The sequence below is a fragment of the Winogradskyella sp. genome (genome assembly GCF_013213975.1).
Taxonomy (GTDB): domain Bacteria; phylum Bacteroidota; class Bacteroidia; order Flavobacteriales; family Flavobacteriaceae; genus Winogradskyella.
This window is the reverse complement of record NZ_JABSST010000010.1, coordinates 1-51,555: the sequence shown is the minus strand read 5'-3', so window position 1 is coordinate 51,555 and position 51,555 is coordinate 1. Positions and strand designations below refer to the sequence as shown.

General features: G+C 32.3%; 42 protein-coding genes and 1 tRNA gene. 33 read left to right on the top strand and 10 right to left on the bottom strand.

What is annotated here, in order from left to right; translation table 11 throughout:
• Window positions 1–314 precede the first annotated feature (314 nt).
• The 6 genes from HRU49_RS02435 to HRU49_RS02410 all read left to right on the top strand — a co-directional run bounded on the left by HRU49_RS02435 (window position 315) and on the right by HRU49_RS02410 (window position 8,264).
• Window positions 315–1,142: an alpha/beta hydrolase-fold protein gene (locus tag HRU49_RS02435; RefSeq protein ID WP_296353793.1), complete on the top strand. Its 828-nt coding sequence runs from the start codon at window positions 315–317 to the stop codon at window positions 1,140–1,142.
• 169 nt (window positions 1,143–1,311) lie between these two features.
• Entirely contained in the window at window positions 1,312–2,718 is a 1,407-nt protein-coding gene (locus HRU49_RS02430) for a DUF1214 domain-containing protein (RefSeq protein ID WP_296353791.1), read from the top strand.
• A 98-nt stretch (window positions 2,719–2,816) separates the two neighbouring features.
• A complete protein-coding gene (locus HRU49_RS02425) occupies window positions 2,817–3,971 on the top strand; it encodes a hypothetical protein (protein WP_296353790.1) in 1,155 nt (384 codons plus the stop codon).
• A 441-nt stretch (window positions 3,972–4,412) separates the two neighbouring features.
• Complete coding sequence (locus tag HRU49_RS02420; RefSeq protein ID WP_296353788.1) at window positions 4,413–5,486, top strand: hypothetical protein; 1,074 nt, start codon at window positions 4,413–4,415, stop codon at window positions 5,484–5,486.
• Between the two features lie 142 nt (window positions 5,487–5,628).
• Window positions 5,629–7,317 carry a hypothetical protein gene (locus HRU49_RS02415; protein ID WP_296353786.1) on the top strand — a complete coding sequence of 563 codons (1,689 nt, stop codon included), beginning with the start codon at window positions 5,629–5,631 and terminating at the stop codon, window positions 7,315–7,317.
• Window positions 7,318–7,433: 116 nt separating this feature from the next.
• Complete coding sequence (locus HRU49_RS02410; RefSeq protein WP_296353784.1) at window positions 7,434–8,264, top strand: alpha/beta hydrolase-fold protein; 831 nt, start codon at window positions 7,434–7,436, stop codon at window positions 8,262–8,264.
• Between the two features lie 451 nt (window positions 8,265–8,715).
• Here the strand turns inward: HRU49_RS02410 and HRU49_RS02405 are convergent, their stop codons facing one another.
• A complete protein-coding gene (locus HRU49_RS02405) occupies window positions 8,716–9,366 on the bottom strand; it encodes a hypothetical protein (protein ID WP_296353782.1) in 651 nt (216 codons plus the stop codon).
• A 534-nt stretch (window positions 9,367–9,900) separates the two neighbouring features.
• On the opposite strand from HRU49_RS02405, the gene HRU49_RS02400 reads away from it, so the two are divergent.
• The 4 genes from HRU49_RS02400 (at window position 9,901) to HRU49_RS02385 (ending at window position 13,625) form a co-directional block, all read left to right on the top strand.
• Complete coding sequence (locus HRU49_RS02400) at window positions 9,901–10,824, top strand: SAM-dependent methyltransferase (RefSeq protein WP_296353780.1); 924 nt, start codon at window positions 9,901–9,903, stop codon at window positions 10,822–10,824.
• Between the two features lie 385 nt (window positions 10,825–11,209).
• A complete protein-coding gene (locus HRU49_RS02395; protein ID WP_296353778.1) occupies window positions 11,210–11,722 on the top strand; it encodes a heme-binding protein in 513 nt (170 codons plus the stop codon).
• A 420-nt stretch (window positions 11,723–12,142) separates the two neighbouring features.
• The gene (locus HRU49_RS02390) at window positions 12,143–12,385 is read left to right on the top strand and encodes a DUF4386 family protein (RefSeq protein ID WP_296353799.1); all 243 of its coding nucleotides are present in this window, start codon (window positions 12,143–12,145) and stop codon (window positions 12,383–12,385) included.
• A 316-nt stretch (window positions 12,386–12,701) separates the two neighbouring features.
• On the top strand, window positions 12,702–13,625 hold the full coding sequence (locus HRU49_RS02385; protein WP_296353776.1) for an RtcB family protein: 924 nt from the start codon (window positions 12,702–12,704) through the stop codon (window positions 13,623–13,625).
• 211 nt (window positions 13,626–13,836) lie between these two features.
• Here the strand turns inward: HRU49_RS02385 and HRU49_RS02380 are convergent, their stop codons facing one another.
• Window positions 13,837–14,952, bottom strand: coding sequence for a choloylglycine hydrolase family protein (locus HRU49_RS02380; protein WP_296353774.1), 1,116 nt, complete (start codon window positions 14,950–14,952; stop codon window positions 13,837–13,839).
• Between the two features lie 563 nt (window positions 14,953–15,515).
• Between HRU49_RS02380 and HRU49_RS02375 the strand changes: the two genes are divergently transcribed.
• The 22 genes from HRU49_RS02375 (at window position 15,516) to HRU49_RS02270 (ending at window position 42,803) form a co-directional block, all read left to right on the top strand.
• On the top strand, window positions 15,516–16,553 hold the full coding sequence (locus HRU49_RS02375; protein ID WP_296353771.1) for an HAD family hydrolase: 1,038 nt from the start codon (window positions 15,516–15,518) through the stop codon (window positions 16,551–16,553).
• Between the two features lie 146 nt (window positions 16,554–16,699).
• On the top strand, window positions 16,700–17,278 hold the full coding sequence (locus HRU49_RS02370; protein WP_296353769.1) for an HXXEE domain-containing protein: 579 nt from the start codon (window positions 16,700–16,702) through the stop codon (window positions 17,276–17,278).
• Between the two features lie 427 nt (window positions 17,279–17,705).
• Window positions 17,706–19,154 (top strand): serine hydrolase domain-containing protein, encoded by a 1,449-nt coding sequence (locus HRU49_RS02365; protein ID WP_296353766.1) that lies wholly within the window; start codon window positions 17,706–17,708, stop codon window positions 19,152–19,154.
• Between the two features lie 232 nt (window positions 19,155–19,386).
• A complete protein-coding gene (locus HRU49_RS02360) occupies window positions 19,387–20,469 on the top strand; it encodes an alpha/beta hydrolase (RefSeq protein ID WP_296353764.1) in 1,083 nt (360 codons plus the stop codon).
• 419 nt (window positions 20,470–20,888) lie between these two features.
• Entirely contained in the window at window positions 20,889–22,112 is a 1,224-nt protein-coding gene (locus tag HRU49_RS02355; RefSeq protein ID WP_296353762.1) for a serine hydrolase domain-containing protein, read from the top strand.
• A 1,246-nt stretch (window positions 22,113–23,358) separates the two neighbouring features.
• Window positions 23,359–25,359 carry an alkyl sulfatase dimerization domain-containing protein gene (locus tag HRU49_RS02350; RefSeq protein WP_296353760.1) on the top strand — a complete coding sequence of 667 codons (2,001 nt, stop codon included), beginning with the start codon at window positions 23,359–23,361 and terminating at the stop codon, window positions 25,357–25,359.
• Between the two features lie 9 nt (window positions 25,360–25,368).
• Window positions 25,369–26,274: a transporter gene (locus HRU49_RS02345; protein ID WP_296353758.1), complete on the top strand. Its 906-nt coding sequence runs from the start codon at window positions 25,369–25,371 to the stop codon at window positions 26,272–26,274.
• Window positions 26,275–26,970: 696 nt separating this feature from the next.
• Complete coding sequence (locus HRU49_RS02340) at window positions 26,971–28,065, top strand: helix-turn-helix domain-containing protein (RefSeq protein WP_296353757.1); 1,095 nt, start codon at window positions 26,971–26,973, stop codon at window positions 28,063–28,065.
• A 118-nt stretch (window positions 28,066–28,183) separates the two neighbouring features.
• Window positions 28,184–29,659: a serine hydrolase gene (locus tag HRU49_RS02335; RefSeq protein WP_296353755.1), complete on the top strand. Its 1,476-nt coding sequence runs from the start codon at window positions 28,184–28,186 to the stop codon at window positions 29,657–29,659.
• Window positions 29,660–30,047: 388 nt separating this feature from the next.
• On the top strand, window positions 30,048–31,343 hold the full coding sequence (locus tag HRU49_RS02330) for a WG repeat-containing protein (protein WP_296353753.1): 1,296 nt from the start codon (window positions 30,048–30,050) through the stop codon (window positions 31,341–31,343).
• A 38-nt stretch (window positions 31,344–31,381) separates the two neighbouring features.
• A complete protein-coding gene (locus HRU49_RS02325) occupies window positions 31,382–32,086 on the top strand; it encodes a ZIP family metal transporter (RefSeq protein ID WP_296353751.1) in 705 nt (234 codons plus the stop codon).
• Between the two features lie 753 nt (window positions 32,087–32,839).
• The gene (locus HRU49_RS02320) at window positions 32,840–33,898 is read left to right on the top strand and encodes a hypothetical protein (protein WP_296353749.1); all 1,059 of its coding nucleotides are present in this window, start codon (window positions 32,840–32,842) and stop codon (window positions 33,896–33,898) included.
• 328 nt (window positions 33,899–34,226) lie between these two features.
• Window positions 34,227–34,619, top strand: coding sequence for a hypothetical protein (locus tag HRU49_RS02315; protein ID WP_296353747.1), 393 nt, complete (start codon window positions 34,227–34,229; stop codon window positions 34,617–34,619).
• Between the two features lie 24 nt (window positions 34,620–34,643).
• The gene (locus tag HRU49_RS02310) at window positions 34,644–34,973 is read left to right on the top strand and encodes a hypothetical protein (RefSeq protein WP_296353745.1); all 330 of its coding nucleotides are present in this window, start codon (window positions 34,644–34,646) and stop codon (window positions 34,971–34,973) included.
• Between the two features lie 598 nt (window positions 34,974–35,571).
• Window positions 35,572–36,030, top strand: a complete 459-nt coding sequence (locus HRU49_RS02305) for a hypothetical protein (protein ID WP_296353743.1) — start codon at window positions 35,572–35,574, stop codon at window positions 36,028–36,030.
• 504 nt (window positions 36,031–36,534) lie between these two features.
• Entirely contained in the window at window positions 36,535–37,575 is a 1,041-nt protein-coding gene (locus HRU49_RS02300) for a TlpA disulfide reductase family protein (protein WP_296353740.1), read from the top strand.
• 283 nt (window positions 37,576–37,858) lie between these two features.
• On the top strand, window positions 37,859–38,485 hold the full coding sequence (locus HRU49_RS02295) for a DUF6624 domain-containing protein (RefSeq protein WP_296353738.1): 627 nt from the start codon (window positions 37,859–37,861) through the stop codon (window positions 38,483–38,485).
• Window positions 38,482–39,735, top strand: coding sequence for a nuclear transport factor 2 family protein (locus HRU49_RS02290; protein ID WP_296353736.1), 1,254 nt, complete (start codon window positions 38,482–38,484; stop codon window positions 39,733–39,735). Before HRU49_RS02295 ends, HRU49_RS02290 begins: the two co-directional genes overlap by 4 nt.
• 42 nt (window positions 39,736–39,777) lie before the next feature.
• The gene (locus HRU49_RS02285) at window positions 39,778–40,665 is read left to right on the top strand and encodes an SAM-dependent methyltransferase (RefSeq protein ID WP_296353733.1); all 888 of its coding nucleotides are present in this window, start codon (window positions 39,778–39,780) and stop codon (window positions 40,663–40,665) included.
• Window positions 40,666–40,928: 263 nt separating this feature from the next.
• Entirely contained in the window at window positions 40,929–41,780 is an 852-nt protein-coding gene (locus HRU49_RS02280) for an alpha/beta hydrolase (RefSeq protein WP_296353730.1), read from the top strand.
• Window positions 41,777–42,280: an RNA polymerase sigma factor gene (locus tag HRU49_RS02275; RefSeq protein ID WP_296353728.1), complete on the top strand. Its 504-nt coding sequence runs from the start codon at window positions 41,777–41,779 to the stop codon at window positions 42,278–42,280. The genes HRU49_RS02280 and HRU49_RS02275 overlap by 4 nt, the downstream gene beginning before the upstream one ends.
• A complete protein-coding gene (locus tag HRU49_RS02270) occupies window positions 42,258–42,803 on the top strand; it encodes a hypothetical protein (RefSeq protein ID WP_296353726.1) in 546 nt (181 codons plus the stop codon). The genes HRU49_RS02275 and HRU49_RS02270 overlap by 23 nt, the downstream gene beginning before the upstream one ends.
• A gap of 37 nt (window positions 42,804–42,840) precedes the next feature.
• On the opposite strand, the gene HRU49_RS02265 is transcribed toward HRU49_RS02270, so the two are convergent.
• From HRU49_RS02265 to HRU49_RS02245, 5 genes are all read right to left on the bottom strand, one after another.
• Window positions 42,841–43,536 (bottom strand): CPBP family intramembrane glutamic endopeptidase, encoded by a 696-nt coding sequence (locus HRU49_RS02265; protein ID WP_296353724.1) that lies wholly within the window; start codon window positions 43,534–43,536, stop codon window positions 42,841–42,843.
• Window positions 43,537–44,049: 513 nt separating this feature from the next.
• A tRNA-Met gene (locus HRU49_RS02260) sits at window positions 44,050–44,122 on the bottom strand.
• 118 nt (window positions 44,123–44,240) lie between these two features.
• A complete protein-coding gene (locus tag HRU49_RS02255; protein WP_296353721.1) occupies window positions 44,241–45,095 on the bottom strand; it encodes a Two component regulator three Y domain protein in 855 nt (284 codons plus the stop codon).
• Window positions 45,096–45,226: 131 nt separating this feature from the next.
• Window positions 45,227–45,409: a CPXCG motif-containing cysteine-rich protein gene (locus tag HRU49_RS02250; protein ID WP_296353797.1), complete on the bottom strand. Its 183-nt coding sequence runs from the start codon at window positions 45,407–45,409 to the stop codon at window positions 45,227–45,229.
• Window positions 45,409–47,319 carry an ABC-F family ATP-binding cassette domain-containing protein gene (locus HRU49_RS02245; protein WP_296353795.1) on the bottom strand — a complete coding sequence of 637 codons (1,911 nt, stop codon included), beginning with the start codon at window positions 47,317–47,319 and terminating at the stop codon, window positions 45,409–45,411. The genes HRU49_RS02250 and HRU49_RS02245 overlap by 1 nt, the downstream gene beginning before the upstream one ends.
• A 110-nt stretch (window positions 47,320–47,429) precedes the next feature.
• Here HRU49_RS02245 and HRU49_RS02240 point away from each other — a divergent pair, with 110 nt between their 5' ends.
• On the top strand, window positions 47,430–47,813 hold the full coding sequence (locus tag HRU49_RS02240) for a DUF983 domain-containing protein (protein ID WP_296353718.1): 384 nt from the start codon (window positions 47,430–47,432) through the stop codon (window positions 47,811–47,813).
• On the opposite strand, the gene HRU49_RS02235 is transcribed toward HRU49_RS02240, so the two are convergent.
• The 3 genes from HRU49_RS02235 to gldM form a co-directional block, all read right to left on the bottom strand.
• On the bottom strand, window positions 47,803–48,849 hold the full coding sequence (locus HRU49_RS02235) for an FAD-binding oxidoreductase (RefSeq protein ID WP_296353716.1): 1,047 nt from the start codon (window positions 48,847–48,849) through the stop codon (window positions 47,803–47,805). The genes HRU49_RS02240 and HRU49_RS02235 overlap by 11 nt on opposite strands.
• 98 nt (window positions 48,850–48,947) lie before the next feature.
• A complete protein-coding gene (gene gldN / locus HRU49_RS02230; protein WP_296353714.1) occupies window positions 48,948–49,856 on the bottom strand; it encodes a gliding motility protein GldN in 909 nt (302 codons plus the stop codon).
• A gap of 35 nt (window positions 49,857–49,891) precedes the next feature.
• The gene (gene gldM / locus HRU49_RS02225) at window positions 49,892–51,469 is read right to left on the bottom strand and encodes a gliding motility protein GldM (RefSeq protein WP_296353713.1); all 1,578 of its coding nucleotides are present in this window, start codon (window positions 51,467–51,469) and stop codon (window positions 49,892–49,894) included.
• Window positions 51,470–51,555: the final 86 nt, after the last annotated feature.

The window sequence follows — 51,555 nt, the reverse complement described above, 5'->3', positions numbered from 1 at the left end:
TAAAACTATTAAATAATTATCGTTAAAAAGGACAATAGCCCATTAGCCGAAACTACGGGCCATATTCCAGACCGTTAGAGCACATTCTGCTGAAGTTGACTTGTGTTGCTACGTTCTTCGAACTCTCGATCCAATAAAGTGGCTCACTCATCAAATTTTTAAAAGAAAAATTCATTCAGAGAGACGAATAATAAACTCTGGTTCCCCGTGGATGCGTGATACCAAAACTCATTCATTATCTTCCACTTTTTGTATTTTCGTTCTCAAAGCCAAACTGCGTTTAACAGGGTGTTGGCAAACATATAAATCAAACTATGAGGACTTTAACATTTGTAGCATTATGTATTCTACTTTTCGGAGCACAAACCGCGCACGGACAAAATAAAAAGGATATTATTATAGGAAGTCAGTTCATTATTAAGTCAAGTATTTTAGATGAAGAAAGAACTTGTTTAATCAGTATTCCTGATTCATATAATGATTCAACTCAAGTGGCGAAAAAATATCCAATTATCATATTGTTGGATGGATATACTCATTTTAAAACAGCATCCGGAATAGTGCATTTTATGAGTTCAAATAGGAACCGAAATAATTTAATGCCAGAAAGTATTATTATCGCCATAGAAAATGTTGACCGCGAACGAGATTTCACTTTGACCAAAATTAAGACCAAACGACCAAATACTATGGGTGGAGGAAGGAATTTTTTGAATTTCATTGAGAAAGAGCTAATACCTTATATTGATAAAAAATATAGAACAAAACCATATAAAACTCTTATTGGACATTCTTTAGGCGGCCTACTTACATTAAATTCTTATTTGGATAAAAGTAGCGTTTTCAATGCTTACATTTCTATAGACCCAAGTATTTGGTGGAACGAAGAGATGATGAAAAACAAAGTTGATTCTATTTCAAAAATATCATTGGAAAAAAAACTTTATATCGCTACTGCCAATCAAGGAGATACCAATTATGATCGCAATAAAAAAAGGCACGACTATTTCTATGAATTAATCGCAAAGAAAACTAAAGCACCTACAAATGTCAAAATAAAGTATTTTGAGAAGGAAAACCATAGCTCTGTGCCATTAATAGCTTTGTACGAAGGTTTACTCTACATTAATCAAGAGAATTAATAATTATTGAAGAAAAATATGTTTGGTAACACGGTGTATAATTCATTGCTAGTTCTAGCCTACTTTGAAAAATCCTCACATTTACCATTCAGTAATTATTTACTAAATTCAATGCTCAAACCACGCAACGAGGTAAAGCAGGGCGTTGGCAAAAACAAATAGCATCAAAATGAAATATAAAATAATAACTATTTCTACCGTCCTATTTTTTCTATTAGGATGCTGGAATGAGGGAGAAAAAAAGGTACTAACTCATAATGATCAAACAATGGATCAAAATGAAATAAAACGCATTGCAAAAGAAACTTACATCGCCTTATTTCCACTTGTTTATAATTATGGTACAATGTACAATCAGGCAATTAATAAGAATACAACAGAATACATAGGGGGATTTGGAGTCTACAAACACTATGGCTTGTCTACTCCAGAAAATAGGGATATTCCAACACCAAATAATAACACCCCTTATTCTTGGGCATGGGTCGATTTGCGCCCTGAACCTTGGGTATTAACCATGCCACCTGCAGATGGTAATCGATATTATGTGTGCCAATGGGACGATATGTGGGGATATGTAATTGATGCACCAGGATCTATTATCGATGGACAAGATGGAGGGAATTACCTATTAACTACAATAGACTTTGACGGACCAATTCCTAAAGGTATTAAACGTGCGATTTACTCAGAATCTCAGTTTATTGGAACTTTAACCAGAACGGGAGTAAATGGTCAAGATGACATCCCAGCGATGGAGCATATACAAAACGGTTATATTCTGCAACCATTGAGTTCATACATTGGATCTGAACCTAAAACATTACGAGAAAATATAAATTGGATACGATATGAATCGAATGACTTAAAAAACATCAATTTCTTTAAGTACGCAAATTTTATGCTAGCCTATATCATTCCTAATAAAGCAGATCAAACAATGCTTGAAAATGCTAGGAAAATTGGTGTTGAAGCTGGCAAGGAATGGCAACCGGACAAAATGGACAGTTCATTTGTACAGGCTGTTAATAATGGCATAGAAGAAGCTCTTAGAGAAATTGATCAGCAGATAGCTATTACAAATGACGGTAAAAAGTTATTTAACACAAGAGAAGTTATAGGAGAGGATTATTTAAATAGAACTGTAGGAGTGGTTGTTGGCCAATTTGGGAATTACCCTTCTCAGGCCATGTATCCTAGCTTTAAAACGGATATTAAGGGCGAATTACTTGATGGAAGTAAAAAGAATTATTCAATAACTTTTTCTGCTGATGAAATACCAAAGTCTGACTATTTCTGGTCTTTTACAATGTACGACCTTCCAAATCGATTTTTGGTTGAAAACTCAATAAACAGATACAGCATAGGTAGTCAAACTAAATCATTGAAAAAGGATAAAGACGGTTCTATGACCATTTACTTTCAAACGGACTCTCCCGGCAAAGAAAGAGAAGGTAATTGGTTACCCGCGCCTGAAGGACCTTTCTACACTGTATTGCGTATTTATGGGCCTGACGACAGCCTATTAAATGAACCTTATAAATTACCGGAAATATTAGGAGTGCAAAAAAAATAAACGAGATTGTTTCAATCATAAAAAAAAAGCATTTGCTAACAAAACCTAAACTTCATTGAAACGCACTTTATATTAAAGGTTAGGTATAATATTGATTTATGAAATTATATAGAAGATTTTTGGTGATATTCCTTTTTTTATTGGCTTGCGATAAAAAAGACAACACAACGAATTTCCAATTAGAAGAACCTGATACTCCTATCATCAGTGAAATTGAAATTGAAATTTTAAATTGGTTCGATAATCAGCAGTTGTCCAATGGGTTGCTAGAAAGCATTGAGAATGGAAATGTAGTCTCATTATATGATAATGCATTAGCTTCAATGGTGTTTATGCTACAAGAAGACTATGAAAAAGCGGAAAACATATTCAATTTTTTTAATGCTCGGATTGATTCGGAATTGAAAAATGATGTTGGAGGATTTTCTCAGCTTAGAGATAGAAATGGTATGCCGAACAATCATCGCTGGATGGGCGACAATGCTTGGCTTTTAATTGCGCTGAACAATTACAAAGCAATGACAGGTATGACCACATACGATAATTTGGCAACAGAAATTAAAAATTGGCTACTTACGCTTCAAGACACAGATGGTGGTCTATTTGCTGGATATGATTCCAATAACAATTTATTAAACTTTAAGGTCACCGAAGGTATGATTGATGCTTTTAATGCCATTGAAGGTTATACCACATTTCACAGTAATCTACTTAATTATTTAGAAACTAATCGTTGGGACAATGTCGATAAGAATTTGGTGGCTTGGCCAGGAAATCCTGACTATTTGTATGCCTTAGACTTACATCCTTGGAGTTATTTGATGTTTAACAATTATCCTGTTTCTTCATTAACAACAGCAGAACGTTATGTAACAATACAGATGTCCACAGTGACAGGCTTAGAAATAACAGGTTATTGTTTTGATGAAGACCAAGATGCTATATGGTTTGAAGGTACAGGCCAAATGACGCTCGCTTTTGACTTGGCCAACATGACCAATGAACGGGATTATTATCTTTCAGAAATGGAAAAAAATCTAATTGAAAGTATCAATTACCCTAACGCCACTGGTTTTCCATATTCAAGTAATATAGGAACACATTATGGAGGAGACCTGCTTTGGGATACTGCAGATGACGAAATTGCAATTTCTGCCTGTGCTTGGTATGTATTTACAAAAAGAAGTTTTAATCCTTTTGCAATTGAACGGAACAAAAATATTCCTACACAAGATATGTTTTGGTTGGATTAGATTTTTGATACCACACACTACACCTAACATTGTATAAAAATAATAGTGGCTTAAGCACTAAAACCAAAGTAATAACATATAAAAAAAATCTGTACTAAGCCAAAAAGTTAGCATTCCAGCATCCCTACTGCTCATACAAGAACCAAATGACTTCAGTCAATAAAAGCCAAAAACAGTTCCAGCTGAAAGACTCAAGTCCGTAATGTGCAATAACAATATACTAAACACAATTTGGCACCATATCGTGAATTCCTAAGCTAATAACTCAACGATTACCGCCACACAAAAGCGTGGTAAATCGGGCTGCAATGTCCTAGATCTTACACCTAAAATATTTGACACCTATCCAAAGCATTGCAGACGAATTTATTATCTTTTCATCGCAATACGGAACTGCGTTTAGCAGGACGTTGTGGATAATTAAAACATAGCCAGAAACCTATGAAAAAAACAATTTTACTGATGACCTGCCTACTATCTATTTTGAGCATTTATTCTCAAGTCAATATTGGGCGAAAAAGAGGCCTTGGAAATTTATATGTTGTTGAACATAAAGACAAACTGTATGATCATATAAGAAAAACAACTACTTACTTTGTTGTTCCCGATAGTTTAGATTTTAATGAGACAAAAAAAGTCATTGAAGAAATTTGGACATTTAATACTATCAAATTCATATCTGAAATTGATTACAAGAAAAGTGACTTAATTTCAACAGATAATTCTATCATCAAATTTCAAGACAAGAATTATATCAAAACTAAACAAACAATTGGATTAAATGATGAGAGAATCGTAGGAGCAATTGATTTATACAAATTTCAGATGTTTTATTATAAAGAAGTTTCCAAAAAAGATAATGGGAAAATTAAAAAAGAGATAGGGCAAATTGCTGAGATAATATTTACACCTAATAACTATTATAGATTTTTAGCGACAGATTTAGACTATACTGGCGACTTTGAAATAGGTTATGTCGGTAGATCTAATTTAATTAAAACGGGAACAAATGAATTTACTATTAAAGCTAAAGATGATGGAAATAGTTATGAATATCTTAAATCACCAGACTCATATAATTTTCACCTAGGATATATTAAAAACTACTTTCAAACTTTGAATAACAAATTAAATAATAATCAAAGTTTGAGAATAAGAGATGAAATTAAAAACAAAGACAAATTAAAAGAGCTAAAATCAAAAACACTTTATGTCCCAAATTGGTTATTAAAAGATTATAGTACTTTTAAATTGAAAGTAACTAAAGTTCTTAAACCTGAAGAGCTATTTGAAGATTATAAATATGAATTTAAAGTTCTTACAAATAATGAATTAAATGCAAAAATTTTAAATAAAGACGAATTCTACTATTTAATGCACACTACCTATAATGGGGAAAAGGTAGTATCAATTATTAACAGTCTGACAGGTCAAATAATTTACTCAATAGTTGATAATTCTAGTAATCTTATTAAAAAATCTGATTTAAAAAATATTAGTAAATTAATTAAATAACTACAACAACGAACGTATAAAATTATTTGCTAAAGCAGGCTCTCTTAAAAAAATGCACGGATTTTCTATTCGGCTTGTATTTGATAAATTAGGTATTTAAACACGCAACTGCGTTTATTAGAGCGTTAGTGAAGATTAAATTATGATAAAAATTATTGTATCCTATTTATTTATTTTAATTACCACAATTGGCATTGGAATATCATTAAATAAATGGATTAAATTAACTAACTACAATATTTTATTTACTGTTCTTGTTGGGTTCTTCAATATTATAGTGATTTCAACGTTTTATGCTGTTTTCAATCCATTAGATCTGTCTTTTTTCTTGCTTATTTTGTTTTTTTCAATGTTAAATATTGTAATTAACAAAACTGTTTGCAAGGAAATTATTTGTAAAACAAAAAATTCGTTTTCAAAGTTCTCAAAATCAAGTAAAGCTTTCTTTATTTTGATTGTTTGCACCTCACTTATTCACTCTTCAAGTTTACCTTTCATTACTGATAATGAATCTTACTATATACAAACTATTAAATGGCTAAATAATTATGGCCTTGTAAAAGGGCTAGCTAATTTTCATATTTTTTTAAGCCAAACTTCTGGTTGGCATATTTTGCAATCCGTATTTAGCTTTTCTTTCATTGACTCGTATTTCAATGATATAAATGGATTTTTAATAATTTTGGTTGGCTTTTATTGCATAGATAAATGGGAATTTTATAAAGATCATAAAAACAAAAATGATTTATTTATTTCACTTTTATTGATATCGTTTTTTTTTCTTTACTTCTTTGTCCCTTCACCTTCACCTGATCTTCCAATTATTGTAATTACCTGTATTGTGATTCATTTGTATTTAGATTTTGAACAAAACAAATTAAATAATCAAATTAATCTCATCTGCATTTTAATTTTATTGCTTATTCTGATTAAAGTAACCATTGCTCCAATTGTTTTAATATCATTCATTTTAATTCTAAAATCAAATAATATAAAGACTAGGCAATTTTTTGTAATTGCATCACTATTAGCAGCAATAAGTTTTGTAACAAAAAATATAATTATATCAGGCTACCCATTCTATCCTCTTTCTATGGGTAATAACTTTATTGAAGTAGATTGGAAACTAAACAATAGTATACAAAATTTATATTATAAATTAACATCTATGTATGGCTGGCAAATGGACAACTGGAAAGAATTTAACAATCTAAATTCAACAGAAAAATTTTGGACATGGCTAAATCTGCCAAAACTTAATGGTGCTTTCAACAAATTAATAGTATTAACGCTGATATTATTTCCAATTTTATACCATAAGAGAAAAAACACATACTTGCTGTATGCATTTTTCCTTATTCAATTTATTGTTTTCTATTCAACCTCACCGCAATATAGATTTTTCCTTCCTGTCTTTATATGTATGTTATTACTAATAGGCGTAGATTTTTTTGACCGAAAAATTAAACTGATAAAGTCTATCATTTATTTAAATTTATGTTTTTTATTAGTCGTTGGAATATTTGGAGTAACACTTAAATCAATCACGAATAATAATATTATGAAAGAAAAAGTAGCATTTGAAATGTCACAAATAATAACTCCAAAACCAAACACTCAATTTGATAAATTAGAATACTCTAAACATGATTTGAAAAACTTAAAATATTATTCACCTACTAATGAATCTTTATTTTTTTGGCAAACTTCGGATGGTCCACTTCCATGTGCTAATCAAAAAATGATTGAATATTTCTCAAAAAACTTTAACCATATCCCACAGCTACGATTTAACAAAATTGAAGACGGTTTTTTGTCAGAAATACCTTAGCTAGTTAATACAACTTTAATCTTTAAGCAACAATGGCTATAATTAAGAGTGCTTATTTACTTATAAATAAAAGTATAATTTAGTTCTGGCTGATTTTCTACTTTGAACAAAAAATTATGAAACACGTAATATTAAGTCTCATTCTACTTCTGACAATTCAGGTTTCCTACGGTCAAGAATCGATCGAGAAAATAAGCGAATCTGAATTTTCAATTGGTAAAACAATCAAAATTAAATCACAACTACTAAATGAAACGAGAGATTTAAATATTTATCTGCCTCTTAGTTATTCCAAGGACAGTTCAAAAACTTATCCAGTGATATATTTACTTGACGGATCAAAAGATGAAGATTTTCTACATATTTCTGGGATTGTTCAATTTGGTTCTTTTTCTTGGATTAATATGAATCCTGAATCAATAGTTGTTGGTATTGGAAATGTAGACAGAAAAAGAGATTTCACTTATACTTCTCAAAGTGAACTTGACCAAAAAGAATTTCCCACATCTGGAAAATCAGAAAACTTCATTTCTTTTATCGAAAAAGAACTTCAGCCTTTTATTGATTCAGCTTACAGAACAACGGAGATAAAAACAATTATTGGACAATCATTAGGTGGGCTGTTAGCAACAGAAATTCTATTAAAAAAACCAGACCTCTTTGATAATTATATTATTGTAAGTCCAAGTTTATGGTGGGATAACGAAAAACTTTTAGACGTGCAATCAACATCCTACATCTCAACTAAATCAATTTATATCGCTAATGGAAAAGAAGGAGACATAATGGAACGGACAGCAAAGGAATTGTTTGATAAGCTCAAGAACGAGGAAAATCCGAACACCTATTTATTTTACGATTTTTTAGAAGACAAAACACACGGAGATGCATTACATATTGCCGTTTATAATGCGCTTGAAAAAATTTTCAAACAACAAAAAGAATAGAAAACAAAGCGCAAAAATTGGCTACAATTACTTACGCTAGTTTGCTGCGGTCGTGTCATTGTGGTTTGTACCACACCAAAATAAAAGTATCAATCAACGACTCATTCTTCAGTGAAATAATCCAACTGAGACATCACAACGAAATCGTATCCGAATGAGTTATAGCATATTCAACCACAGCTAACTTGTGTTGCCATATTCCACGAACTTTAACCTCACAAGTAAATGTACTCTAATAGACGGCTACACCAAAACCGTGCAAAGCTCAATAAAGCCGTCTGTTAGTTTTTTTGACAATCTTCCCACTTGTGCGCCTCTAAAATCAAATAAGATAATTGGATGTACCTAAATAGACAGAAGACTCTTTACTAATTTAACAAAAGACAGCTATTAGCATGCTTTTTGGAGCACTTACAAACCTATTATATCATAAAAGCGTAGCTCTCAAATGCTAAAATGCTCTCTGCTTGTCTAAAGCTTTGACCATCCTTCTCAAAATTCGTCTAGCCATTTGATCGGAGGTTGTATCTGGGCTTTCATTCGTTGCCCTTCCTTCTACCACAGCTACGGGAGTACTAAAGCCATCATTTTTGGTGAAAATAGTTAAACGCAAATTCAACTCAGTGACGTAATTAGCATTCTTTGTGGTACTGAAAGAGGCAGATGAAGCGGTAGATTTACCTTTGGCTTTTGCGGACCATCCATTGTTATTTGAAGAGATTGAATTTTCTCTTTTTTGGTTTACCGTAGAAAATGCACTAGCGGTGGTTCTGGTCATCGAAGCCTCAGAAGCATCAATAATATCCACAATAATTAAGGTTTGGATATTATTTTTTTCAAGCGTATTGATAAAGGTATTTTCAGAAACATCAGTACCTGGAAGAAAAAGCGAAGTGTAAGATTTTATATTTTTTGCTCCAGCATCAGAGAAGTATTCCAGAGTTTTACTCATCGTTTTCGCCTTTGCATTATCAAAGGAAATAAGCGTGCTTCCTTGAATGGAATGGTAGACTTCGCCGTACTTATAAATTTTATTACCAATTTTTTCTTGAGCCATCATAAACGAAGGCAAAACTAAAACCAACAATAGTAGTCTTTTCATAATGGTTTAATTTTAAGGTTAAAATAGTTTAAACTAGTAATTTTTTTCAAAATTATTTTGCAAAGGTAAAGAATTCGGCTCGATAAAAAAATAATAGCAACTCTTATCATATAGATACAAGCTATTAAAAATGGAACCGAAAATAATAGGCGGAAAATTATATTCTTGAAAAACAATATTCCAAAAAAATATTTATTGAATAGGAGAGCCATTCTTATACTAGTTAAGAAAAACTTTTGCTAACACAGTGTAAAAACGAATTGAAAACGCATTTAAATTAAAGGTTAAAGCACATTCAGCTATAGCTGGACGTGCTTTAACCATGTACTAATCACAATTTGGCACCAGATGTTCTATTCCTAAGCTAATAGAGCCGGAGACTAACGCCACTCAAAAGTATGACAAATCGCGGAGCAATAATTTGAACCCATCAACTAAAATAATTGACATCTATCCAAACCATTGCTAACAAATTTATTATCTTCTCATTCGCAATACATCACTGCATTTGGCAGTAAGCTAAAAAATAGAGCCATGAGTGCTTCAATATTTCGAAAAGATGGAACAGCCCAAGGCGTTGCAAAGCAGCGTTTGATAGAATCACTCGCTGAACCTAGTAAACGTATTATATATGACCCTTATGCGGACAAATTTGTACTCGGCGCTAGTATTATCAAACTGATGGGGCATAAACTGAGCGTATGGATAACTAAAAAATTCGCACCTGGTTTTCATGAACATCTTATTTCTCGAACACGATTTATTGATGAGTTAGTGCAAAATGCAGCGGAACAAGGGCTGGAACAATATGTTATCCTTGGTGCAGGATATGATTTAAGAGCACATAGACTAAATCTTCCTAGTACATTGAAAATCTTTGAAGTGGACCAGAAGGACGTTCAAAACAAAAAGCGATCTAAGCTCCCTTCAAATATTCCCAATTTGGAAAACATAAAATATGTGAGCGTAGATTTTAATCATCAATCTCTAAAGAAACAGCTTTTAGAAGCTGGATTTAATGAATGTAAATCAGCTATTTTTACCCTTGAAGGTGTTTCGCAGTATATATCAAAGGAAGCAGTAAAATCGACCTTGAACGAAATAGCAGAACTTACAAAAAAGACTAGAGCTATATTTTATATTTCATATGCAGACATTCAGTTAAAGCGAAATCCCACACTTTGTTTTGGTAAGGGTTATCCTCACCCAGAGAAAAAAGCAGAAACAGTTATGAACTTAGCAGCAAAAGTGGGAGAACCTTGGATATCCTTCTATTCGCCAGAGGAAATAAAAGACGTACTTTCACAATATGGATTTACACTCATTGAAGATAAAACTCTGGTCGATTTCAATTCGGAGTACTTCACACCTGTCGGCAGAAAACTGTCTGATAGCGAATTATTTAATCTGGAACATTCAGTAAAAGCCGAAAAAAAAGCAGCTCACAATAAAAACTAAAACGCATTATACACTAAACGTTAGAGCATATTTCGCTGAAGCTAAATTATGTCGTTACTCACCACAATTAAATGTGCTCTAAAGTCCTTCTAAACCAAAATTGCTTCATTCAATAAAAGCCAAAAATAGCTCCTGTTGACGGACTCGAGTCCTTAGCCTGCAATAAAAATATACGTAACACAATTTGATACTGTATCTTGAATTCCCAAGCTAATAAAACCTAAGACTAACGCCACACAACAGCGTGGTAAAGCCTGGAGCAATGATTTGAATACTACCTCCAAAAAAATACTTGAGATCTATCCACATCATTGTTGATGAAAATATTATCTTTTGATCCGAAATACCCAGTGACGTTTAACACGGAGTTGGCAATAGAAAAACTATGAAAAGCATTATACCTATAATTCTATTTTTTGGAATTTTAGCAAATTTAACAGCACAGAACAAAGACATGAAGCAAGACATATTAAAGAAAATAGAACTGGATAGTTTTAATAATCAAACTGGACTTAAAATGGGTCTAGCAATTCTAAATTTAGCAAAGGAAAGACATCAAAATATTGCTGTGAAAGTTGAGAGACTAAATCATACAATTTTTCTATTTGTTGATGACAATCTCCCCGCTGACAAACATCTTTGGTTGAGAAGAAAAGCAAACGTGGCGAAACACTTTGAGGAAAGTTCTTTAAGCGTAAAAAATGATTTGGTTAATGGCAACATGACCCTAGAAAAAACTTTTGCTCTCGATATAACAAAATTTTTAGCCAAAGGCGGTTCAATTCCTGTTTTTGTTAAATCTGCAGGAATGGTAGCGATAATAACAGTTTCTGGATTACATGATGAAGAAGACCATAAAATTATTATTGACGCTTTAAAAGGAGAGTTCATTAAATAAGATATTATTCTGAGCAAAACCTAAACTGTATTAAAACAAAGATAAGCATGGACAATAGAACTATATCAATTATCGGTGGCACAAGCTATTTGATTATTTTCATTGCTGCAATTTTTTGCAAATTTCGTTGCACTTGAATCTATTATTAAAGCCCCAATTGAAACCATAGAGAATAATGATTTAATGGTCCGAATAGGTATAATTGCTTTGCTTATCACGGTAGTATTTAACGTTGTTGTTACTTAGGTACTAAAAGAAGAATTATATAGAAATCATTCCTTGACTGTTTTGAGCACCTATTTTAGAATGATGCACGCTGCAATAATGGGAGTTGCTATTTTTACTCTACCACTTGCACTAAAAGAAACAACACGGAGCAATATACTTTTACACGTTGAAACATTCAATTATATATAATTAATTGGACTTTTCTTTTTTGGAATACACATTTTACTTTTGAGTAAAATCGCCTTTGTACCAAGGATTATTAAAGTTTTTCTTGCAATTGCAGGAGTTATGTACATTGTCGATACTGTGGCTAATTTTTTAATTTCAAATTATTCTGACTATGCCTCAGCATTATTAATTTTAATTGCTATTCCAAGTATTATTGGAGAAATGTCATTTGCACTATGGCTTTTAATTAAAGGTGAAAGGACATAGAAAAACAAAGAAAGGCTAGCAACATAGAACTGCATTTACTTAGCGAGTCGCCTCGCCCGATTCGGCGGATTTGACTACCTTCTAATCCACTCGAAATTGTCAAGACTAGTAATTAATCTGAAAAAAAATTACATTTGAGCTGCAAAAACGGTTGTACAACCCCCTTATCTGCAATTACGACTGAAAATATATATCTTAACGTCCGAAACATTTAAAATACATAGGTCATGTAATCTACGAATCAAAATAATAGCACTCACCTGAGTGTCCAACTCTGGGCAAAGGGTACTGTATACATTAATTTAAACGTAGAAACATGAATATTAAAAATTACTCGGCAGAGCCGATTCATAAATTATATAGCTGGATTCCAAACGGATTAAACGCAGAAGAAATTATTTTCTTTCCAGATGCTTGTCCTGGTAAATCACCACTACCTACCGGAACTGTAGTGAAAACCAAACAAGAAGATTGGCGTAAATTCGCAGTTTCTGATTGTGGATGTGGAATGTTGTTGGCAAAGTCAAAAATAAAGAAATCAGAATTTGACAAAGCTAAGTGGGACTTAATTTACCAAGATCTTAAGAGAAATAAAGGTAAATTAGGAGACTTGGGGTCTGGTAATCATTTCTTAGATGCTGTTGAATCCTACATTGATGATTCACTTTACTTTCTAATTCACACTGGTTCAAGAAACGAATCAAAACTGGTAGATCATCTAATTGATCAACCAAATCAATTCGATTCAAAATTTAAAGAGGTTTGTGATTGGGCAGAAGCAAATAGATTCGCGGTACTAAAAATTGTTGAAAAGCATTTTGGCAAAACAGAAATAGTTCTGGACAAAAACCACAATCACTTTGAAATTAAAGACAACTATGTGATAATTAGAAAGGGAGCATCAAAACTGAATCCAAGCGAATTGACTGTTATCCCTTCCAATATGATTGGAGATATCGTTTTGGTGAAAGGTACATCAAAGGTAACGGAGGTGCACAATTCAATGTGTCATGGAACTGGAAGAACTATGTCAAGATCTGACGCAAAGATTCATTCTAAAAAGTATGATTATAGTAAATTAAGAGAACAGATTTACATTCCTAATCAAATAGGAAATGAATCAATTAAAACAGATGCGCCTTATTGTTATAGAGATTTAGATGAATGCTTATCTTTAATTGACGGCCTAATAGAAGTACAAAATAGATTTAAACCTATGGCATACTTGGGTCAAATATAAATGAAGAAAAGCAGATCATAATGGATAAGACGGTAGCCATCCTTTGGGGTGGTCTCCGCTTATCATCATTCATTAGAGTACATTAAGCTAAAACTGATTGGAGATTCTGCGTTCTACGAACTCTCAACCACAAGTAAATATGCTCTAATAGTTTGTATAAGCGGCGTCTAAATAGCCGCTTATACACTGCAAAAATGTCGTTGAATATATTTTAATCTAGCTTTGGTGTAATATCCAAAACATCTTGTTCTTTTTTCTCATCTAATGTAATATGCACAATCTCTTTTCCGATTTTTGAAAAATCAATAGCTTTCATATTGATTGAACGCACTCTTCGATTATGCTGAGTGTGAAAACTCAATGTAAGGTCTTTTAAATTCCATGCTGTAGTCCAGATGGTAGAACTTCGCATTAAATCTTGATTTTGCCCCTGGTCAGCGCCTTCAGCTCCGTCAGGTCCTAGTGGTAGGTTGAAATTATCGAGTATTCTAAAGCTTTCATAAAGAGCTTCTTGTCCATTCTCAATTTCTCTTGCCGTTTGTGTCCATGCGGTAGCTCTAACAAATCTTGACGGAGGAGTATTATCACCAGGCAATCCAATCATACCAGAGCCAGCTCCTGTCGGTGAAAAATTAATACCCGACAGATTTTTCGGTTGGACAGAGTACATTGAGAGATTTACGTAATTACTCAAATTGGTCATGTGCCAATCGTAGTTTGGGGCATTTGTAATAACTCCTAAAGGGGCATTGTGAATTTTTAAGGCACCATCTGTATTTTCGATTACTATGGAGTTTCCATTAGTATCTGTGACCATCCAATGCGCATCTGCAACTATTCCAATCGCTTTTTCAACAACTCCTACTACTACTATCTCTTGCATTCCCTTTTTCACTTCTTCAATGGTAGCAAATTGAGATAGGATATAATTTGGGACATCCTGAGCAGAGATAGTATTTGCAGCATTTTTTCTGTCATAGTCAGGATATTTGGCGTATCCAGGGTGATAAAACACACCTACAGTTAGGCCTCTTTCATTCATACCGTCAGCAATGAAATCTTTATTAAGCATGTCCAGCCCAATAATTCCATATTTTGTAGAGAATCTTTTACCATTAAGACCATCAGGCGTTAAGCCAGTAAAAGAATAGTTATGTGGTATGATCGCCACTCTAGAATTTAGATCAAAAGCACCCCACTCCATGGTTCTCGCATAAATAACAGAGCCATCTTTCGCAATTAAACGAATCCCTGTACATGCATAAGACTGAACAATACTAATCATAAAGATTAGACTTAAAGTTAATGAGATAATTCTTTTTTTCATATTGTATTAATTTAATTAAGATTTCACATTCTTCTGTATAAATACAAGTGTTTTTTAATATTTCTGGTTGTATCCTCAAATGGATAGTATTCCTAACTACACTTTCATATGTTATTGAGTCTTATTTTGCTCTTAAACCCATAAACAAAAGTCTATCATAAATAATTCTGCGTAACAATAATGAACTTAGAACAGTTGAAAGACGATTGTTATTGGTGATGTCTTTTAAATAATTAGAATTTATTTTCTATAAATTTAACAAAATAATTATTAACGCAACTCAGTTGCAATAATTATTTTATTTCATTGCAATGCATACAAACAATAAGTTAAACACAATTTGGTATTGTATCGAGAATTCTTAAGCTAATCAATTGGACAATTAACGCCATACAAAAGCCTAGCTAATCGTATATCAATGATTTTGATCAAACACCTAAAATATTTAATATCTATCCAAAGTATTACTAACGAATTTATTATCTTTTCGTTCACATTACGCCACTGCATTTAGCAAGACATTATCGTTCATTATCAAGATTAGGTATCAATAAATTACAATTATGAAATTAAAAAGCTTATTTCAACTATTAATAGGTCTGTTAGCCATCTTAATAACCAATAGTTGTATTCAAGAAAAAAAGCGATTCAAAGATAATATAGTAACAAAAGCAAATCCCTTACCATCTTGGAATGAAAGTGCTTCCAAAAAGGCTATAATTTCCTATATCAATGATGTAACAAATGAAAATAGTCTAAATTTTATTCCAATTAAAGATCGTATTGCCACATTTGATAATGATGGAACTCTTTGGAGTGAGAAACCTGCCTACTTTCAATTGTTTTTTGCTATCGACAGGGTGAAAGAATTGGCTAAAAATCATCCTGAATGGAAAACAAAGCAGCCTTTTAAGGCTGTTTTGGATAATGATATCGAAGAACTTACAAAGCAAGGAAATCTTGGACTGATGACATTATTGCAAGCTTCACACGCAGGTATGAGCATAAATGAATTTGATGCTATTGTTAAAGACTGGATAAAAACAGCGAAACATCCAACAAAGAATGTTAGATTCGACCAATTAGTTTACCAGCCAAAACTGGAGTTGTTACAATACCTCCGAGCGAACCATTTTAAAATTTATATCGTTTCTGGTGGTGGTGTAGATTTTATGAGAGCGATTGTAACCGAAATTTATGGTATTCCCACTGAACAAATAATCGGAAGTAGGATAAAGACTAAGTTTGAATACAACGATGGAAATCCCAAAATTGTTCGAGGTACTGAACTTGAATATAATGACGATAAAGAAGGAAAACCACTCAATATTCAAAAGATAATAGGTAAAAAACCAGTATTTGCATCTGGTAATTCTGATGGAGATTTGCAAATGTTACAATGGACAGCCTCGAATAATCATAAAAGTTTTATGCTTTATCTCCATCATACGGATGCAGAACGAGAATGGGCCTATGATCGCGCGTCCCCTGTAGGTAAACTTGATGAGGGACTTAACCAGGCAAAAACAAAAGGTTGGACAATCATTGATATGAAAAAAGATTGGAGTGTAATATACCCTTATGAATTATCTAAGAAGTAATTAACGAAAATCCACTACCGTGCATATTTCACTGCTGGCTAATGTTCACTTTTATAGGATCTAGCGGTCTTTTATCTTTGTTCTATTTACTAAATTTAGTGCTTAAACACACAGCTACTCGTAGCTGAGACCGTTAAAACACATATATGATGAAATGGCTCTACAAAAACTGGTATAAATCCACAATTTTTATAGCAATCTACTTAATAATCATACTTCCATTGTACTTGTTAAAATCAGATTATGCAGTATTTCTTATATGGCTACAATTTGCAGTATATCTGCTACATCAATTTGAAGAATACATCTTACCCGGTGGATTTGTAAAGTTTTTTAATAACAAAGTACTACAGTCCGATAAAGATAATTATCCACTAGATGACAGAGCCTCGTTTTGGATAAATATTCCGATCATTTTTATTGCATTTCCGCTTTCTGCAATTCTAGCTAGCTGTATTGACATTTCCATAGGAATATGGACTGCCTATTTTTCTATAATTAATGCTTTATCACACGTAGTTATGTTCTTTAAGCACAGATATAATCCTGGCTTTTTTGTAAGTCTTTTTTTAAATATTCCTGTTGGAACTTACACAGTCTTCTATTTCGATGATCACGGAATAATTTCTACTAATGCGCAATTAATTGGTCTAATGATTGGTGTTTTAATTCAAGCTGCTGTGATGATTTATGGCTTTAAGGTTTTAAAACCGAAGGTTAAATAAATAAACTGTTGCTAACACGTTATATAATAAAAAGAGTGTATAGTTGTTTACGAAAGATCAGTGCTAATTACCTACATCACTAAATCCTGATTTTGGCTATAAGAATTAATAAATATAAAACAACGTACAATATTCTGGCTCAGTGCAAACTTAACATTTCATCCCTTTTTATTCCCCTACTTGCCTTATACTTACCAGAATCTCGTACCTTAACTTGAATCTCCAAGCTAATAAACCCAACGATTAACATCACACCAAAGCTTGGCTAATCTTGTATCAATGATTTAAATCAAACATTTAAAATATTTGATATCTTTCTTAATCAGACGCATTTATTATCTTTTACGCGTAATACGCAACGGTCCTCAGCATGGAGTTGTGCGTCATTACGGAACAATCTTTGATAAAAAGAAATAAACATGTTCAAATGACTATAAAAAAACCACTTCAGCTATTAACCCTATTTTTATTTTTCACTAATTTTCATTTCACTGCACAAAACCTTACAGAAAGAATAGATAACGTTGAAAATAGCTTAAGTCCGCTTGTATCCATAGAGGGAGAATCGCTTTGGAATCTTCAAGAAAGAATGCGACAGTATAAAACACCAGGATTGAGTATTACCGTAATTAAAGATTATAAAATTGACTGGACAAAAAGCTATGGACAGATTAGTAATGATTACAAAAATAAAGTAACAAATGAAACTGTATTTCAAGCAGGTTCCATAAGTAAGTTTGTTAATGCTCTTGCAATTATGAAGCTCTGTGAACAAAATAATATAGAATTAGATTCAGATATAAATAGTCACCTAACTTCTTGGAAATTTCCATACAAGAATAGTTCTGATAAAATTACCTTACGCCAGATATTAAGTCATACGGGCGGATTATCTATGAGTGGCTTTAGCGGTTACAAAAAGGCTGAAAATTTACCTACTACTATTGAAATTTTAGAAGGTAACGGCCCAGCTAATTCCGAAAAAGTTATCTCAATAATTCCGGCAAACCAAGAATTTAAATATTCTGGAGGAGGTACTACAATTTCACAGCTGATCTTGACTGATAATGCTAATGAAACCTATGAGAACTTTATCAGCAATTATATTTTTACACCCCTTAAAATAGAAAATTCATTCTATTCAATCCAAGAAGAAAAGTACACCAAAAACATATCTTCAGGACATACAAGAAAAGGGAAGCCGCTTAAAAACAACTATAATTTCTATCCAGAATCCGCAGCTGCCGGATTATGGACAACTACCTCTGATTTAGCCAATATTTTAATTGATTTTCAACTAAGTTTAAATGATAATGAAGGTAAAATATTATCAAAAGAATCAGCAGTTGAAATGATAAAACCAGTTTTAAACAATAGTAATTCTGGACTAGGAGTTTTTCTAGAAAAACAAGGCGAAAACATTTATTTACAGCATTCAGCCGCTACCAGAGGATTTAGAGGTAAGTTTTTTATAAGTGCTAAAGGAGGGAATGGTGTTGTTATACTGACAAATGGAACGAGTATTAAAATCCTTGAAGAAATAATACGTAGCGTTGCTATAACATATAACTGGGATGGCTTTAAAATATTTGAAAGAAATTTAGATATAACTTATGAAAAATCCGATTTGATACAATACGTTGGAACATATGGTTTAAATAAGAGGAAAATTCAAGTTAAACTAAAAAAAGGAAAATTAATTTTATCAGAAAAAGGAAAATGGAGCTCGAAATTAACACCTATAGATGATTCTAAATTTGTGATTGATATTGTAAAACCAACAGCTACAATTCAATTTAGAAATGATGAAAATGGCGCGGTTAGCCGGTGTATTTTGAATCAAGGTGGATTAACTGAATGGAAAAAAGAAATATAGAACAATAACGAACACACAACCATAGCTATAATTGCATGTATCAGGTCGCTTGGCTCATATCATTCTGACAATATACCACACCAAAATAAAAGTATAAAATAGCGGCTTATTTCTCAACGGAATAATCCTGCGGATGATTCCATAGCAAAATCATAGTCCAGACCTTGGACAGTAATTAAACCTTTATAAGAAAACAAAGTCAAAAGAAAAGAATTTAATAAATATGCTGGATATGAATAAAGTAGCTTACCTAATGATTTTAGCGATATTACTATTTACTGGTTGTAGTACAGATGATGCAATTGTAACAAACAATAATATACCAACAGTAAAGACTGAATCCGCTTACACGGTTTTAAAAGAAGAAGATATCATATATGCCGAAGGGCTTAGTCATAATATGACAAGTACTACCCCTTTTGCGATTCCCATAAAATTAGATATCTATTACCCTGACAATAATTCTACTAATAGACCTGTGTATATGTTTATTCATGGAGGTGGATTTACAGGAGGAATAAAACATAAGCCTGAAATTGTAGATATGGCTAATTATTACGCATCAAGAGGGTGGGTTTTTATTTCTATAGATTATAGAACAACAGAAGAATTAGGTGTAATACAAGGAATGACATCAGAAGAATTATTAGTGTATTACAGAGGAATTGCACCCCAAGAATGGCTTGAAAATGCTTTGCAAGGAGCACAGAGTTCGGGTGAAGTTCAGCAAGCTACTGCAATGTATATCGCCCAAAGAGATGCAAAAGCGGCTCTTCGTTGGATTGTGGCAAACGCAAGCACCTACAACATAAATAAAGATTTTATTACAGTTGGTGGTGCTTCTGCGGGAGCAATTACTACAATTGCTTTAGGGATTTCAAATCATGAAGACTTTAAAGACGAAATTACCATTAGCGATGATCCAACACTTTCAACTACAAACTTAAGCCAAACTTATAATGTAAGAAGTATGATTTATTTTTGGGGATCAAACATTAAGTTAGATGTTTTTGAGTCTGTTTATCAACTAAATCAATATGAAAGATATGATGTCAATGATCCTGAATTATTTATGGCACATGGAGAGGCATATGACCCTGTTACACCTTATCAAGAAGCACTTGAATTACAATCCATTTATAACTCTCTAGGAATTTATAACGAACTCGCAACCATTATGGTTCCAAGTATTTCAAACCCTTTGGTTTTGGTCGATGCAGGCCATGGTGCTTGGGATGGTGAGGTAAATGGAAAAGGCTTATCGGAATTAACTTTTGACTTTTTAGTTGAAAGACAAAAGTTAATAACGGAATAAAAACTACCCCCAAATATTTTATAAAAATAATTACGACTTAATCGCTAAAGCGAAATCAATGAAATATAAAAAGGTTTGTTTTTAAATAGAAATTTAGCGGGTTAAATCCGCTTTTATTTTTTTAAGACCGTTAGAGCACATTCAGCCGAAGCTGACTTGTATAGTTATGTTTTACAGACTTAATTCCTGAACCTGCAATAACAATATACCAGAGTCAATTTGGTACCGTATCTTAAATTCCAATCTAGTAAATTCAACGATTAACGTCACGACATAGTCAGACTAATCGATCATCAGTAATCTAGATTCAACACCTAAAATATTTGATATTTATACAAAGCATTGCTAATGAATTCATTATCTTTTCATTCGCGGTACACAACTGCGTTTTAAAGGACATTACTATAAAGCCTTAAATAATGATGAAATTATTAAAATTAATCCCAATAGTCATCCTAATGATTGGGTGTAAAAAAAGTCAAAACGATGCTTTTAGATTTCCAAATCAGAGCGAAGTAACACTAGCTATGAATAAAAAGATGAAATCTAGTGATTTGCCTAGCGTAGTTGCTATCGCATCTAATAAATTTGACAAGGAATTGTCTTTTTGCTATGGTAAGGCCGTTTGGGGAGAAAATTTAAATGTGACAAAAGATCATATTTATCAGCTTCATTCTATGACGAAACTACTAACTAGTGTTGCAGCTCTTCAACTCGTTGAAAAAGGTCAAATTGGCTTGGATGATGATTTGAGTTCATTAATGCCTGAAATGACAGATATTCCAATTTTAATAAAAGGAGAACTTTCTAAAGCTAAAAAGCCGATCACTTTAAGACACCTTTTAACGCATACTTCGGGATTTGGCTATGCATGTTGTACAGATTCTGAATTAGCTAATTTTGATTATAGTAAATGGAACTATGAAGATGCTCCAAGAAGATTTGAAAGTGGAACGCAATTTTTATACGGTACAAGTTTGGAATGGGTGGGGAAACTAATTGAAAAACTAAGTCAATCTACATTAGAAAATTACTTTAAAGAGAATATAACTGATCCTTTAGACATGAATAGGACCTTCTTTAATGTTCCGGATTCTTTACAAAATTTTATAGTTTCAAGAGGATATAGAGGACAAGATGGTAAACAAAAGTTGACTGAAATAAAAGAACGTATTCCAAAAGAAAATGTAACTGAATTTAGTGGTGATGATGGTCTATGGTCCTCACCAAATGACTATATGAAACTCCTAAGATGCCTACTTAATTATGGTACACTTAACGATGTAGTTTTGTTAAAGAAAAAGACAGTTGAAGAAATGCTTAAAAATCAAATTAACAATATAAATATGGATAGTAAAGGGAATTATTTCAATCCCGCTTATTGCTGTAATTTAGAAAATTTCACAACTAATTCTACTAAATGGGGATTAGCCTGGGCCATTGATAATGATGGACAAAGTTATGGGCGTAAACCAGGTACCGTATTCTGGGGTGGAATGATGAACACTTACTTTTACATAGATTACAAGTCCGAAATAGCTTCATGTATTTTCACACAACATATACCTTTTAATCACAAAGAAACTACTTCAATATTTGATGAATTCTCAAGGTTGATATATTCAAAAAATATTTCAAAATAATAGGCTAATGGTAACCCTGTATAAAGTAAACAGAGCATACATGGATATTCCGAAGCTAAGTACAAACTAGAAGGTTTATCACTTTTAATTACCCTACTTACTATAAACTAAATGATAACATGCAATTATTCATGGCATATTATTGTTTTTAAAAGACGTGCATGTGTTCGCTTCGCTCAGATCACCTAAAAGTAAACTCCAGTTGCTCAAACCTCGCCACATCACCGATACCTACTTCTTGAGATCAATGAATCATCGCCAGGGTATTTCTGATCGTATAATACCTGTAATATTGGTATTTTCTTACAGCTAGTGTTAGGTGCCCACCGAAGAAAAACTCAATGGATAAAATCGTCCTTTTTGTAGTATAGATACTTTACTGTTTGAATGTTACTGGTTATTAAAAGACAAATTTATAGATCCAGTTTCTCGACGCTTTGATTTAGAAGAAAATGGAAAGCTTACATTTGAACTTACAACTTGCATTGGACACTTCAAAAAAGTAGACTATAAGCTTATATAAAATAAATTAATCTTTACTTACAAATTCATAAATATAATTGAATTTATAAAGGATTACTGCAAAAAGTGAAACTATGAACTGATTCCAAAATTATCTTATTGGGATAGCAGAAAACTAAAACCCGAGTAATGTCACACAAAACCTCATAAGTTAGACAAATTCACGACTGCAAATAAAACTGAAGACGCGCTATGAACAAGAAATTACTTTGGATCGAAAGTGAGTTAAAGACTTTCAAATTGACTGAATTCAATATTGAACTTATAAATAACACACAAAATTTCAAGGATTAAACCACGGAATCATACCCTCTTGGCTTCTTTTAACGGTAACAACAATATTTAAACCATAGCACAAACCTTAATCTATATTTTTTAATCTTATGAATAAATACCTGAGTTCTATTAGCTACATTTTCATTATATAAACTCTATAATCTAGAGCACCACAACCCATAACCTATTAAAAAAGAATACATTACAACCAATAATACATGTATCATTATTAGTCTAACAAAATAACCTTCACATCGACACATTAGTTTATTTTGCCTTGATATTTATGTTTTTAAACTAAATTATACTCTAAAAATAAAAAAAGACAGTATTTTTAATTTTAGAAACTATTCACATTTAAAAACTTGGTTTTATTAAAAATAAATAGCCGGTTCATAAGCCTCTGATTTAAAGCAAAAACATTATATATTCAAAAAATATAAAAACTATGAAACGATTTAAAAGCTTCTTGTACACTGCAATCTTCCTCTTAAATCTTTTGTTTTCTTGTTCTAATGAGCAAAACAAAGCTCAACAAAAAGTGACATCAGATAATAACTTCCTCGCAAGCTATAGTACTAAAAACAAGCATATTGAATTAAAACAATACCTTAATTTTAAAGATACTACTGATTTTGCAAATGCCAAGCGTGGTTTCATCGCAACTATTGAAAGTGGTGAAATCCTTAAAGAAGATCAGTCTGTTTCGTATAGCATGAAACAATTTGAATTTTTAAACAAAGAAGCACCTGACGAAGCCAATCCTAGCCTGTGGAGACAAAGCCAGTTAAATTCAATTAATGGTTTATTTGAAGTCACCAAGGGCATATATCAAATTAGAGGTTTTGATTTGGCAAATATGACACTGGTCCAAGGCAAAAGCGGATGGATCGTAATTGATCCTTTAACAGTTCCTGCAACTGTTAAAGCCGCAATGAAATTGGTGGATGAAAAATTGGGAAAACAAGAGGTAAAAGCAGTTATCTTTACACACTCCCATGTCGATCATTTTGGGGGAGTCAAAGGAATTTTGGATGAAGAGGATGTGACTTCAGGTCAAATAGAAGTCATTGCACCAGAAGGCTTTTTTGAACATTCAATTAGTGAAAATGTGATGGCTGGGAACGCCATGACAAGAAGAGCTACTTATATGTATGGAAATTTATTACCAAAATCTGATATTGGGAGTTATGGCAGTGGCTTGGGAACTACTTCCGCCAAAGGGATGACAGGAATAGTGAAGCCAAGTAAAATCATCTCTGATGACACTAAGTTTTCTCAATTTGTAGACGGTATTGAAATTCAATTCATTTACACCCCTGAATCGGAAGCACCTGCGGAAATGATGTTTTACCTGCCTTCCTTCAAAGCATTTTGTCAGTCTGAAAATGTCAGTCACACTTTACATAACTTATATACCCTCAGAGGGGCACAGGTTCGAAATGGTCAAAAATGGAGTCGTTATATCGATCAGTGCATCGCAACCTGGGGAGCAGATATGGAAGTCTCTTTTGGGTCACACCACTGGCCAACTTGGGGAAATGAAACTATCATACCCTATTTAGAAAATCAACGCGACACTTATCGCTACATACATGATCAAACCCTGCGATTGGCCAATCAGGGATACACACCGATAGAACTTTCAGATATGATTCGCTTGCCTGAAAATTTGGATAAGCAATTCTATAATAGAGGATACTACGGCTCGGTAAGTCATGATGTCAAGGCACAATATCAATTGTATTTTGGTTGGTTTGACGGTAATCCAGCCAACTTAAATCCTCATACTCCTGTAGAATCTGGAAAACGTTTTGTTGAAATGATGGGAGGGGAAGAAGTTGTAATAGAAAAATCGAAAGCATATTTTGAAGAGGGAGATTACCGATGGGTAGCACAATGTTTAAATCAATTGATTTTTGCTAATCCAGAAAATCAAGAAGCCAAAGATTTATTAGCAGATGCTTATCAACAACTAGGATATCAATCTGAATCGGGTCCTTGGCGTAATTTTTATTTGACTGGTGCCAAAGAGCTGCGTACCCCTGTTAAAAAAATAAACATGGGATCCACTGCAACACCAGATATGATCAAAGGCATGGATACCCAACTGTATTTTGAATATCTCGGTATGCGATTCAAAGGAGATGAAAATTCGGATTTGAAATATAATTTTAACATAAATCTAACAGATACGCAGGAAAAAATAGCGCTTATAGTAAGTAACGGTGCGGTGATTCCAAGAATGAATACTCACGTAACAGAGAATGTAACAGCCACGATTAATATGACAAGAGCACACTTAGATAGCATAAGTTTAGGTGAAGCTTCCTTTGCAGAGTTACTTAATAATAAAAACATAAAAATTGAAGGTGATGCGAGTGCATTTCCTAATTTTATGTCTAAAATTGACCAATTTGAGTTTTGGTTTAATATTGTACAACCCTAGTTTATTTTTATGAAAATTTTAAAAAAAATATTGTTACTTCATCTATTATTGGGGGGAGTAATAGCGCAGGCACAAGGAGACGGACCAAGAGCTTATTGGCCACAGCCTAATGGGACAAATATTACAACACCCTTGTATACTTTTGTAGGTTCTAATCAAGTTTTTGACAATGCACAATTCATAAAACAAGCTGATTTTGACACAAATATTTACGGTCTTATGTACACCAGACTGTTCAATGTAAAAGGAAGGACGGCAGCCATAGTAGCCATGCTAAGCTATGGTGACACAAGCGGTGGATTACCCCGATTTAATGGAACGACTAATGGTTTAGGAGATATCTATGTGGTTGGAGTGTTGAATTTATATGGCGCTCCCTCGGTAGACAAACAAGAATTTATAAAAACGAAATACAACACAATTGTTGATATTCAATTGGCTTTCAGAGCTCCAACCGGAAAATACGATGCATCAGATGTTTTAAATTTAGGAACCAATAGATGGGAATTTAAAATTGGTGCACCAATAATGAAATTTATAAATTGGGGTACACCTAAAGTGACTTCCATTGAATTTTTACCAAGTATATCCTTTTTCACCAAAAATAATGATTTGGGTACCACACCAGGCTCTTTATCTCAAAAGCCATTGTTTATGTTAGAAAATCATGTCACGCAGCAGCTTAATAAAATGTTTTGGCTTTCTTTGGATAGTATGTATCGTTTAGGAGGTGAAACCGCCGTAAATGATGTAGATAACGATAATTCATTTAATACCTTCCAATTAGGTGGAACCTTAGGGATGTATTTTTCACGTAAAGTAGGTCTCAAACTTTCTTATGGTTCCGTAATTGGTGAAACAACAGATGGAATGTCTGGTGACATGTTAAGGGCAATGCTCTCTTTTACTTTTTAATTAAAGCCTTGTCTACTAAACGCCTAAGCATATAATCCTCTCTGATGCCATTTCATTATCGTGTATCTGAATCTATGAGATGTAAAAATTTATGCACGACTTTTGGAACAGCCTTATTTCTGTTTTTAAATCAAGTACTGAAAAATAATTGTTTCAACCGTTGATTTGAATGTGCATGAATATAAATCGGTTACTTCTAATGAATAAAGCTAATTTATATAAGTCAACACATCACCAAATGAAACACATATTTAACTAAGGGGTTAAGCTTTTAAAATAACATTATCATCTGCAGTAATACGCTTTAAAACACCTTGTAATTATTCCTAGTCAAAAACTAGGAACCTTACTTTTTTGGTGCATTAAAATTATCAAAATCCAATGTACTCATAGACAAGTTACTTCAGTGAATAGCAGCCAAAAATAGCCTCTACTTAGGGACTCAAGCCGTTAACATACACTCACAAAATACTAAATACAAATTGGCACCGTATCTTGAATTTCGAAGCTAATAAATCCTACATTCAACTGCACACCAAAGCGCGGCTAGTCATGTGTCAGTGATTTTGTTACAACACCTAAAATATTTGATAGCTATCAAAAGCATTGCTGACGAATTTATTATCTTTTCATTCAAAATCAGCAACTGTGCTGAGCAGAGCGTTATCACTAATTTTAAAAATCTCCATAAGAGTATTGGAAAATAAAATCGAAATTATTGAAACTATCGGAAAGATTGCTGTTTTTGTTATGGTACTACTTTCTATTTTTCTTTTTACAGTTAAAACAAAAAATCACCTTTCGAATAGACTTTTGGGTATTTATTTAATGGTAATTGTATTTGACCTCATTGGTTTATTTACAAACAAGACTTTAGAATACCCCATTATCCATAATTTAAAAATGGCTTCTAGTTTACTACAACTACCATTATTCTACCTCTATGTATTGTCTGCCTGTTATTCTAATTTTAAGATTAGAAAAAAACATGTCGTTCATTTCATTTTATTCTTTGTGTTTTTTATCCTACTCCATATTACAACCCGCTCTAATGAAAGTTTATTGCTTTATGAAATAGTTGGTGAGTTACAATTTATACTCTATATAGTTTTGGTATTTCTAGTATTAAAAAACTACAAAACCATATATCGTGAAAACTATTCAAATACAAATTACGAATTATATAAATGGTTGTTTCAGATTACTGTTTTCTCTTGTATAGCCCATGCATTCGTATTATTAAGATGGTATGCATCAAATTCAAAATTTCAAGAATATGTGTTAAATATCAATATTCTAATTAGTCTTTCTGTATTAGGGATCACAATATTTTTTGTCTTAAAAGCTTTGTATCAACCAGACCTTTTTAAAGGCATCAATAGCAACTTAAACCCTATCAACTCATTTTTGGACAAGAAGACCTCCATAAACAATACTCGAAATAATGACATTAAAAGCAAATATATTCCAAAACTGACTTCCTATATGGTAGAAGAAAAACCATATTTAGATTATCAATTAACACTACAAAAATTAGCTGATCAAATTCAAATTCCAGAAAAAGAGTTGTCACTATTAATTAACCATTATTTAAACAAGCACTTTTTTGACTTCATAAATGAGTACCGCATAAACGACGCTAAAACTCTTCTAAAAGATGTCACAAAGAAAGAAGTAACTGTTTTAGAAATAGTATATCAAGTTGGTTTTAACTCCAAATCTTCGTTTTATACTGCTTTTAAAAAAGTAACGGGCCAAACCCCTACAGCATACAGAAAATCAGTAAGTTAACAGTAGTCCGACTTTAAATCGAACTCATTTTTTAAGATATAATCAGTCCGACTTAGTTTACTCGGACGTTTAAAACACCACTATTTTTCATTTTTGTTTGAAACTTAAAAAAACGAAAATGAAATCTATTTACTCACTCTGTTTAGTACTATTAATTAACCTGAGCCATGGCCAACAATTACCTAAAGAATTAAATCACATTGATGATGAAATTATTGAGCTAATGAAAGAATTCAAAACGGTAGGGTTATCAGTAGCCGTGGTAAAAGATGATAAAACTTTATATGCTAAAGGGTTTGGTTACCGTGACCTTAAACAAAAATTACCAGTTACAGCAAATACACTTTTTCACATTGCCTCAATGACTAAGGCATTTACAGGCGTCGTATTAGGTGTTTTAGAATCAGAAGGTCAACTATCGCTTAAGGATAAACCAGCAATGTATGTTCCAAACTTTCAGTTTTACAATGATAAGATGAACAACCTTATAACCATTGAAGATTTATTAAGCCACAGAAGTGGAATTGGGTCGCAAGGTGTTTCTCAAGAGATGTTCCCAGATGCTAATAGGCTAAAAACAGTGCAACGATTACGATATTTAAAACCTGAATCGGAAGTTAAAAATAGTTGGGATTACAGCAATATAGGCTATACGCTAGCAGGAACTATTATAGAACAAGTAACAGGAAAAAGCTGGGATACAAATATTGAAAACCGCATTTTCAAACCTCTAAAGATGAACAATTCGTGCACAACAAATCAGAAAATGAGGGAATCAAATAACTATGCTCTTGGATATGGTATGTATGAAGGAAAAATCGAGAAAGTTCCTTTTCAAAACTATTATGCTTTTGGTCCAGCTGGTGTTATCAAAAGCTCGGTTAACGATTTGTCCAACTGGATGAATGTTTGGTTAAACAAAGGGATGTTTGATGGTACCCAAGTACTACCTAAACACTATATTGATAGTGCCTCTAGACCTCAAAATATTAAATATGATGAGGAGTATACAAAAGAGTCATTCTTATTTAGTGAAGGATTTGGTTGGCGCATTAGGTCTTGGCATGGTTACTATAGATTGCGTCATGGTGGAAATACAAATGGATTTAGTTCAGTAACAGAACTATTTCCATTTGAGAATATAGGCATTGTAGTATTATGTAACCAAAGTAACTCTATAATTCCCTATATCATATCTGATATGATCTCAAGAAAGCTACTTCATCTTTCTGCCGAAGAAAGTTACCCTGTAGATGTTTCAGACATTTATAAACCCGGAGAAGACAAACCTTTTAATGAGAATATGATGCCAACTTTACCGTTGCATAAATTTGAGGGTACTTATAAAGCAGATGGCTTTGGAACCATACGGATTATTGAAAAAGAAGGAAGGCTACTGGCAATATTTCCCACGTATACCTTTAAATTAGAACATTTAAATTTCAACAACTATTATCTAAAAGGGATGAAAGATTTTAAAGAATCTTTTAATCCCGAGTTCACCGTTAAATTTGATAGTAATACTAAAGGAGATGTAGTAATCTTAAAACTATATGCTCAAAAAGCACCTATCGAATTTAATAAAGAGGAATAAACTACTCTCAATATCGTGCATAGCTCATTCTGGCAGCATTTCTAATCGGAATTCATTGCAATATTATAGCATTGGATTACTGTGTAAAAGACCATTAGGTATTTTCCGAAATAAGATATGCAGCAGCTGACGGACTCAAGTTCTTAATGTACAATAACAATATACCAAATACAATTTGGCACCGTATCTTGAATTCCCAAGCTAATAAATACGACGATTAACGCCACACTGCACCGTAGCTAATCGTATTATAGCAATAATTTGGATCAAACACCTAAAACAATTGACATCTATCCAAAGTATTGCTAACGAATTTATTATCTTTTCATTCCTAATACACAACTACGTTTAGCAGGGAGTTGTAGCTAATTATAAAAAAATGTGATTTATGAAATTTAATATTATCACAACTATTGTCGCTCTCTTTTTCTTGTCTGCAAATTGTCAATCGCAGAATAATATTGACCTTTATTTATATAAAAAAGATGGTAAAGTTGGTTTAATAAATGGAAAGGGGGAAATAATGCTTGATGCAAATTATAGCCACATAGGTAACTTTAAAGAAGGAAAAGCAGCCGTAACTATTACTGTAAGAGCAAAAAACAACTATCATAATATTCTTAACACAAAATTAGGGTATATCAATGAAGAAGGCGAAGTAGTGATTCCTTTAAAATTTCAGCATATTCCTGATGAGATAAAAGACTTTTCTGAAGGAATGGCAGTGATAAAAATCAACAATAAATATGGCTATATAAATTCCGATGGTAAAATTGTTATCCAGCCAAAATATTCACGTGCTTTTCCTTTTAGTGAAGGATATGCTGTGGTTGAATTTAATGGAGATTATTCCAACAGAGCGCTCATAGACAAAAATGGTAAAGTAGTTTTTAGGTTTCTTGAAAGATATCAAGTACAAGTAGATTCCCTGGTAAAAAGAATCTTATTGACTAATCCAATTCCTCAGCTATCAGAAGACAAGATTGCAGTTCACCGATATGATAGTAAGGGAAAAAGTATAGCTTCAGTTTTTAATAGTAAAGGTGAGATTTTGTTTACACAAGAACTGTTTGGGATAAAGTCTTACGAAGATGGCGTTGCTATCGCTACCATGAATGACTGTAGGATTGGTAATGAAAATTGCTTCTTCATTATCGATGATAAAGGAAATCGATTGACTTTAGAATCGTTTTATCCAATTTCAAGAATTAAACGCGATTGTTTTTTGGTTAGAAATGCATTAAGCGGTCATCAAAAGATTATAGATAGAAATGGAAATATCTTAACACCATCAATAGAGGACGGTGTAAAAATTAGTGTAAATGATCTAAAGAATTCATCCGATCTAATAAGGGTTAGGAAAAATGGTATGAATGGGTATATAAATGAATCTGGTGAATTAGTCATTGACTTTCTTTATGTGAAGGCAACTTCGTTTTCCGAGGGAATGGCTTTTGTGGGAAAACTGGATCATACAGTTTTATGTATTGACAAAGCGGGCAATATTGTCTTTGAGATTGATGCCAAATACTATGCTGATTGGAGCTTCCCTTTCTCTTATGTGTCTTTCCCATTTGGAGTATTCCAAAATGGCCTTGCAACAATACAAATGACCATTGATGGAAAAAGCAATATTGTTCATGTAGATAAAACTGGTAAGTTTTTAGTAATTAATGAAAAGTAAGCACACTAAAAAAATATCAAACCGAAAATAAAAGAAAAATGAAAGAACTTATTCTGTATTCAGGTTTTGCTGGTATTACTATTTTTCTCGGCGGACTTTTAGCAAATTATTTTAATCATCACATAAAAGAAAGCCCTATTAAGTATGAAATTACCCATACATTAATGTCTTTTGGAGCAGGAATAATTTTATCAGCATTAGCATTGGTTCTAATACCGAAAGGTTTAGAAGAGTTGGAACTTTTACCTTTCGCTTTTTCATTTCTGTTTGGAGCATTGTTATTTTTGTTTCTTGACCAATATTTAGCTAAAAAGGGAAGCCAAACAGCCACACTTCTTGCTATGTTGATGGATTTTATACCTGAATCCATTGCTCTAGGGGCCGTATTCGCTATTGAGCCGAAAATGGCAACAGTGTTAGGGGTTTTTATTGGATTACAAAATTTACCAGAAGCGTTTAACGCTTTTAGAGATCTAGTCCAAAGCGGATTTTCAGTCAAAAAAACGCTGATTATATTTTTCTTTCTTAGCTTTTTGGGAATTACAGGAGCACTCATTGGACATTATCTCTTAAGTGATTATCCTGATTTGACAGCTCATTTAATGACCTTTGCGAGCGGAGGTATATTGTACTTGCTCATTCAAGATATTATACCTGAAAGTAAGCTAGAAAAGAAATACCTGACTTCTTTAGGAGCGATTATTGGTTTTTTAGTGGGAGTTATAAGTGAAAAATTAATATAACAACTACCTGCTATTTTAAATTATAAATAGCGGATTTTGTTTGGTTTTGAGCAGTATCTCTTGCTTGGATATTAGTGATGCTTCGGAAAGAAATCGCACACACTCCCCTACCATAAGATAACATACACCCTTAAAATGTGTATATGCAGCTGAAGCTTACTTTTAAACACCTGTTATACAAGTGATAAATCACTTAAAACAAACGATAAAGGTTAATAGCAAACCATTAGCGATTCGTGTAGATCATAAGCTAGATTTCCCTTCTAAATCATTTGTACAATTCGCGAAATAAATTCAACATACATCAAGCATATCTAAACAAAAACACGACGACCAAGTGAGTGTCTAGTACAGATTAATAAAACGTTTACAGAACATGTATTGGATGTTTACGTAATTAGAAATTTAGATGTGGTAAGAGCACAAGCACCGCTTTTCAGATAAGATGATAAGTAGGCTACCCTCTCAAGTCATTAGGATGAAAAAATCGAAATAAGTTTTGAGGGGTTCTATTTGTAGCCATTGTACTTTATGCAATCATATGCTACAATACAATCCCTAACTATTGCCTCTACAGCATTTGTTCTCACGATTACTGAAAATTTAAAATCCTGTGTTAAGAGAGAAAAGTAAGCACAAAACAATTCTTAATAGAAAAATGCTAATGATTAAAGCTTTTATAAAAATACTTGATTTATTTTTATATTTAAGTCTTTATTCCATATTAATAAATATATAACACCTGCCATCTAGATGATTAAACTCTTCAGAAACAACCGAAGAAAATTTCTTTCTGAAAATAAATTTAGCAAGTACCTCGCCTACGCCATAGGTGAAATTTTTTTAGTTGTAGTTGGAATCCTCATTGCAATTTGGATTAATAGTAAGAATCAAGAAAAAATTAACGAGAAAAAAGCAGAGGTCATTCTAATGGAAATTCAAAAGGATTTGAAAAAAGACATTGAATCATCTACTGCAGTTGTTAATACCTTTATTAACTATGACTCAATTGCTAGGTTATTATTATGGGATAAGCTTACTACCAATGAAATGTTCGGTATCTCAAATAAAATGAAACCTTACGAGATTGTATATAAAATGCTAACTTTCAAAATATCTGATAATGGTTATGTTAATTATAATAGAAACCTCAATAACATACCGACGAAATACAACTCTATTACAAATAAGTTAAAATACCTGTACGATACAAGAGGAGTAGAACTGAACGTTGCTAATGAGAGAGTAAGATCGATTGTATTCGAAAATATAGATAAGGTCAATACATTTGATTGGAGTGTACAGACCATAAAAACGGGGTTTCCAGAGGAAGGAAAACACTATTATGCAAAGAATTTGGAGTTTAAAAAGCAATTAATAACGTATATGAATGGAATTGGTAATGTTTTTCTTACGACTGAAATTTACAAATTAGAAGCTATTACTCTACACAACGAAATTTCGAAAATTCTGAATACTGATGACTACATATCCTATCCTCCAAGTTTCAACTCTTCTCCGAATGCTTCAAACGAAAAGCATATTCTTGGAAAGTACAAATTGAAGGAAACAGTGAGTGAAATTTTCCCATCAACTATTGAGCTCAGGGAAGTTGAAAACAAATTACAGTTTTTTAGAGAAGGCTTGCCTGAATTTAGATATTATTGGAACGGTAAAACCACTTTTTTAAATATGATTGATCAACAAGGACTAGTCTTAACTTATATAAGATTTAATAAATCAAAAAATAGCGAGTTTTTTGTATCAGGTGGCAAAAGCGCTTATGCTTACTATACCAAAGTGAGTGACTAATACTATTTTAAGTTGGACTATTAATTGACAATAACAATCAAAAAATCACAGAAATAAAACGAGCTGACGATAAAACTAATTACTAATAAAGTATAGCAACATCATCAATAATGCGTCTCTATTTAGTATCACTTAACAGAAGGTCAATACAACTTTTTATCTATAATTTATAAACTAAATTCAGTACAAAACTATAAAAGCTATTTATAACACTACTCCTTGTCAGTAGTTAATCAAATAAAACAGTGTTTTTATGCATTGGAACGCACTAGGAGATAATTTATAGATCTAAAAATCAACTTTATTTCAATTTTTGAAAATTTAGAAAATGAAGCAGTTTTATTTAAAACTTTTAGAGGGAAAAAAAATACAGCAATGTTGGTGGGAATTCGTTCCTTTGGATACGGATGGTTCTGACGAGATACTTTTAGAGTATATGAATATCGGTGAGTTTTGCCTTGAAATCGGCAATTCATTTACAATTGAGGGCACAGAATATTTGGAAAATACCGAAGGCTTAACAATCGAAAAAACTGAAGAGACAAAAGATGACATTATCATTCACATTACAACAGGCATTAAAGTTAAAATAGATATGCGTATTGGAAGTTACAAAGCCATAACATTACGACTATATGGGCCAGACAACTTTTTCGTGTTATGGAATATGAAATACGCAATTCAATGGCCAGAAAATGAACAATATTTAAATTCATTTTAAACCCATGACTTTAATTCCCTTCATATGAGTATAAATTACAACTTTGTTAACCGCACCAGGGAGGGCAGTATGGTCTATTGCCTCACTTGTTTAAACTACAGTATTTCCATGTACTTTGAAAGTACAAAAGATAATCTAATATACTTAAATCTTATCTCCTTTGATGGATTTGGAGCCTACCTAGTCTATGGCAGAATATATGTATTAAGTGAGAACGATTCCAGAGCATTCCTTAATGAAATTGCATCCGAATGTCTAAATCAAGAAGTAATGACGCAATTAGTAAAAAAGTCTATTCTTATGAATAAAGAGCAATTCGATAAAGCGGCATTACGTAAGTATGGCTTTATATAGCTGCAAAGGACAGATCCTAAAAACAATCATCAACACAGATTTTTTTTGATTAGCTCTAGGTCGAGCACCTCAAACAAATTCCACCTGAGTTTAAAATTCACAATCGATAATAGTTCTAATATAGTTTCCTAACGCCTTAGTTAGGTCCACCTGTGCTTTGACTTGCTCTAAAATCGCAGAAAAAGTTATATTTGATAGGCAAGTAGACACTATGAATTACATAAGTAGATTAGGGTTATTGGAATTTACTAGAGTTTTCAAAATGAAACTTCACTCAATAACTTTTTCAGACAGTTGGCAAATAGAATGGCATAATTTCACAGAAGATTACACATGTATAGTTTGTGATGCCATTGAAAAAGAAACTCTATTACTCATTTAGAATAAATGTAACACGAGATTTATTGAGATTAACTGTTAAATGAAAAATCGTAATTTGTTCTCAAAATAATGAATATACCATTAGCTTGCGATTAATAAAGAGATGATTCATTTGATTATTATGATTGGAAAAATTTTGAAATTAATTTTAAATATTAAAAAATAAAACGAGTACGATAACAGCTAAAGTATATAAAACTACAGTTTAGCAGGGCGATTGGCAACAAGCATACAAGTAATGATAAATAAAAAAGAAAAAACAAACAAAGGAAAAGCAATCGGAATAGTAGTTCTAATGGCTGCTTTCACATTGTCTTATTATGGAGTTCAAAATCTTTTTAAAAAAGATTTAGAGGCTGAATTAAAAAATGCTGCATTGGAATTGAATAAGGAAACTCCTATTCAGGTTGATCAATATACAAGATTAGACAGTGCTTCAACGATTGGAAAAACAAATTTAATCTACTATTATACGCTTCTCGAAACAGAGAAATCTGAAGTGAATCTAGATACAGTACATAAATATTTGCGTCCAAGTATTATTGAGAATGTGAAGAATAGTCCTCAATTAAAAGTTTACAGGAATAATAATATTACCTTAGACTATAAATATTATGATAAAAATGGGGACCTTATTACTGAAATCTCAGTAACCCCTGAGCTATATAAAAAATAAGAAGCCAGTTTTTAATAATGCATAGCCCAATTGCGGCTGAATCTTTCATTAAAAACTCAAAATTTATTTTATGTTTTAGATTAGAAGATAAATAGGGACTTTAAAGTCCTTAACTTACCGTTATAACAGACCAACCATACCACATTCGCCGAAGGCAGAACTGTAATTTGCGCTGCGACCCAGACAAGGCATCTTAAAGCAGATGAGTTGCTATCCGAAGGATTAAATGATATTACTATAAAAGTTGTAAATAAGAATAAAAGGGATTAGAGCCTAAACCTGTAACAACGACCATTAAATACAATTTTGTCCGGATTCTAGAATTACCAATCTATTAAATCCACCGATTAATGGTGACTAAGCCACCCAATCGTGTAGCAATAATTTGACTCAAATTCCTAAAATATTTGATATCTATCCAGATCATTGCTGACGAATTTATTATCTTTTCATAAACAATACGCAACTGTGTATAGCAAGGCGTTATAAACAATACAAAATAAAATGAATAAGCCATCAATAATTATAGTTCTACTATCGATTATAGTTTTCAGTTGTAAAGAAGAAATAAAAGCACCTTTTTCTATAATCGAAGTTAATATAACTAATCAACAAGCACTGGACAGCTTAATTATATATGATAAAGAACGGTCATGGGAGGTCAAGACGACTATTAGATTTAATGAATCTCGAAGTGTTAAGGACACTATGAATATTTTAGAAAATAAAATTTATAAAATTTACTCATTTTCAAATGGTAAACAGGGAGAATTGGGAGAGTTATTCATTTCATCAAACAGCATTATTGGAATGTCAATAGACGAGAACAAACTTTTCGAATCCCTAACTTATACCGGCAGTTTTAAAGTGCCTAATAATTTTTTAGCGTATTCTAAAAAACACCAAAACGAATTATCTAATATAGTCCGAAATGGTATTGAACAAAAAGAACTTGATATTCTGATTCAAGAAAAAGGTGACTTAATCAATAAAAAAGGGATTTCACTAAATATAGTTGACAGTTTAAGTACGTATGTCAAAGTAGAGTTTGATAAATTCTCTGATATTCTCAAGCAGAAAAATGCAAAATACTTATATAAATCTTCGTTAGTAAATGAAATAGGGAACAACTTTTCGTTCACAGACATCTACAATAATAAAGTTTCATTGAAAGATTTTTATGGTAAATATCTTTATATTGATGTTTGGGCTACCTGGTGTAAACCATGTAAAGTAGAATACGCGTTTCTAAAACAACTTGAAGAACACTTCTCCAATAATGATCAACTTCAAATTATCTCAATTAGCACTGATCGAGAATTTGATAAATGGCAGAAGTATATTACCAAAAATTCGATGAAAGGAAAACAACTTTATTCTGGTACAAATTCGGATTTTGTAAAATTCTATGATATTGGAGCTCTACCGAGGTTTATATTTTTAGATAAAGAAGGGAAAGTAATAAGTCCAGAAGAATTAAGACCATCAAATCCTAAATTATTAAAAAAGCTAGATTCTACTCTTTATATCAATGGTTATAAGTAATTACCTGTTATCGCCTACTTTCATAATACCTACAGAAACTCCAACTTGGTCTGTACTTACAAAATTTAGTGCTAACCCTCGTAACTGTTCATAACCAAAACCCTTAGAGCACATTCAGCTAAAGCTGACTTATGTTGCTATATTATACGAACTCTAAACTCATAAATAAATGTGTGCTTACCCCCTGCACATTGATGCTTTTGTACAAATAAAATTTTTAAACTAAAAATTTAGTTACAACTAAATTTTTAGTTAAATTTGAATCTATTCAATCATATAAAACATGAAAATCTTAAGTATAATCTTTTGGGTTTTAATAACAACTTCACTGTTTTCACAAACAAGAACACACGATACAACACCAACCAAATACCAGTTAGATTCATTAAAAACCGAATTAGGTACCTTATTCATGAAAGACCAAACTTTCAGACGTATCTTTAAAGAAGCGGAAAAAAAACTTGGGAAAGAATCGGAAGCCTATGCGTACTTTTGGGAAGTGGTTGAAGCCCAAGATAAAATTATTGAAAAAGACGTCTCTAATATTATAGATAAATACGGTTGGTTAGGAATTTCTCAGATTGGAAGATTGGCTAATACAACGCTATGGGTTGTTATACAACACGGAAGTGTTACTACAAAAGAAAAATACGCACCATTATTAAAAGCTTCCGTTCTAAAAGGAGAATCACAAGGAATACATTATGCCAGATTAATTGATAGAATGCTAATTAATTCAAATCAACCACAACTATACGGTACACAATATACTTATGACAATCCACCTGTTTTTTTTGACATAGAAGAACCTGAATTAATCAATCAAAGAAGACAAGAATTGGGATTAAATTCCATACAAGAATATGCGCAATCAATAAACATTGTATGGACTGTAAAACAAAAACAATGAAAATAATAACACTACTACTATGTCTTGTGATTAGTATTTCGTCCTTTGCTCAAAACACTAAATATTTTAGGCACTTAAGATACAATCACATTTCACCGTTTATAGAAATTACAGGAGTTCACGCTATAGATAGCACTACTGCTAGCAAGACTTCTCACTATATATTTAAATTTGATACAATAGGTAGAATAGCTGAAATAATCAATAATCATTATCACACAGAAAAAGTACACCCATTAGCTTCGCTAGGCACTTATAAGGTTATTTTTACCTATAAAGAAAACAAAGAAATTAGAACATTTTATGATCCCAATAATAGAAGAATTACAAATGATAGAAATGTATATAAAGAAATCTACCTAACGGATAATAACAATGTAAAAAAACAACTTAACTTTTATGATTTAAATGATAAGCCTATAGAATCTAATTGGAAAATCGCAGAATATAAATGGCAACAAACAGAAAAATACATAGTAGAAAAAAGATATAATTTACAAAAAGAGTTAGTGAATTTATCACCTTATTTTGAGTTTGGCATTACAGGAATTATCATTGACACAAATGGGGTACCACAGGGACATTATAACTTGAATGAAAAATTAGAAATCATTGATAATTACTATGGTACTGCTTCCTATCAAGACACTTATGATAATTCAGGAAATCATATAAAATACACCTATCACAATAAGAATAATGAACTTGTAATGAATCAATGGAATTACGCTATTGGCGAAAAGATATATGATAATCTGGGTAATAACGTTCAACTCAATCTTTACGACACCAAAAATAAAATCGTTGATGCGCGCTATATATATTCTAATGTTTCTATAACAGAAAGTCCAATTGCTACTAAAAAAGATTCGGTAGAGATAAAGAAAATATCTCTTGGTTATCTTGAAGCCTTACAGCAACTAAAACCAGAATTAATGGATAAGGTTTTAAATGATAATTTAAACAAAATAACTATTGGTTATGATAGAAACGAAATGAAGCAAATTGGAAGAGCTACAACTAAAGCCCAAATGATAGAATTTGCAAAAACCTGGAATAAAACTGGCACTAGATTTCCTTTTAACCCAGAAAACAAAATTAAAATTTTAGATATTTACAATAGAATAGCAACAATTAAATTGATTTCTGATAACTGGATTGAATATCTACAATTAATAAAATTAGACGGTAATTGGGAAATAATGAATTTAATCTGGCAATATAGAGATATAAAAATGTATAAGGAATAAATAACTATTGTCAACAATTGCCATAAGTAAGAAGGAAAAAATATGAAGACATATAAAGGAATTGATACTTCATATGGCCTCTCAATGAATAAGGCATTGGGAATGTTATACCCAAAAGAGCAAAGGGTATATAACGATCCCTTCACAGAAAAAATATTATCTGGCTTTAGTAAATATTTTATTAGACTCTTGCATATTCGTTTTATCCATAGAGTCGTTACAAATTTTTATGAAAAAAAATATCCTGGAATGCTAGGCTACTTTTTTTGCCGTTTCAGATACTACGATGATGTTGTAAAGGAATGTCTTCAAAACAATGAAATAGATATAATCATTAACATCGGAGCCGGAATGGATTGTAGACCCCATTATATTGAAGGGATAAACACGCTTCATTATTATGAAATTGACCACCCAACAGTAATAGAGAAAAAAAAAGAAAAGATTAAAAAGGTATTAGGTCAACTGCCTGAATTTATTACTTATGTTGGAATTGATTTTAATAATCAGAGTATTGAAGAGGCTCTTCTGCAAAAAGGATACAACCTAAATTCGAAAACATTATTCATTTTGGAAAGCGTTTCGGCTTATCTTATAACAGAAGCAAATGAAGCCATTTTTAGTTTTGTTTCCAAAGCCACTTCTAAGAGTAAATTTGTATTCTCTTACGTAACTAAAGATTTTATGAGCGGTAACAATTTAAATCATAAAACTTTGGAGTTTCTTCACAGAAGAATAATAGTTAAAAAAGAATTAGAATTAAAGCATTGCTTTGAGCAAAGTAAAATTGAGAAATACCTTCAAAATTTCTCAATGTCCACCATTGAGCATATTGGTGCAAATGAATTTAAAGAAAGATATATACAACCGATAGACCTGAGGATGGATGTTGTAGAAATGGAAAGATTTATACTAGCTGAGATAAATTAGAAACTGTACTTAATACTATATAAATTGCATTAAAACGCATTTTATTCTAAACGATGATATACACATCCCTTAGACGTAAACTTTAATTAGTATTGCTAAGCAGACAATGCATCTTAAAGTAGATGTGTTATCAGCTAAAGGATTGCAAAGCATTTGATCAATCATTTTTGTAGAATAAACTGACTATACTTTATCTCATTTTTAAAATTAAATGTAACATTTTTTGATTTCCACATCTAAAGAAAAACTAAAACCTAAAAACAATGAAAAATGTTATTTTATTATTAGTCTCATTTGCATTCTCACTGTCAATTTACGCAAAGAATGAAAGTCAGCCTGTCTATGTAGAAGTTACAGGAAAAGGAAAACCTATAGTATTAATTCCTGGTTTTACAGTTCCCGGAAACATTTGGAATCCATTAATAAAAAATCTAGAAAAAAATTACGAATGTCACATAGTCACTTTAGCAGGTTTTGGGGGAAAAGAACCCATATCATTTCCTTGGTTACCAAAAGTGAATGAGTCACTAAAAAACTATATCTTAAAAAACAATTTACAAAACGCTACAATAATTGGGCATAGTTTAGGTGGAACAATTGCAACTTGGCTTTCTGTTCAAAAGGATTTAAAACTTTCTGAAATCATACTAATTGATGCTCTTCCTGCGTCTGGTGCATTGATGATTCCAGATTTTGACCCTAAAAACTTAGCATATGAAAGCCCATATAATAATCAACAATTAGCAATGGATGATATAACCTTTGAGCAAACCGCTACTGCGATGTCGAAAGGAATGAGTACCATTAAATCCGAACAAGAGAGAATTAAAAATTGGATATTAGAAGCTGACCGACAAACCTATGTTTATGGGTATACCGATTATCTTAAATTAGACCTCAGGGAAGATTTGAAAAATATTTCGATTCCTGTGACAATAATTGCAGCGTCAAAACCCTATGGTGAAGAAATGGTCAAACAAACCTATAAACGTCAATACGCAAATTTAAAAGACTACGAGTTTATTATAGCACAAGATAGTGCTCATTTTATAATGTTAGACAAACCTGATTGGTTTTTAGAACAAATACAAATGATTTTATCATCTAACAAATGATTACAGAACAAGAATTTACCAATATTTATAATTTATATGCTTCTAAAGTACATAGGTTATGTTTAGGCTATGCATCAGGTAATAATGACCTTTCCAATGAATGGCTTCAGGAAACCTTTATAAAAGTTTGGAAACATAGAAATTCATTTAAAGGTAAGTCTTCTATTGACACTTGGATTTATAGAATTGCAGTAAATGTATGTTTAGGCGATTTACGTAAATCTAGCAAAAGCATAGCTATAACTGAAGACTTATTGTCAAATAGCAGCAATGATGACAAGAAAGATGATGATGAAAAAAATATCCAAAAAATGTATCACTGTATTGATCAACTAAATGAGCAAAATAGAGCATTAATATTATTAGAACTAGAAAACATACCACAAGCTACTATTGCAGATACCGTTGGTTTGGCACATGGAACATTACGAACACGGTTGAGTCGTATTCGAAAATCACTTTTAAAATGTATCAAAAATGGAAAACGACAACTTAAATAGATTATGGGAAGTGCAAGCTAATGGTAGCTTAATTAGCCCCAAAGAAATAATTAGAAAAGCAAAAAAACAACGCAACGGACAATATACTAGCATCACAGTTATGACCTTAACAGTGGTTATATTAATTATTTATACTTTTTATTGTGCATTCAATCAATTAAACACCTTTAATTTAGGTTTAATTCTTATGACTTCAAGTCTTACATTTCGAATTATCATAGAGTTCTATTCGTTGTATCGTAAAGAAAAACAGCTTATTTCAATGACTCAAAAAACATACTACGCCTATCTAAAAAAGTATTACAAAACTCGACAAATAATAAACTATGCTATAACACCAATCTGTATTACAGTATACATCATTGGATTTTACTTGCTACTACCTTACTTTAAGGAATACTTTTCACAAACATTTTATAATTACATTATAATTTCAGGTGTTCTTTCACTTACTGTCATTATTTCTATCATTGTTCATAGTATAATCAAAGAACAACGATTTTTAAACCAATTGAATACATGACAATAACTACCGATTTGAGTAAAAAACGTTCATATTCTCATACCTTCCCAAACATTGATATTGTGTTAAGAATACAATGAGCGATAATTAATGGCCATAAATTTCTTCCAAATTTTACATATGCTATTCCCATCACAAGACCTATTATTCCAACAGTAATTGACCTTTCTGATATATCATAAGAATGTCTAAATCCAAAAATCATTGATTGTAAGAGAACAGCAATTGTAGTAGCAAATGAAGTTTTGGAAAACAAGCGCTCAAACCAATTGATTAAAAAACCTCTATCCAAGAGTTCTTCTAATGTTGATTGAAGCAATATGAATGGGATAATTGTAAAAAAATGAATCCAATTTCCTTTTAAATCTCCAAATTTAGATACTGCGTCTTGTGAGGAAGTATCTGGTGCTAAATTAAAAGGTAGCAAGTTTTGAATTTGCTTAAATACAATAATTAGTATCGGAATTGCTATTAATATTCCGCAAGTGACCAATACAGATTTTAATAGATTGTCTGGTTTTTGCAATCCTAAATCTCTCCATGTGATGTTCCGAACTTTCATTCTCCACAATGCAACTATTAATGTTGAGAACGACCACATTAATCCATTTGCTATAAATGGAAGTTTAGAAAAGTAAATCTCCCTTATCAAAAACATTACTGCGAGGTAAAGTATTATATCAAAAAGAAATCCTTTATATTTTGATTGTTGAGATATTAGTCCTGAATTCATCGCATCCTTTTAATTTTCAATAGGACGATCTAAAATTATATTAGGTTACATTTATCGATGAAATTTCTTCAAAATACACGCCAAAACTATAGCCAACACAATCTATCACCTTATATTAAAAATCCGATTGTTAGAACCTCACCTTAGCGTGGGCTAATCAATCATTATTGATTTAAAACAAATCCTAAAAATATTTGATATTGGGCCAAATCATTACTAACGCCTTTATTATCTTTTTATTGGTAATACACAACTGCGTTTAGTAGGGCGTGTAAGCTAATTTCATTTGCGCTTTTTTTTAACTTTTAATAAGGATAAAACTGAAAAACAATAAGGGCAATACATCGAGAAACTTCAGAACTATTAGTTAGATACTTTAAGTGTTTTGTGTCCCAAAGTGTGTTCTAAATCGTGTACTAATTCGTGTACTCTTTGTAAAAGTAAAAAAATAGAAGACATAAAAAAACGGATTGTGAGTACACAATCCGTTGATTTTATTGACATTTGTCTTAGTAGCGGGAACTGGACTCGAACCAGTGACCTTCGGGTTATGAGCCCGACGAGCTACCTACTGCTCTATCCCGCGTTATTGGACAGCAAATATACAACGCTTTTTAATTTTAGCAAGCATTATTATAAAAAAATAGTGTTCAAAAAACTCGAACACTATCGCTTATAATCAATATGAATAAAACTATAAAATTCTAATCGTTATCATCTTCATCATCCTCCTCAGTATCTAAAGTGGCTAAAGCTCCTTTTGTATTAACTTCATCTAAATCAAAATCCACAATATTTGGAAGCTCATTCTTTAAAAATGCAAAATTTCCTTTAAAACCATTATTACTTAAAAGAAGCGTTTTTAAGTTTGTTAACTGTGCCATCTCACCTGGTAAATTTCCATAAAATGCATTGTTAGATAATACCAACTCTTCTAGTTCTGCCAATTGGCCAATAGAAGGTGGAATTGTGCCTAGAAGGCTATTATCAAAAAGACTTAATACTTTTAAAGCCTTTAAATTTGAAAGCGATGACGGTAATCTTCCCGTTAACTGGTTACTACTTAAAATTAAGGTTTCAAGTTTCTCTAAATCACCAATTGACGTTGGGATTTCTCCTTCAAAATTGTTATTGAACATCTCTAGAGATCTCAAATTAGACATTTTACCTATATCTGATGGTATAGATCCACTGATATTATTTGAAAAAAGTTTTAATTCTTCTAAGCCAGACATCGAGGTTATTGAACTTGGTAGTTCACCTTGCAATCTATTGAATGATAGGTTTAAAACTTTTAAACTTTTTAAATTAGATATCTCTTCAGGTAATTGACCATTAAGATTGTTGAATGTTAAGCTAATGGCTACAACATGATCATTTTCAGTAGTTATTCCAAACCATTCTGAAACAGGTTGTTCTAAATCCCATGAGGTATTCCAAGACTCACCGTTAGTCGCATTATATAGGGCTAGCAGTGCGTCCCTTTCTCCTTGGGATACGTCGGCAAATGTAAAGGCAGAAAGCAAGCAACATAATAAAGTTAATTTTAATGTTTTCATAATAGCAGATTTTTGTGGAGGGGCACATAACCAATCTAAATTAGACACATTTCCTTTAAAGTGCAAATTTTTTCGATGAAATACACTTCCGAAAATACTAAAGCACTGATTTAATGAATATTATGTTTTTTCTATTGTTCTAAGTTTTCTGCACAAAAAGAGGTGATTTCTCGGTTCTCAGAAGTGACTGAAATTTGGATTGGGTTGCAACAAATTTCACAATCCTCCACATAGTTTTGGCTTGATTGTGAGGTGTCTACAAGCATGGATATCTGTTCCCAGCAATACGGACATTGAAAGAAATATTCATCCATTAGTTTAAATTTTCTATTTGTGCTTGCATACTCTCCCAATCGGCCATTAATTGATCTAAACTTGTTTTTTTTGATTGGTATTTGTCAAAAAACATTGGATCTGAAACCGTCTCATCATAATTTGTTGCTAAAGCCACATCATCGTTTTTTATATCCTTTTCGAGTTGGTTAATTTTAGCTTCAATATTACTGAGCTTATTATTTAATGACTTGAGTTTTTTCTGATCTTCGTAGCTCTTTTTATTAGCATTTGTTCTTACTTCCTTAGCTACAACAGTTCGCTTTTCTGCTTCACGAAGACTTTCTAAATTTCGTTGTTCTAAGTAAAAATCAATATCCCCTAGGTACTCTTTGATAGTCATATCCTTAAACTCATAAATTGTACTCGCCAAGCCTTGAAGAAAATCCCTATCGTGAGATACCAAAATAAGTGTACCGTCGAATTTTCTTAGGGCTTCTTTTAATACGTTTTTGGATTTAATATCCAAATGATTCGTAGGCTCATCCATAATCAAGACATTTAAAGGCTGAAGTAAAAGTTTTGCGAGGGCCAATCTGTTTCGCTCGCCACCAGACAAAACTTTAACGTACTTCTCTACCTCTTCACCTCTAAACAGAAAAGATCCTAGTATATCTCTAACCTTGCTGCGATTGGTCTCATTAGCAGCATCAATCATCGTATCTAAAACAGTTTTATTACCATCGAGGTACTCAGCTTGATTTTGAGCAAAATATCCTATTTGAACATTATGGCCCAACTTAAGATTACCCTGATGCTCTAACTCACCAACTATTATCTTTGCCAATGTTGATTTACCTTGACCATTCTGACCAACAAAGGCCGTTTTGGTATCTCTAGCAATGGTGAGATCTACACGATTTAAAACTTGTAGCTTGCCATAGTGTTTAGAAACATTATCTAGTTCAACAACTACTTTTCCTGGAACAATTGATACTGGAAAGTTTAACGTCATAACACTATTGTCATCTTCATCTACTTCTATACGATCCATGCGGTCAAGCTTCTTAATCAACGATTGTGCCATTGTAGCCTTGGAGGCTTTAGCTCTAAATTTTTCAATGAGTCGTTCGGTCTGTTGTATCTGTTTTTCTTGATTTTTTTGTGCTGCTAACTGCTGTACTTTAATTTCCTTTCTCAATTCAAGGAACTTTGTATAAGGCTTGTTATAGTCATAAATTCGGCCAAGCGAAATTTCTATTGTCCGATTTGTAACATTATCTAAAAACATTTTATCATGTGATACAATGACTACAGCACCACTATAACTATTTAGAAAATTTTCTAACCAAATAATAGATTCAATATCCAATTGGTTAGTAGGCTCATCTAAAAGCAATAAATCGTTATTTTGAAGTAAAAGCTTTGCTAACTCAATACGCATTCTCCAACCACCTGAAAAGGTATCGGTAAGTTTATCAAAATCACCTCGTTTGAATCCTAATCCTTGTAGAATCTTTTCTGTATCGCCTTGATAATTGTATCCACCTAAAATTTCATATTGATGTTGAACCTCACTTAAATCAATCATGAGTTGATTATAAGATTCACTTTCGTAATCCGTACGTTCAGTCAGCTGTTGATTGATTGACTCTAGTTTAGACTCACAAATTTTTATCTCTTTAAATGCTTCATAGGATTCTTCCAAAACTGTTTTCCCGAAATCAAAATCTATATCCTGTTTCAAAAATCCGATCTTCAAATCTTTATCTGCAGCAATCTGACCTGTATCTGGTTCTTGTTCTTTAGATAAAATTCGAAGCATGGTCGATTTTCCAGCACCATTTTTACCAATTAAGCCTATTCTGTCGCCAAAACCTAGTTTAAAAGTAATGTCTTCAAAAAGGTACTCACCTTGAAAAGAAATGGATAAATTATGGATGTTTAACATAGTATTTATAAATAGTCCAATTGCTTTTTCATTACAATTGTGATAATACATTTTTAGCGAAAACACTAACTTTATGCTTGTGTAAAAATGCAAAAGTAAAGGTTTTCGATATGATTAGAAAAGGAATGAAATTATATAGTATTCTCTTTGGTGCTTGTCCAAAATGTCATCAAGAATCTATGTATTGTAACAAGAATCCGTACGCCATCTCAGAAGTACTAAAAATGAATGATCATTGCTCTCACTGTAACACAAAATACCAAATGGAACCCTCATTTTTTTATGGATCTATGTATGTGAGTTATGGTGTTGGAATTGCCTTTGCTGTAGCTGCCTTTATTATGAGTTACATTATTTTTGAATCTTCAGCAGTCACTGCTTTCATTAGTATAGTCCTCACTATTCTTGCACTATTCCCAGTAATTATGCGCTTATCTCGAAATATTTGGATTAATATGTTTGTGCATTACGACAAAACCCTAATTAAAAAGTAAACCGATTAATATCGATCTCAGGATCAAGTGGTTTATTATGCTGAATGTAATTATAAAGTTCCTGAGCAACATAAGGTGCTATCATAACACCTCTTGTTCCTAAACCATTTAAAACGTAGAGATTAGAAAATTCAGGATGACGACCAACTAGTGGTCTTCGGTCTTTCACTGTTGGCCTAATACCTGCAAGATGTTCTATAACTTCAAAATCACACTTTACAAAGGACTTTAATTTAGTCGTTAATTCTTCTTCACCTGTTTGAGTTGGACGATTTGATTTATCTCTCCAATTGTATGTAGATCCAACCGTGTATAAATCATTACCTAACGGAATCACAAATACAGAAGACTTAATAGCCTGAGTTAATTTTAAGGCTTTTGATCTAATGGTCAGTACTTCTCCTTTTGTTCCATTTAATGGTAGACTTTTAAAGTATGGATTTTGTTTAATACCAAATCCTTCGGCAAAAACGACATTTTTGGTACTTAGATTTTCGTAATTTACCATTGATTCATCAAGTTGGAGTAAATTATAAGAAAATGTCGTATCTATCAAACAACCTTTAGCGCGTAAAAATGATTTATACTCATCTATAAGAGTTTCAGTATCCAATCTCCCTGCCTTTAAAACTTCACCAAAACCAAAAGGAGCATCAATATGAGCATTTGAATTCTTAAGTAACGTTAAAGAAAGATAGGGCTCTAATTTTGGCTTATCCGATGCATCAAACCACATATTTTGCTCTTCAACCGAAGTAAATCGTCGCAATAATTGGAGCTCATGATCAATTTTAATATTGAGATGATCTTCAATCCTCTTATAAAGTGCTTGTGCAATCTCTAATTGCTCTTTAGCTTTCCACACTTCTGAAAACCGCTTAAGGATTACTGGATTATATAATCCAGCAGCTACTAAAGATGACTTTTGCGACGTGTCATCAAACACTATAAATGAATGGTTATTTTGCCTCAGTTGCTCACAGAAAGAAATACTGGCTAAACCACAACCTACAACTATAAAATCCACTGCCTTCACTTTGCTAAATTATTAAAAAGATTTTTCCTAATAAGATATACCACAAATGAAAAGCGCCCACTGTAAGTGAGCGCTTCAATTTTATATTCTTGAGTTAATTAATAACTCCACATATCTTGTTCAAAGTTTCGAATCTTATCTTTAATTCTTTCTGACTCTAATAATTGCATTAACGCATTATCAGCGATGTACTCTTTAACTTCTCGATCACCGTAAACATTTTCTTCCTTGTAAATTAATCCGTGGAAACGGCGACTATTTAATAAGTGATCAAAAGACATTGGTGACGAACTATTTTTGTTATTAAATGCCTTTGCTTCATGTAGAATATCTCTTACTTCTGGAAAGAACACCCAAAACATAGGTATAGGTTCGCTATTTGATGAATTCTCTTCATCAATAAAATTCACATCTGGCGCCGCAGGTGCGATACCCAATATTCTATACTTTAATTCACCTTGACGCTTATCAAAATACCAAAGCCCTTTAATTAAATAAGAATTAATATCAGCTGGTGATATGGTTCTACGAATAACATATTCTTCTGGTAATTGGTCTTCACTAACTCCATTTTCATTCATATAATCAATTCCAGAATCTGTAATTCTAGTCATCGTTAAAGATGCTTCCAAATCCTCAAGCGTACGTTCTTCTGTAAAATAAGAATCCGCATAAACTTTTGGAATCATACCACTTTCCATGTTTTCTCTTAAGACTTGATACAATGATTTTCTATCATCTCCTAAGTTATCTTCTATTGGAAAATACAGCGGAAAATTAACACGCTCATCTAGCACAACTTTTTCCCAAATCATTTTAGAGAATAAGATGTCTCTATCTCCGACATAGCCGTACTCTAATGGCTGATCGTTATCTAGAAGTAATTGCGCTTCAGTCTTCATACCTATCTCTTCAGGTATTTTGGCATTAAGGATATTAGCTTGAGCAAACATGTAGTTGGTTGCTAACAAAGCCAATCCTGTATATATTACACTCTTCAATTTCATCTTATCTATTAATTTGGGTTTTTAAATTTCTATTCTTAGTTCGTTACTTCAACAACTACTGGAGAAACGTTTTTTAGTCTGTATGTATTGTTTCCTTGAATTTTTGCTTTAATATCAAAAATTGTAATGTTGTCTCCTTTACGAGCTCTTTTGATAGCAGCTTTTGCTTGTGCATTCATCTTAGTACCACCAACTGAAACTGTTGGTTGACCTGGAACTTTAATTTTAAATGACGTTGTTTGTATTGGTAAATCAAACACAAAATCATCTAATTTAGCTCCTACTGTACCAACTTCTACATTACGCTTCGGTAATTTTACAACACCTGATTGACCAGATATTATACCTGTTGGCGCAGGGATATCTTTAATTCTGAATGTTTTACTATCTGTAGCTTTAGAGCCATCGTCTAAAGTAGCTGTTACATTAATTGTCATTTCTTTACCAGTACCAGCGTTGACTACATACTTTCCTTGACCAGCAACCTTTTTTAATCCAGGACCACTAGCGCTGACTTTGTTATCAGGAACTCCGGCAAACGAAATCGTCATTGGATTAGCAACACCACGGTATACCACATTCATTTTATCTGCAGAAATTGTTGCAGAATTTGGTCTTGGTACAACTACATAGTTTCCTACAATTGGAATTTCTAAAGGCTTACCATCTTCTAAAAAGGTAAACTTTCCGTCAATTGTGTGCTCACCAACATTGCCTACATTAAAATCTAATGTTGCAGCACCAGTAGAGTCTACTGCTTCAGAAACATTAATTTGTTGACCTTGCACTGTTAATTCAGTTGGAGTCACATTAGCATACTTACCTAAAACAACTCTACCTTGAAATTTTTCTCCAGCAAAAAATGCTGACTTATCCGCTAATACAATTGCTTGGTATTTTTTAAGCGATACAGCTTCGTCAAGAGAATTTCCTAAGAATAAGTTAAATAAATTAGCTTCTGTAACCTTTACATCGTTTTGCATAGCTGTTAACTTCGTATACGACGCAATAGCTGGAAAGCCTTGGAAATGATAATTAAGATAATCTATCTTTTTACCAATTTTCTTATTCTCAACTTTTTCTAGACTAAAACGCTCATCAAAACGCTCAAGTGCCTTTTGATACTTAACGTCATTTCCTAATATCTCTCTAATCTCGTCTTTATATGCTTGAATCGTTGCTACAACCTCATCGCCCTTTTTAGTGTAACGATCACCTGTAAACCACATCTCATCTAGAATATCTGTTTTATCCATAGCCTCAAATGGTAATTCACCCGTCTCAGAGTCGATCTGGTAACCCCCTTCTCTTAAAAGGTCTTGTTTTAACGTTTCGATGTACTTGTAAAATTTATCAGATGCCGCACTGACTAAAGTAGCCTTATTTGCTGGAACAGCAAATTCAGCAGGCTTTTCCTCAGCTTTAGTGGCTAAATTGCCTAATAATGCAGTATTCTTTTCACTTGCTACTGTGTTAGAAGCTGAAAACTTAGCCTCCATCAGTCCAAAAGCGGATAGTACTTCCTTAGACATATTCATTGCCATCATCGCAATAAATACCAAGTACATTAGGTTAATCATTTTCTGCCTTGCAGATACTTTTCCTCCTGCCATTGTAATTAGTTTTAAATGTTAATTAATTAAATTGATAATTCTAAAAACTAATTAGTTTTTGTTCATTGCAGAAAGCATTCCACCAT

Excerpts from the sequence above, each read along its gene's own strand:
- HRU49_RS02275 (WP_296353728.1), top strand. The coding sequence starts at position 41,777 with ATGATTACAGAACAAGAATTTACCAATATTTATAATTTATATGCTTCT.
- HRU49_RS02345 (WP_296353758.1), top strand. The coding sequence starts at position 25,369 with ATGAAAATTTTAAAAAAAATATTGTTACTTCATCTATTATTGGGGGGA.
- HRU49_RS02350 (WP_296353760.1), top strand. The coding sequence starts at position 23,359 with ATGAAACGATTTAAAAGCTTCTTGTACACTGCAATCTTCCTCTTAAAT.
- HRU49_RS02300 (WP_296353740.1), top strand. The coding sequence starts at position 36,535 with ATGAATAAGCCATCAATAATTATAGTTCTACTATCGATTATAGTTTTC.
- HRU49_RS02330 (WP_296353753.1), top strand. The coding sequence starts at position 30,048 with ATGAAATTTAATATTATCACAACTATTGTCGCTCTCTTTTTCTTGTCT.
- HRU49_RS02335 (WP_296353755.1), top strand. The coding sequence starts at position 28,184 with ATGAAATCTATTTACTCACTCTGTTTAGTACTATTAATTAACCTGAGC.
- HRU49_RS02400 (WP_296353780.1), top strand. The coding sequence starts at position 9,901 with ATGAGTGCTTCAATATTTCGAAAAGATGGAACAGCCCAAGGCGTTGCA.
- HRU49_RS02370 (WP_296353769.1), top strand. The coding sequence starts at position 16,700 with ATGATGAAATGGCTCTACAAAAACTGGTATAAATCCACAATTTTTATA.
- HRU49_RS02410 (WP_296353784.1), top strand. The coding sequence starts at position 7,434 with ATGAAACACGTAATATTAAGTCTCATTCTACTTCTGACAATTCAGGTT.
- HRU49_RS02240 (WP_296353718.1), top strand. The coding sequence starts at position 47,430 with ATGATTAGAAAAGGAATGAAATTATATAGTATTCTCTTTGGTGCTTGT.
- HRU49_RS02280 (WP_296353730.1), top strand. The coding sequence starts at position 40,929 with ATGAAAAATGTTATTTTATTATTAGTCTCATTTGCATTCTCACTGTCA.
- HRU49_RS02405 (WP_296353782.1), bottom strand. The coding sequence starts at position 9,366 with ATGAAAAGACTACTATTGTTGGTTTTAGTTTTGCCTTCGTTTATGATG.
- HRU49_RS02385 (WP_296353776.1), top strand. The coding sequence starts at position 12,702 with ATGAATATTAAAAATTACTCGGCAGAGCCGATTCATAAATTATATAGC.
- HRU49_RS02435 (WP_296353793.1), top strand. The coding sequence starts at position 315 with ATGAGGACTTTAACATTTGTAGCATTATGTATTCTACTTTTCGGAGCA.
- HRU49_RS02290 (WP_296353736.1), top strand. The coding sequence starts at position 38,482 with ATGAAAATAATAACACTACTACTATGTCTTGTGATTAGTATTTCGTCC.
- HRU49_RS02360 (WP_296353764.1), top strand. The coding sequence starts at position 19,387 with ATGAATAAAGTAGCTTACCTAATGATTTTAGCGATATTACTATTTACT.
- HRU49_RS02285 (WP_296353733.1), top strand. The coding sequence starts at position 39,778 with ATGAAGACATATAAAGGAATTGATACTTCATATGGCCTCTCAATGAAT.
- HRU49_RS02375 (WP_296353771.1), top strand. The coding sequence starts at position 15,516 with ATGAAATTAAAAAGCTTATTTCAACTATTAATAGGTCTGTTAGCCATC.
- HRU49_RS02395 (WP_296353778.1), top strand. The coding sequence starts at position 11,210 with ATGAAAAGCATTATACCTATAATTCTATTTTTTGGAATTTTAGCAAAT.
- HRU49_RS02265 (WP_296353724.1), bottom strand. The coding sequence starts at position 43,536 with ATGAATTCAGGACTAATATCTCAACAATCAAAATATAAAGGATTTCTT.
- gldN (WP_296353714.1), bottom strand. The coding sequence starts at position 49,856 with ATGAAATTGAAGAGTGTAATATATACAGGATTGGCTTTGTTAGCAACC.
- HRU49_RS02380 (WP_296353774.1), bottom strand. The coding sequence starts at position 14,952 with ATGAAAAAAAGAATTATCTCATTAACTTTAAGTCTAATCTTTATGATT.
- HRU49_RS02425 (WP_296353790.1), top strand. The coding sequence starts at position 2,817 with ATGAAATTATATAGAAGATTTTTGGTGATATTCCTTTTTTTATTGGCT.
- HRU49_RS02365 (WP_296353766.1), top strand. The coding sequence starts at position 17,706 with ATGACTATAAAAAAACCACTTCAGCTATTAACCCTATTTTTATTTTTC.
- HRU49_RS02430 (WP_296353791.1), top strand. The coding sequence starts at position 1,312 with ATGAAATATAAAATAATAACTATTTCTACCGTCCTATTTTTTCTATTA.
- HRU49_RS02415 (WP_296353786.1), top strand. The coding sequence starts at position 5,629 with ATGATAAAAATTATTGTATCCTATTTATTTATTTTAATTACCACAATT.
- HRU49_RS02325 (WP_296353751.1), top strand. The coding sequence starts at position 31,382 with ATGAAAGAACTTATTCTGTATTCAGGTTTTGCTGGTATTACTATTTTT.
- HRU49_RS02315 (WP_296353747.1), top strand. The coding sequence starts at position 34,227 with ATGAAGCAGTTTTATTTAAAACTTTTAGAGGGAAAAAAAATACAGCAA.
- HRU49_RS02255 (WP_296353721.1), bottom strand. The coding sequence starts at position 45,095 with ATGAAAACATTAAAATTAACTTTATTATGTTGCTTGCTTTCTGCCTTT.
- HRU49_RS02310 (WP_296353745.1), top strand. The coding sequence starts at position 34,644 with ATGAGTATAAATTACAACTTTGTTAACCGCACCAGGGAGGGCAGTATG.
- HRU49_RS02355 (WP_296353762.1), top strand. The coding sequence starts at position 20,889 with ATGATGAAATTATTAAAATTAATCCCAATAGTCATCCTAATGATTGGG.
- HRU49_RS02270 (WP_296353726.1), top strand. The coding sequence starts at position 42,258 with ATGGAAAACGACAACTTAAATAGATTATGGGAAGTGCAAGCTAATGGT.
- gldM (WP_296353713.1), bottom strand. The coding sequence starts at position 51,469 with ATGGCAGGAGGAAAAGTATCTGCAAGGCAGAAAATGATTAACCTAATG.
- HRU49_RS02295 (WP_296353738.1), top strand. The coding sequence starts at position 37,859 with ATGAAAATCTTAAGTATAATCTTTTGGGTTTTAATAACAACTTCACTG.
- HRU49_RS02245 (WP_296353795.1), bottom strand. The coding sequence starts at position 47,319 with ATGTTAAACATCCATAATTTATCCATTTCTTTTCAAGGTGAGTACCTT.
- HRU49_RS02420 (WP_296353788.1), top strand. The coding sequence starts at position 4,413 with ATGAAAAAAACAATTTTACTGATGACCTGCCTACTATCTATTTTGAGC.
- HRU49_RS02320 (WP_296353749.1), top strand. The coding sequence starts at position 32,840 with ATGATTAAACTCTTCAGAAACAACCGAAGAAAATTTCTTTCTGAAAAT.
- HRU49_RS02250 (WP_296353797.1), bottom strand. The coding sequence starts at position 45,409 with ATGGATGAATATTTCTTTCAATGTCCGTATTGCTGGGAACAGATATCC.